Source organism: Pseudovibrio exalbescens, from assembly GCF_028737195.1.
Taxonomy (GTDB): domain Bacteria; phylum Pseudomonadota; class Alphaproteobacteria; order Rhizobiales; family Stappiaceae; genus Pseudovibrio; species Pseudovibrio zosterae.
The window spans coordinates 1-56,039 of the sequence record NZ_JAQZAJ010000002.1 but is presented as its reverse complement, the minus strand read 5'-3'; the positions used below and the strand labels follow the sequence as shown (position 1 = coordinate 56,039).

At 57.0% G+C, this 56,039-nt stretch carries 53 protein-coding genes and 1 tRNA gene; 31 read left to right on the top strand and 23 right to left on the bottom strand.

The genetic code is table 11. The annotated features are described in order from the left end of the window. The first annotated feature begins 71 nt into the window (after nt 1-71). Nucleotides 72-362 carry a 50S ribosomal protein L28 gene (gene rpmB, locus PUV47_RS05390; protein WP_274217484.1) on the top strand — a complete coding sequence of 97 codons (291 nt, stop codon included), beginning with the start codon at nt 72-74 and terminating at the stop codon, nt 360-362. An 18-nt stretch (nt 363-380) separates the two neighbouring features. After that, entirely contained in the window at nt 381-1,028 is a 648-nt protein-coding gene (locus PUV47_RS05385) for a queuosine precursor transporter (protein WP_274217483.1), read from the top strand. A 91-nt stretch (nt 1,029-1,119) separates the two neighbouring features. Here the strand turns inward: PUV47_RS05385 and PUV47_RS05380 are convergent, their stop codons facing one another. From PUV47_RS05380 to PUV47_RS05365, 4 genes are all read right to left on the bottom strand, one after another. Next, entirely contained in the window at nt 1,120-2,160 is a 1,041-nt protein-coding gene (locus tag PUV47_RS05380; protein WP_274217482.1) for an esterase-like activity of phytase family protein, read from the bottom strand. Then, nucleotides 2,157-4,058, bottom strand: a complete 1,902-nt coding sequence (gene cobT / locus PUV47_RS05375) for a cobaltochelatase subunit CobT (RefSeq protein WP_274217481.1) — start codon at nt 4,056-4,058, stop codon at nt 2,157-2,159. Before cobT ends, PUV47_RS05380 begins: the two co-directional genes overlap by 4 nt. Nucleotides 4,059-4,065: 7 nt before the next feature. Next, on the bottom strand, nt 4,066-5,052 hold the full coding sequence (gene cobS, locus PUV47_RS05370) for a cobaltochelatase subunit CobS (protein WP_274217480.1): 987 nt from the start codon (nt 5,050-5,052) through the stop codon (nt 4,066-4,068). Between the two features lie 71 nt (nt 5,053-5,123). Continuing rightward, nucleotides 5,124-5,738 carry a J domain-containing protein gene (locus PUV47_RS05365; protein ID WP_274217479.1) on the bottom strand — a complete coding sequence of 205 codons (615 nt, stop codon included), beginning with the start codon at nt 5,736-5,738 and terminating at the stop codon, nt 5,124-5,126. 125 nt (nt 5,739-5,863) lie between these two features. Between PUV47_RS05365 and PUV47_RS05360 the strand changes: the two genes are divergently transcribed. Further along, nucleotides 5,864-6,124, top strand: coding sequence for a BolA family protein (locus PUV47_RS05360; protein ID WP_274217478.1), 261 nt, complete (start codon nt 5,864-5,866; stop codon nt 6,122-6,124). A 75-nt stretch (nt 6,125-6,199) separates the two neighbouring features. On the opposite strand, the gene PUV47_RS05355 is transcribed toward PUV47_RS05360, so the two are convergent. The 3 genes from PUV47_RS05355 to PUV47_RS05345 are packed head-to-tail and all read right to left on the bottom strand — an operon-like array spanning nt 6,200 to nt 9,251. After that, the gene (locus tag PUV47_RS05355; protein WP_274217477.1) at nt 6,200-7,501 is read right to left on the bottom strand and encodes an HlyC/CorC family transporter; all 1,302 of its coding nucleotides are present in this window, start codon (nt 7,499-7,501) and stop codon (nt 6,200-6,202) included. Beyond that, nucleotides 7,498-8,631 (bottom strand): 3-dehydroquinate synthase, encoded by a 1,134-nt coding sequence (gene aroB, locus PUV47_RS05350; protein WP_274218283.1) that lies wholly within the window; start codon nt 8,629-8,631, stop codon nt 7,498-7,500. The genes PUV47_RS05355 and aroB overlap by 4 nt, the downstream gene beginning before the upstream one ends. After that, the gene (locus tag PUV47_RS05345; RefSeq protein WP_274217476.1) at nt 8,619-9,251 is read right to left on the bottom strand and encodes a shikimate kinase; all 633 of its coding nucleotides are present in this window, start codon (nt 9,249-9,251) and stop codon (nt 8,619-8,621) included. Before PUV47_RS05345 ends, aroB begins: the two co-directional genes overlap by 13 nt. A gap of 210 nt (nt 9,252-9,461) precedes the next feature. Here PUV47_RS05345 and PUV47_RS05340 point away from each other — a divergent pair, with 210 nt between their 5' ends. Then, nucleotides 9,462-9,596, top strand: a complete 135-nt coding sequence (locus tag PUV47_RS05340) for a hypothetical protein (protein WP_274217475.1) — start codon at nt 9,462-9,464, stop codon at nt 9,594-9,596. Between the two features lie 6 nt (nt 9,597-9,602). Beyond that, the gene (locus PUV47_RS05335; protein WP_274217474.1) at nt 9,603-10,532 is read left to right on the top strand and encodes a site-specific tyrosine recombinase XerD; all 930 of its coding nucleotides are present in this window, start codon (nt 9,603-9,605) and stop codon (nt 10,530-10,532) included. A 57-nt stretch (nt 10,533-10,589) separates the two neighbouring features. On the opposite strand, the gene PUV47_RS05330 is transcribed toward PUV47_RS05335, so the two are convergent. After that, nucleotides 10,590-10,676: transfer RNA gene (locus tag PUV47_RS05330), tRNA-Leu, on the bottom strand. A 199-nt stretch (nt 10,677-10,875) separates the two neighbouring features. On the opposite strand from PUV47_RS05330, the gene PUV47_RS05325 reads away from it, so the two are divergent. Further along, nucleotides 10,876-11,454: a YqaA family protein gene (locus PUV47_RS05325; protein ID WP_274217473.1), complete on the top strand. Its 579-nt coding sequence runs from the start codon at nt 10,876-10,878 to the stop codon at nt 11,452-11,454. A gap of 10 nt (nt 11,455-11,464) precedes the next feature. Next, nucleotides 11,465-11,998: a disulfide bond formation protein B gene (locus PUV47_RS05320; RefSeq protein WP_274217472.1), complete on the top strand. Its 534-nt coding sequence runs from the start codon at nt 11,465-11,467 to the stop codon at nt 11,996-11,998. A gap of 92 nt (nt 11,999-12,090) precedes the next feature. On the opposite strand, the gene ppa is transcribed toward PUV47_RS05320, so the two are convergent. Next, nucleotides 12,091-12,630: an inorganic diphosphatase gene (ppa, locus tag PUV47_RS05315; RefSeq protein WP_274217471.1), complete on the bottom strand. Its 540-nt coding sequence runs from the start codon at nt 12,628-12,630 to the stop codon at nt 12,091-12,093. Between the two features lie 136 nt (nt 12,631-12,766). Between ppa and PUV47_RS05310 the strand changes: the two genes are divergently transcribed. Then, nucleotides 12,767-13,339 carry a hypothetical protein gene (locus PUV47_RS05310; RefSeq protein WP_274217470.1) on the top strand — a complete coding sequence of 191 codons (573 nt, stop codon included), beginning with the start codon at nt 12,767-12,769 and terminating at the stop codon, nt 13,337-13,339. A gap of 321 nt (nt 13,340-13,660) precedes the next feature. Further along, the gene (locus tag PUV47_RS05305) at nt 13,661-14,050 is read left to right on the top strand and encodes a DUF2794 domain-containing protein (protein ID WP_425313737.1); all 390 of its coding nucleotides are present in this window, start codon (nt 13,661-13,663) and stop codon (nt 14,048-14,050) included. Nucleotides 14,051-14,058: 8 nt separating this feature from the next. On the opposite strand, the gene PUV47_RS05300 is transcribed toward PUV47_RS05305, so the two are convergent. The 4 genes from PUV47_RS05300 to PUV47_RS05285 form a co-directional block, all read right to left on the bottom strand. Further along, nucleotides 14,059-14,373, bottom strand: coding sequence for a hypothetical protein (locus PUV47_RS05300; RefSeq protein ID WP_274217469.1), 315 nt, complete (start codon nt 14,371-14,373; stop codon nt 14,059-14,061). A gap of 116 nt (nt 14,374-14,489) precedes the next feature. Beyond that, nucleotides 14,490-15,245 carry a Bax inhibitor-1/YccA family protein gene (locus PUV47_RS05295; protein WP_274217468.1) on the bottom strand — a complete coding sequence of 252 codons (756 nt, stop codon included), beginning with the start codon at nt 15,243-15,245 and terminating at the stop codon, nt 14,490-14,492. Nucleotides 15,246-15,501: 256 nt separating this feature from the next. Next, nucleotides 15,502-18,066: an ABC transporter permease gene (locus tag PUV47_RS05290; protein ID WP_274217467.1), complete on the bottom strand. Its 2,565-nt coding sequence runs from the start codon at nt 18,064-18,066 to the stop codon at nt 15,502-15,504. Then, entirely contained in the window at nt 18,063-18,767 is a 705-nt protein-coding gene (locus PUV47_RS05285; RefSeq protein WP_274217466.1) for an ABC transporter ATP-binding protein, read from the bottom strand. The genes PUV47_RS05290 and PUV47_RS05285 overlap by 4 nt, the downstream gene beginning before the upstream one ends. A gap of 121 nt (nt 18,768-18,888) precedes the next feature. On the opposite strand from PUV47_RS05285, the gene PUV47_RS05280 reads away from it, so the two are divergent. The 3 genes from PUV47_RS05280 (at nt 18,889) to thpR (ending at nt 21,484) form a co-directional block, all read left to right on the top strand. Further along, nucleotides 18,889-19,548: an arylesterase gene (locus tag PUV47_RS05280; RefSeq protein WP_425313736.1), complete on the top strand. Its 660-nt coding sequence runs from the start codon at nt 18,889-18,891 to the stop codon at nt 19,546-19,548. Between the two features lie 147 nt (nt 19,549-19,695). Then, nucleotides 19,696-20,748 (top strand): aldo/keto reductase, encoded by a 1,053-nt coding sequence (locus PUV47_RS05275; RefSeq protein WP_274217465.1) that lies wholly within the window; start codon nt 19,696-19,698, stop codon nt 20,746-20,748. A gap of 199 nt (nt 20,749-20,947) precedes the next feature. Next, the gene (thpR, locus tag PUV47_RS05270) at nt 20,948-21,484 is read left to right on the top strand and encodes an RNA 2',3'-cyclic phosphodiesterase (protein WP_274217464.1); all 537 of its coding nucleotides are present in this window, start codon (nt 20,948-20,950) and stop codon (nt 21,482-21,484) included. 11 nt (nt 21,485-21,495) lie between these two features. On the opposite strand, the gene PUV47_RS05265 is transcribed toward thpR, so the two are convergent. Further along, entirely contained in the window at nt 21,496-21,738 is a 243-nt protein-coding gene (locus PUV47_RS05265; protein WP_274217463.1) for a hypothetical protein, read from the bottom strand. Nucleotides 21,739-21,852: 114 nt separating this feature from the next. Beyond that, nucleotides 21,853-23,520 (bottom strand): acyl-CoA dehydrogenase family protein, encoded by a 1,668-nt coding sequence (locus PUV47_RS05260; RefSeq protein ID WP_425313745.1) that lies wholly within the window; start codon nt 23,518-23,520, stop codon nt 21,853-21,855. A gap of 156 nt (nt 23,521-23,676) precedes the next feature. Here PUV47_RS05260 and PUV47_RS05255 point away from each other — a divergent pair, with 156 nt between their 5' ends. The 3 genes from PUV47_RS05255 to PUV47_RS05245 all read left to right on the top strand — a co-directional run bounded on the left by PUV47_RS05255 (nt 23,677) and on the right by PUV47_RS05245 (nt 28,298). Then, the gene (locus PUV47_RS05255) at nt 23,677-24,558 is read left to right on the top strand and encodes a YihY/virulence factor BrkB family protein (protein WP_319622797.1); all 882 of its coding nucleotides are present in this window, start codon (nt 23,677-23,679) and stop codon (nt 24,556-24,558) included. Between the two features lie 356 nt (nt 24,559-24,914). After that, nucleotides 24,915-26,960 carry a methyl-accepting chemotaxis protein gene (locus tag PUV47_RS05250; RefSeq protein ID WP_274217462.1) on the top strand — a complete coding sequence of 682 codons (2,046 nt, stop codon included), beginning with the start codon at nt 24,915-24,917 and terminating at the stop codon, nt 26,958-26,960. A gap of 153 nt (nt 26,961-27,113) precedes the next feature. Then, entirely contained in the window at nt 27,114-28,298 is a 1,185-nt protein-coding gene (locus PUV47_RS05245; RefSeq protein WP_274217461.1) for an NAD(P)/FAD-dependent oxidoreductase, read from the top strand. A gap of 27 nt (nt 28,299-28,325) precedes the next feature. On the opposite strand, the gene PUV47_RS05240 is transcribed toward PUV47_RS05245, so the two are convergent. Next, nucleotides 28,326-29,108, bottom strand: a complete 783-nt coding sequence (locus PUV47_RS05240; protein WP_274217460.1) for an alpha/beta fold hydrolase — start codon at nt 29,106-29,108, stop codon at nt 28,326-28,328. 355 nt (nt 29,109-29,463) lie between these two features. Here PUV47_RS05240 and PUV47_RS05235 point away from each other — a divergent pair, with 355 nt between their 5' ends. After that, nucleotides 29,464-30,087: a L,D-transpeptidase gene (locus PUV47_RS05235; RefSeq protein WP_274217459.1), complete on the top strand. Its 624-nt coding sequence runs from the start codon at nt 29,464-29,466 to the stop codon at nt 30,085-30,087. A gap of 60 nt (nt 30,088-30,147) precedes the next feature. Here the strand turns inward: PUV47_RS05235 and PUV47_RS05230 are convergent, their stop codons facing one another. Continuing rightward, nucleotides 30,148-30,777 carry a hypothetical protein gene (locus PUV47_RS05230; protein ID WP_274217458.1) on the bottom strand — a complete coding sequence of 210 codons (630 nt, stop codon included), beginning with the start codon at nt 30,775-30,777 and terminating at the stop codon, nt 30,148-30,150. Nucleotides 30,778-30,899: 122 nt separating this feature from the next. Beyond that, nucleotides 30,900-33,701 (bottom strand): preprotein translocase subunit SecA, encoded by a 2,802-nt coding sequence (gene secA, locus PUV47_RS05225; RefSeq protein ID WP_274217457.1) that lies wholly within the window; start codon nt 33,699-33,701, stop codon nt 30,900-30,902. 266 nt (nt 33,702-33,967) lie between these two features. Between secA and PUV47_RS05220 the strand changes: the two genes are divergently transcribed. The 5 genes from PUV47_RS05220 (at nt 33,968) to PUV47_RS05200 (ending at nt 37,715) form a co-directional block, all read left to right on the top strand. Beyond that, nucleotides 33,968-34,837 carry a peptidylprolyl isomerase gene (locus PUV47_RS05220; RefSeq protein WP_274217456.1) on the top strand — a complete coding sequence of 290 codons (870 nt, stop codon included), beginning with the start codon at nt 33,968-33,970 and terminating at the stop codon, nt 34,835-34,837. 120 nt (nt 34,838-34,957) lie between these two features. Further along, the gene (argJ, locus tag PUV47_RS05215) at nt 34,958-36,190 is read left to right on the top strand and encodes a bifunctional glutamate N-acetyltransferase/amino-acid acetyltransferase ArgJ (RefSeq protein ID WP_274217455.1); all 1,233 of its coding nucleotides are present in this window, start codon (nt 34,958-34,960) and stop codon (nt 36,188-36,190) included. Next, nucleotides 36,171-36,980, top strand: a complete 810-nt coding sequence (locus tag PUV47_RS05210; RefSeq protein WP_274217454.1) for a GNAT family N-acetyltransferase — start codon at nt 36,171-36,173, stop codon at nt 36,978-36,980. Before argJ ends, PUV47_RS05210 begins: the two co-directional genes overlap by 20 nt. An 81-nt stretch (nt 36,981-37,061) precedes the next feature. After that, nucleotides 37,062-37,466: an 8-oxo-dGTP diphosphatase MutT gene (gene mutT / locus PUV47_RS05205; protein WP_274217453.1), complete on the top strand. Its 405-nt coding sequence runs from the start codon at nt 37,062-37,064 to the stop codon at nt 37,464-37,466. A gap of 36 nt (nt 37,467-37,502) precedes the next feature. Next, nucleotides 37,503-37,715, top strand: coding sequence for a Flp family type IVb pilin (locus tag PUV47_RS05200; RefSeq protein WP_425313735.1), 213 nt, complete (start codon nt 37,503-37,505; stop codon nt 37,713-37,715). 9 nt (nt 37,716-37,724) lie between these two features. On the opposite strand, the gene PUV47_RS05195 is transcribed toward PUV47_RS05200, so the two are convergent. Then, nucleotides 37,725-38,609, bottom strand: coding sequence for a methyltransferase domain-containing protein (locus PUV47_RS05195; protein ID WP_274217452.1), 885 nt, complete (start codon nt 38,607-38,609; stop codon nt 37,725-37,727). A 153-nt stretch (nt 38,610-38,762) separates the two neighbouring features. Between PUV47_RS05195 and PUV47_RS05190 the strand changes: the two genes are divergently transcribed. The 4 genes from PUV47_RS05190 (at nt 38,763) to PUV47_RS05175 (ending at nt 41,429) form a co-directional block, all read left to right on the top strand. Then, nucleotides 38,763-39,539: a ComF family protein gene (locus tag PUV47_RS05190; RefSeq protein WP_274217451.1), complete on the top strand. Its 777-nt coding sequence runs from the start codon at nt 38,763-38,765 to the stop codon at nt 39,537-39,539. 159 nt (nt 39,540-39,698) lie between these two features. Beyond that, nucleotides 39,699-39,962: a glutaredoxin 3 gene (grxC, locus tag PUV47_RS05185; RefSeq protein WP_274217450.1), complete on the top strand. Its 264-nt coding sequence runs from the start codon at nt 39,699-39,701 to the stop codon at nt 39,960-39,962. Nucleotides 39,963-39,998: 36 nt separating this feature from the next. After that, nucleotides 39,999-40,835, top strand: coding sequence for a carbon-nitrogen hydrolase family protein (locus PUV47_RS05180; protein ID WP_274217449.1), 837 nt, complete (start codon nt 39,999-40,001; stop codon nt 40,833-40,835). Between the two features lie 18 nt (nt 40,836-40,853). Next, entirely contained in the window at nt 40,854-41,429 is a 576-nt protein-coding gene (locus tag PUV47_RS05175; RefSeq protein ID WP_274217447.1) for a DUF1178 family protein, read from the top strand. A 67-nt stretch (nt 41,430-41,496) separates the two neighbouring features. Here the strand turns inward: PUV47_RS05175 and PUV47_RS05170 are convergent, their stop codons facing one another. The 3 genes from PUV47_RS05170 to ubiG all read right to left on the bottom strand — a co-directional run bounded on the left by PUV47_RS05170 (nt 41,497) and on the right by ubiG (nt 43,685). Beyond that, complete coding sequence (locus PUV47_RS05170; protein WP_274217446.1) at nt 41,497-42,015, bottom strand: phasin family protein; 519 nt, start codon at nt 42,013-42,015, stop codon at nt 41,497-41,499. A 158-nt stretch (nt 42,016-42,173) separates the two neighbouring features. Then, the gene (locus PUV47_RS05165; protein ID WP_274217444.1) at nt 42,174-42,884 is read right to left on the bottom strand and encodes an alpha/beta fold hydrolase; all 711 of its coding nucleotides are present in this window, start codon (nt 42,882-42,884) and stop codon (nt 42,174-42,176) included. Nucleotides 42,885-42,917: 33 nt separating this feature from the next. Then, nucleotides 42,918-43,685 (bottom strand): bifunctional 2-polyprenyl-6-hydroxyphenol methylase/3-demethylubiquinol 3-O-methyltransferase UbiG, encoded by a 768-nt coding sequence (gene ubiG / locus PUV47_RS05160; RefSeq protein ID WP_274217443.1) that lies wholly within the window; start codon nt 43,683-43,685, stop codon nt 42,918-42,920. A 155-nt stretch (nt 43,686-43,840) separates the two neighbouring features. Between ubiG and PUV47_RS05155 the strand changes: the two genes are divergently transcribed. The 6 genes from PUV47_RS05155 (at nt 43,841) to clpB (ending at nt 53,584) form a co-directional block, all read left to right on the top strand. Next, the gene (locus PUV47_RS05155) at nt 43,841-45,091 is read left to right on the top strand and encodes an aspartate kinase (protein WP_274217442.1); all 1,251 of its coding nucleotides are present in this window, start codon (nt 43,841-43,843) and stop codon (nt 45,089-45,091) included. Nucleotides 45,092-45,187: 96 nt separating this feature from the next. Further along, nucleotides 45,188-47,455, top strand: a complete 2,268-nt coding sequence (gene ptsP / locus PUV47_RS05150) for a phosphoenolpyruvate--protein phosphotransferase (protein WP_274217440.1) — start codon at nt 45,188-45,190, stop codon at nt 47,453-47,455. 93 nt (nt 47,456-47,548) lie between these two features. Beyond that, the gene (gene prfA, locus PUV47_RS05145) at nt 47,549-48,622 is read left to right on the top strand and encodes a peptide chain release factor 1 (protein ID WP_274217439.1); all 1,074 of its coding nucleotides are present in this window, start codon (nt 47,549-47,551) and stop codon (nt 48,620-48,622) included. 6 nt (nt 48,623-48,628) lie between these two features. Next, complete coding sequence (gene prmC, locus PUV47_RS05140) at nt 48,629-49,504, top strand: peptide chain release factor N(5)-glutamine methyltransferase (protein ID WP_274217438.1); 876 nt, start codon at nt 48,629-48,631, stop codon at nt 49,502-49,504. A gap of 402 nt (nt 49,505-49,906) precedes the next feature. Further along, the gene (locus PUV47_RS05135; protein ID WP_274217437.1) at nt 49,907-50,707 is read left to right on the top strand and encodes a DUF4167 domain-containing protein; all 801 of its coding nucleotides are present in this window, start codon (nt 49,907-49,909) and stop codon (nt 50,705-50,707) included. Between the two features lie 294 nt (nt 50,708-51,001). Further along, nucleotides 51,002-53,584 (top strand): ATP-dependent chaperone ClpB, encoded by a 2,583-nt coding sequence (gene clpB, locus PUV47_RS05130; protein ID WP_274217436.1) that lies wholly within the window; start codon nt 51,002-51,004, stop codon nt 53,582-53,584. Between the two features lie 72 nt (nt 53,585-53,656). Here the strand turns inward: clpB and PUV47_RS05125 are convergent, their stop codons facing one another. Further along, nucleotides 53,657-55,621 (bottom strand): M23 family metallopeptidase, encoded by a 1,965-nt coding sequence (locus tag PUV47_RS05125; protein WP_274217435.1) that lies wholly within the window; start codon nt 55,619-55,621, stop codon nt 53,657-53,659. Nucleotides 55,622-56,039: the final 418 nt, after the last annotated feature.

Below are 56,039 nucleotides of genomic sequence, written 5' to 3'. Positions count from 1 at the left end.
GCGACCTCCCGGTTTAACTCAAGCACCCGCGTTTGAAGGCGCGGGTGAACTAATTAAAAAGGGTGACCCTCATGGCACGCCGCTGCGAACTGACCGGCAAAGACGTGATGACTGGCAACAACGTCAGCCACGCAAACAACAAGAACCGTCGTCGTTTTCTGCCTAACCTCTGCAACGTTTCTCTGATGAGCGACACGCTGGGCGAAACTTACAAGCTGCGCATCTCCGCACACGCTCTGCGCTCCGTTGAGCACCGCGGTGGTCTGGATGCCTTTCTTCTGAAGGCTGTTGAAGCAGAACTGTCTCCAAAGGCACGTCTGCTGCGCACCGAAATCAAGCGCCGTCAGGCAGCTGCTGCGTAATCAGCTGACACAAGCTTCATGACAGCAGCAAAAACAAACACAGCGCGCCCGATCGCGATTGGCATCATGGCGATGACCGCCGTGGTTGTCGCGTCCAACATTCTGGTTCAGTACCCTGTTCACGGAATGCTCGGTTCGATCAATCTCGCTGATCTGCTGACATGGGGCGCGTTTACGTATCCGGCCGCATTTCTGGTAACGGACCTGATCAACCGTCGTTTCGGGCCTCAAGCTGCCCGCCGCGTGGTTTATGCAGGTTTCGCCGTTGCCGTTGTGCTGTCGATCGTGCTGGCGACGCCGCGCATTGCTCTGGCATCAGGATCTGCGTTCCTGTTCGGACAGCTGTTTGATGTTGCCGTGTTCAACCGCCTGCGTGGCGGGGCATGGTGGAAGGCTCCCGTGATCTCTTCCACGCTCGGCAGTATTCTGGACACATTGCTGTTCTTCAGCATCGCGTTTGCAGGCAGCTTTGCATTCCTTGGCTACCACGATGATTTCGCGGTTGGCTCCGCGCCTTTGCTTGGCGCGTTTGCCCTGGAAGTTCCTCGTTGGATCTCCTGGGCGTTGGGCGACTTCTGCGTCAAGCTGATTGTGGCCATGGGGCTGCTGGTGCCTTACCGCGTTCTGATGATGTGGCTGGTGCCTGCGGAACAACGCACCGCCTAAGCGACACGATACGGACAAACGACTTTCAAAAAAGGCTCTGCTTTCAAAGCGGGGCCTTTTTTGGTTTTGGGCTTCAGGTCTTGGAAAAAGGTCAGAGGTCGAGACGGAAACGCAGCAGCAGTGTGCGCTGAAGCAGGTTGCGGTTATCATCGGACATGAGCGTGAGAATGGTTGCGCCGTCCGCCCTCTGATGCACGGTGAGCACTTCCATGTTGTCGATCTGGTAGCCGAAGTCGGCAGTATAGAGGATTGTGCCGGATATCCGCGCGCCCGGCTTAAGCTGTGAAGCACTGATGTGGCGCAGGCGCATCTGCAGGCCTTCGCGCAGGTTAAACAGCCTCTCAAGAATGAGAAGGTCACCGGATGGCAGGAACGCAGCGTCCGTCACATCAAAGTTGCCATGGCGCACAATCTCGAAATCTTTCGCTTGGCCGTTGGCGCTGATGATGAAGCCGGGCCGATTGTCTGCAAGACTGCGGCCGCGCTCCGCAATGGCAATGAGCTTGCCTGAAAAGGTGGAGTTGGCTGGACCTGCGGCAATGGCTTCGAGTCCCTTGTTGCCGCCGAGCTGATGCACAGGGGCGGGAACTGGTAGAGAGCTGGCCCGAGGGGGGACCTCCTCAATGGGGGCAGGGTATGAAAACAGGCCGCCGCGCCCTTCATAACTGGCGATGAGCTGCGCCGGGGTGACGGAGGTATCCAGCGTCAGGGCTTCCGTATCGGCTCTGCGGCTTCCAGGGAGAGGCCTTCCCTTGTCATCGACCATCGGGGCGATTGCGCCGTCAAACACGCTGAGAGGCCGTCCGTCGACGTCCTGGCGCAGATTGAAGCGCACCCAGTAGCCCGCATCTGTGATTGTAGTGAATGCGGAGCCATCCGGCGCTGGGACCGCACCGGATATGCCGCCGAAATGGCGCTCCTGCGCCCACAGCTGCAAGCCGCCAAGAAACAGGAGCGGGCCGAAACGGCGCAGCTCGCCATCACTGATGCGAAATCGTGTCAGCGGTTTGTAGCGTATGGGAATGCTCTGAAACGTGGCGGCGGCACGGGCAGGGGATGACAGCCACGGCAGGGCGTGGCTGGTGATCCCGGCTCCCACTCCGGTCAGGAATGCGCGCCGGGACAGTTTCATCCGTACTTGCGGCCGCGACGTGGACGGTTGTCGACCTGAGCGTTTTCATCAAACAGGTCCGCAAGTTGGTCGGTCATGGCGCCTGCCAGCTCTTCCGCGTCCACGATGGTGACCGCACGGCGATAGTAGCGGGTGACGTCGTGGCCAATGCCGATGGCGATCAGCTCCACCGGAGAACGGGTCTCGATTTCATCGATGACCTTGCGCAGGTGCTTTTCGAGATAGTTGCCCGGATTGACGGAAAGCGTGCAGTCATCCACCGGGGCACCGTCGGAGATCATCATCAGGATGCGGCGCTGTTCCGGGCGGCCAAGCAGACGCTTGTGGGCCCAATCCAATGCCTCGCCATCAATGTTCTCCTTCAGCAGGCCCTCACGCATCATCAGGCCGAGGTTGCGCTTGGCACGACGCCATGGCGCATCAGCGGACTTGTAGATGATGTGGCGCAGGTCGTTGAGGCGACCCGGATTGCCCGGCTTGCCTGCTTCGAGCCACGCTTCGCGGGATTTGCCGCCCTTCCACGCCTTGGTGGTGAAACCAAGGATCTCCACCTTCACGCCGCAACGCTCAAGGGTGCGCGCCAGAATGTCGGCGCACGTGGCCGCAACGGTGATGGGTCGCCCGCGCATGGAGCCGGAGTTGTCGAGAAGAAGCGTGACGACTGTATCGCGGAACTCAGTGTCCTGCTCCCACTTGAACGCCATGGGCTGCATGGGGTCGATGACCACGCGGTGCAGACGGGCGCTGTCGATGATGCCTTCTTCCAGATCGAAGTCCCATGACCGGTTTTGCTGCGCCATCAACTTGCGTTGCAGGCGGTTCGCAAGGCGAGATACAGCGCCGGACAGGGTTGCCAGCTGCTTGTCGAGGAACCCGCGCAAACGGTCGAGCTCTTCCTGATCGCAAAGCTCTTCCGCCGTGATGGTTTCATCGTGGGCGTGGGTGTAGACCACATAGTCGTCTTGTGGCGGCTGGTTGGTGAAAGGCAGATCCTGACGGTCCTGGGTGCCGGGCTCTTCGCTGTCGGCAGCCATGTCCTCGTCGCTCATCTGCTCCATCTGGCTTTCGTCGCCTTCGGTTTCACCCGCCTGCTGTTCCTCGCCAGAATGTTGCTCATCCTGTGGCGGGGCTTCCTGATCGCCTTGGTCTTCCTGCGTCTCACCAGAGGTGTCCTGACGCTGGTCCTGATCCTCGGGGCTGCCTTGTTCCTCTTCCGGATCCTCTTCCGGATCTTCGCCGAGTTCGTCCGCCATCTCCAGATGGGATAGCAGATCGCGCATCTTCAGGGAAAATGCACCCTGATCTTCGAGCACGCCCATCAGATTGTCGAGGTCGGTACCCGCCTTGTCCTCGATCCACGGGCGCCACAGGTCCACGAGGTTCTGCGCGCTCTTGGGCGGTTTGCGGCCTGTCAGGCGTTCGCGCACCATGAGGGCGACGGCGTCTTCCAGCGGCGCTTCTTCCCGGCTGGTGGCCTTGGAAAGTTCGCTTTTGCGATAGCGGTCTTCCAGCATGGCGTCGATGTTGTCGCCAATGCCAACCATTCGGTTCGCCCCAACGGCCTCACAGCGGGTCTGCTCGACCGCGTCAAAAATGGCGCGAGCGTTCTGGCCCGTGGGGCTGAAGCGGTTGTGGATCGCCTTGTTGTGAACCGCGCGGCGCAGAGCCATGGAGTCGCCAAGGCCACGGGTGATCTGGATGTCGCGCAGGGTCAGGCTGCGCGGCAAATCCGGAAGCCGGATCTTGTCGCCGACCATGCCGGGCGGGTCATTGGAGAACGCCACGTCCAGCTCAGCCTCAGCAGAAATGGCCTTCACAGCGGAGCTGATGGCCTGCTTGAGAGGCTGAGTGACTGGCTTGTTCTGCCCGCGAGAGTTGCTGTTGCTGCGCCCTGCCATGTGGGCCTCAGCTCAGTGCAACGTTGGCTGCCGATTCAGAAAGCTCCTCGCCAAAGCAACGCTGGTAGAACTCGGAGACCAGCGCCTGTTCCATGTCGTCACACTTGTTGAGGAATGTGACACGGAAGGCAAAACCGATGTCGCCAAAAATCTCGGCATTCTCAGACCATGTGATGACCGTACGCGGGCTCATGACGGTGGAAATGTCACCGTTGATGAAAGCGTTACGGGTCAGGTCTGCCACGCGAACCATCTTGTTGACGGTGTCGCGGCCGCGCTCGTTGGCGTAGTGCGGAGACTTGGAGAGAATGATCTCGACTTCGTTGTCATGCGGCAGGTAGTTCAGCGTTGTCACAATCGACCAGCGGTCCATCTGACCCTGGTTGATCTGCTGGGTGCCGTGATAAAGCCCGGAGGTGTCGCCCAGACCAACGGTGTTTGCAGTTGCGAACAGACGGAAGGCTGGATGTGGACGGATGACGCGGTTCTGATCGAGGAGGGTCAGGCGACCGGAGACTTCCAGAACGCGCTGGATCACGAACATCACGTCCGGGCGGCCTGCGTCGTATTCGTCAAACACGAGAGCAACGTTGTTCTGAAGCGCCCATGGCAGGATGCCGTCCTTGAACTCGGTGACGGTTTGCCCCTCTTTGATCACGATGGCGTCTTTACCAACGAGATCGATACGGCTGACGTGGCTGTCGAGGTTGACGCGCACGGTTGGCCAGTTGAGGCGTGCCGCGACCTGCTCGATGTGGGTGGATTTGCCGGTGCCGTGGTAGCCGGTGACCATGACGCGGCGGTTGCGGGCAAAGCCTGCAAGAATGGCCAGCGTTGTGGTCTTGTCGAAAAGGTAGTCCTTGTCGATGTCCGGAACATGTTCATCCGCCTTGGAAAAAGCAGGAACCTTCAGATCGGTATCGATGCCGAATACGTCGCGAACGGAGATTTCGATATCCGGAAGGGTTTCGGATGCGTAGGTTGAGTCTGTCATCTGTCCTCCAAGGCCCGGCCTACAGAGCTGGCCGGGTGGAAATTCCTAGGTCTCGGTGCGCAGCAGGGCGCTTAACACAGTCCAGCCTTTTTGAGGGTGTTGTAGGCTTGAATGATTTCTCGCAGTCGGTCCTCAGAGGACCGGTCACCGCCGTTGGCGTCAGGATGGTGTAGTTTTACTAGCTCTTTATAGCGCGATTTGATCTCTTGGCCACGGGCAGTTGTGCTTAAGTTCAAAGCTTCAAATGATCTTTTCTCAAGAGCGAGCACCTTACGTTGCGGTGCTTGGCGGTTGGCCCGGCCTGTTTGCGCTCCGTTGAAGAAGTCATGAGGATCGTCATAGGCGTCTTCATTCAACGTGCTGCGGCTGCCATCGCGCTGCGCCCCCGTAGCCGAATTGACCCCCATTTTCCAAGTGGGCCGGTGTCCGGTGACGGAATCCCGCTGATAGGTGCGCACGGTCTCGTCGTCCATGCCGGAAAAATAATTGTAGCTCTTGTTGTAGAGCCGCACGTGATCGACACAGAAGTGGAAGTACTGGCCTTCCCGGTCGCGGCCCTTGGGCGCACGATGGGTGCCGGGCTTGTTGCACCCTTCCCATTCACACTGCGGATTGCGCGCCTGTTGCTGGCGCTCCTTGTCCGGCTTGACGCGAATGCTATCGAAAAGGGACGAATTCAGCTTCATTTTCCGTCATTCACAGTTGCGTGGTGGTTATTGGTTCTGACGAAACAGAACCGACCTAGATAGAAGGAACCGACCATTTAAAGCAAGGCCTTGACCGCTCTTTCATCTCAGGGAATACAGGGTATATGAGCATGAAAGATACCATAGCAAGCAAGCTCACGGCCGAGTTTTCGCCTAAGCTGCTCGAAGTGATTGATGAATCTCATCTGCATGCTGGACATGCCGGATGGCGGGAAGGTGGCGAAACCCATTTTCGGATTCGCATAGTTTCCACAGCCTTCCAGAACCAAAACCGGGTTGCCATTCATCGTATGGTCAACAAGGCTTTGGCGGATGAGCTGGCGCAGAGCGTGCATGCTCTGGCGATTGATGCCAAGGCCGAGTGAGCCTCAGGTGTTTTTGAAAAAAATAAAGCGCTCAGACACGGGCTGAGCGCTTTTTTATTCGGGTCTGTTGGACGGTCAGGCTGACGCTGCAGCTTCGCGCGGCTTTGGCTTGGTGAGCGGCATCATGCGCAAGCGTGTGATGCGGTTCTTCTCGCGCTGAAGGACCGTGAAGCGGAATCCGTGGAAGGTGAAAACCTGACGTTCCTCAGGGATCATCTTGGCCTCATGGATTACCAGACCGGCGATGGTGGTCGCTTCTTCATCCGGCAGGTTCCATTCGGTCGCCCGGTTCAGGTCGCGGATGGGCACGGAGCCATCGACAATCACAGAGCCATCGGCCTGCGGGTTGAGTCCCGGCAACTCGATGTCGTGTTCGTCGGCAATTTCGCCTACGATTTCTTCAAGGATGTCTTCCAGCGTCACAAGGCCCATCACCTCGCCATATTCGTCGATGACCAGAGCAAAGTGGCTCTTTCGCTTCAGGAAGGCATTCAACTGGCTTTGCAGGCTGGTGGTGTCTGGAACGTACCACAGCGGGGTCAGCACCTTGGTGATGTCCAGCTTGCTGGTGTCGCCTTTTACGGCAGAAAGGGCGCGCAGCACATCCTTGGCGTGAAGCAGGCCGATGAAGTTGTCTGGTTCGTCGCGCCAAAGCGGGATGCGGGTGTGGGTGCTGTTGAGCACTTCTTCCACCAGCTCTTCGGCAGGCATGTCTGCATTAAGCGCAAACAACTTGGTGCGGTGGATCATGACATCCGAGACTTCCAGATCCACCAGATCAAGCACACCGCCAATGCGGTCTTTCTCGTCCTTGACCAGTCCGCCTTCCAGGTGCTGCAGGTCCAGCGTGCCGCGCAATTCTTCATGCGCTGACAAAATGGAGGCGTCATCGCCCACATTTACGCCAAGCAGACGCAGCAGGTTGCGAACGATGACCTCAATCAGCGCAATGATGGGGCCGAACAGGGCCACGAGCGGGCGCACAATTGGAGCCACCGCGGTGGCGAACTTGTCAGGATTGGAAATGGCCCAGGTTTTCGGCAGTACCTCGGCAAAGATCAGGACCATGAGGGTCATGATCAGGGTGGCGTAGGCCACGCCCGCATCTCCAAACAGCTTCAAGAGGACCGAAGTCGCCAGCGCTGACGCAAAGATGTTGACAAGGTTGTTGCCGAGCAGCAGCGCGCCGATCAGGCGTTCGCGGGCCACGATGAGCTTGGAGACAATGGCGGCTTTCCGGTTTCCCGATTTCTCCAGCTGATGCATGCGCGCACGGGATGCGGCCGTGAGCGCTGTTTCCGAGCCCGAAAAGAACGCGGACATGAACAGCAGCACGATAATGCAGGCTACGGAGACCCACAGGGGAAAATCGGTCATTGAGCTAGTTGCTCCTCCAAAAACGCGCGTAGGGGCTCAGGGTCAACAGCCTTTTCCTGAAATGACTGTCCGATGCCGCGGGCCAGAATGAAGGTCAATTGTCCACGGCTGACCTTCTTGTCCTGAGCGATCAGGTCCATGAATGTGTCGAGCGGTGGGAGTTGACCGGGAATCTGGCGTATACGTGTGGGCAAACCGACTGTTTTCAAGTGGCGTTCGACCCGCTCGGCATCATCTGTGCTGCAAATCCCGAGTTTTGCAGAAAATTCGAAGGCCATGACCATGCCAATGCTGACACCTTCGCCATGGACGAGCCGGGTGCCGTCGTAAGCCACAGCGCCTTCGAGCGCATGGCCGAAGGTATGGCCCAGATTGAGGAGGGCGCGCTGGCCGGCCTCACGTTCATCAGCGGCGACAACGGCGGCCTTGGCGCGGCAAGAATGGGCGACGGCTTCGTCACGTTCTTCGCCGCCGGCGAAAATCGCCGCGTAGTTGGTCTCCAGCCAGTCAAAAAACGGGGCATCGTTGATGAGGCCGTATTTGGCCACTTCCGCGTAACCTGCCCGGAACTCGCGCTCTGAAAGCGTGTCGAGCACCGCCGTGTCTGCCAGAACCAGTGATGGCTGATGGAAGGCACCGATGAGGTTCTTGCCATGGCGGGAGTTGATGCCGGTTTTGCCGCCCACGGAGCTGTCCACCTGAGAGAGCAGGGTGGTTGGCACCTGAATGAACTTCATGCCGCGGCGCACCACTGCGGCCACAAATCCGGTAAGATCGCCCACGACACCGCCGCCGAGTGCGATCACCGCATCGCCGCGCTCCAGACGCAGGGCGAGAACGTCATCCACCAGACGCTCGAACATTTCGAAGCGCTTGGTCTTTTCGCCCGCAGGAACGGTGAGCGTGGTGCTGTCGATGCCACTGGCCTTGAGGCTGCTTTCCAGCGTCTTCAGGTGCAGCTTGGCGACGGTTTCATCGGTGACGATGGCCACACGAATGCCCGGAAGGCGGGCGGTGATCTCTTCGCCGGCACGCTCAATCAGATTGCGGCCTATGAGGATCGGGTAGGATCTGTCCCCCAGATCCACCTCAACGGTTTTAATTGGGCTTTGATCGGTCACGACTCGGATCCGTCTGTCTGTTCTGTCTCGGTTTCAGCCGGTGTCAGCGGGGGCAGGTTGTGCTCCAGCGCCTGAAGGATTTCCTCCATGACCGCCTCATGGCTCACATCGCGGGACCAGATGGTCATGTCGGCTTGCGCGTAAATCGGCTCGCGTTCGCTCATGAGCTTTTTCATGGTCGCTTCCGGGTCGGCTGTTTGCAGCAGCGGGCGGGTGGGCCGTTTGCGCACGCGTGCCATGATGATGGGCAGTTCTGCCCGCATCCAGACCGAAATGCCGTTGTTCTTGATGTTGCCGCGCGTCTCATCATTCATGAACGCGCCGCCACCTGTGGCAAGCACCTGTGGACCTTCTTGCAGCAAGCGGGCAATTACGCGTCTTTCGCCTTCGCGGAAATAAGCTTCGCCGTGCTCTGCGAAAATTTCACTGATGCTGCGGTCGGCGGCGACTTCGATTTCTGCATCCGCGTCAACAAAGGGCAGCGACAGATATTGCGCCAAACGGCGTCCCACTGTTGATTTTCCGCAGCCCATTATGCCGACGAGGACAATCGTTTTGCCATGGAGACGCTTAACAATTTTTGCAGCCCGTTGCTTTCGAGCTGCCGCCTTGTTCTCAATGGCGGTCACGCTGCACCCTCACCATATTCCTTACTCTGTTTGCTTTGACATTATAGAGGGGCACTCTGTCAAGAAGTGTTGCGCAACTGTGGGGGCAAGTGAACTTGATGTGAGTGGAGTAAACAGTCTATTTTCCAATTTCTTATAGGGTGTCCGCAAACGGGGCCGTGCGCCGGGCGCGGCGGCCTGACTTTCACGACGGGAGCTGACTGGTAAACCATGCCTACATTGACGCGTTTGTTGTCGTTCGTCGGCCTTATTGTGATTGCCGTTGTGTTGGCGATGTATGCGCTCTCCAACTTTGTTGAGCCGACGCCGAGAGAAATTACCGTAACCATCGAGAAGGATTGGTAAGGCAGGATGCGGGCAAGCCGGGAAGTTGAAGCTTTCTTTGAAATGCTGGCCGTGGAGCGGGACAGCGCGTTCAACACGCTTGAGAGCTATCGTACCGATCTGGAAGACTATGACGCCTACATGGTGCGGGAAAAGCGTGAGCTGATCCATGCCACCACCGAGGATGTGCGCGGATACCTGATCGAGCTGTCTGACCGCGGCTTTGCCGCCTCGTCGCAGGCGCGCCGTCTGTCCGCGCTGCGCCAGTTCTACCAGTTCTGCTATGCGGAAGGCTGGCGGCAGGATGACCCCACCCGCACGGTAGCAACGCCGAAAAAAGCGCTCACCCTGCCGAACGTGCTGAGTGAAGAGGAGGTCGATGTGCTGATCGGCTTCGCTGAGGCGGAAGCGCAAAAGCAGCATGAAACCGATGCCAAGCAACTGCGCGCCGTACGCGTCTACACGCTTCTTGAGGTGCTTTATGCCACGGGCCTGCGTGTTTCCGAGCTGGTGTCGCTGCCTGTAACCGCTGCCCTGCGGGATGGCCGGTTGATCACAGTGCGCGGCAAGGGCAACAAGGAGCGCGCGGTGCCGCTCTCACAACGGTCGCAGGCGGCCATGGCAGACTATGTGCGGTTGCGCGCGGCCATGGGACGGTATGCGGACAGTGTGTGGCTGTTTCCAAGTCATGGAGAGAGCGGGCATGTGACGCGTCAGGCCTTTGCCCGAGACCTGAAAGACCTTGCTGTGCGCGCCGGTCTGGAGCCCGCCAAGGTTTCACCACACGTACTGCGCCACGCGTTTGCTTCGCATCTGTTGCAGAACGGGGCTGATTTGCGTGTGGTGCAACAGCTCCTTGGCCACGCGGATATCTCTACCACGCAGATCTACACCCATGTGCTGGATGAGCGTTTGAAGCAGATTGTCGAGGATTATCACCCGCTTGCGCAGATGTAACAGGTCGAGGCGCACCAAGGTGCGCTTACTCGATCTGATTTTCAGGAAGGTGCTTTATGGTGCCCCTGGCCCGACTCGAACGGGCACTCCGGTTAAGGAAACGGATTTTGAATCCGTCGCGTCTACCAGTTCCGCCACAGGGGCGGCTCCTCAAAGCTCGGTGGACTATAGCGAGAAGTTTTCGCAGGTCAACGCCCGGTTTGCAGCTAATCACAGCTAACCTTTTATTATTGGGGAGCAACTGCCTAATTTGGACAGTCAGGTGGGCTTTTTGTGGTACGGGGTTTTGCTGGGTCACGAACTTCGGCGTGACTTGAATTCGCAAAGGGGCTAAAGCCAAAGCATGATACGTCGACTTTATGACTGGACACTCTCGCTCGCTTCCGGGCCTCGGGCGCCCGCAGCGCTTGGCACCGTGTCTTTTGTTGAAAGTTCTTTCTTCCCCATTCCGCCAGACCTTCTGCTTGTGCCGATGGTGATCAGCCAGCGCTCCAAGGCGTGGTGGTATGCTTTCATTTGCACAGTCACCTCTGTTTTAGGCGGTGTTGCTGGCTACCTGATTGGCGCGCTCTTGTTCACACAAGTGGCGGAGCCGGTGCTGGATTTTTACGGCTATCTGGACAAGTTCCAGCAGTTTCAGGGTATCTTTGAAACATGGGGTTGGTGGTTTGTGTTCATTGCTGGGCTGACGCCGTTCCCGTACAAGGTGATTACCATTGCCAGCGGCGCGTTTGCGTTGAACCTGCCAATCTTCATAGTGGCAAGTGTGGTATCACGGGGACTGAGGTTCTTTGTTGTTGCCGGACTGCTGTACCTGTTCGGTCCACCCATTCGGACCTTCATCGAGAAGCGTCTGGGCCTTGTCTTTACCGTGTTTGTTGTTGTGCTGGTGGGTGGCTTTGCACTGATCAAGTTTATCTAGGGGCCTGCAAATGGAATTTGTATCCCGCTCATTTATGGTAGCGCTCACCTATCCGAAGCGCGTTTCGGCCGCGCTGGTGGCGTTCGGCTCCATTCTGGCGCTTGCTATGGCGTGGAGCTTTCAGCTCGCCGGGTATCTGCCGTGTCAGCTCTGTCTGGCGCAGCGGGTGCCATATTACATTGCCGCTGTGTTGGCGCTTGCAGCGCTGGGCTTTGCGTTTACGGAGCGGTTCCGCTGGATGACCAGCCTGCTGCTTCTGGTTTGCGCGGGGCTGTTTGTCTACGGCGGTGGCATTGGCATTTATCAGGCCGGTGCTGAGTGGGAATTCTGGCTTGGTCCCAACGATTGCGGCGGGCCTGTTTCGTCCATCAATGATGCCTCCAACATGCTGACAGCGCTGAGCGAAACCCGAGTGGTGAGCTGCTCGGTACCGGCGATCCGCATTCTGGGGCTGTCTTTTGCCGGGCTGAACACGCTTTATTCCATCGGAATCACGTTTGTGGCGCTGTGCGGTGTTCTCCTGAGCCCGCGCAAGGCTGGCTGAGATCGCCTGAGGCAAGCAGCCTGCTTGAAAACACAAAAGCCCGTCCGCAAGCAGTGTTGCGGACGGGCTTTTTTTGATCCGGAACCGGCAGCTTACTTGTCGCCCTCGGCGTTGTAGCGCTCAATGGATTCCTTAATCAGACGCTTTGCTTCGTCGGCACCGTGGATGCCTGCAATGCGAACCCACTTGTTCGGCTCCAGGTCCTTGTAGTGTTCGAAGAAGTGCTCCACCTGCTTGATGGTGATTTCTGGCAGGTCTTCGATGGACTTTACGTTTTCATAGCGACGGGTCAGCTTGGTGCTCGGCACTGCGATGATCTTCTCATCCTGACCGGACTCGTCTTCCATGATCATGACGCCGATCGGGCGGCAGTTCATGACAGCACCTGGAATGATTGGACGCTGGTTTACCACCACAACATCGATTGGGTCGCCGTCACCACACAGTGTCTTTGGAACAAAACCGTAGTTCCCTGGGTAGCGCATTGGGGTGTAGAGGAAGCGGTCCACGAACATGGCGCCGGACTCTTTTTCCATCTCGTACTTGATTGGCTCACCGCCAACAGGGACCTCAATGATCACATTGATGTCTTCCGGCGGATTTTTGCCAATAGGAATGCTTTCAATACGCATTTATGTATACTCCGATTTGAATTGGTGCCTGTATTGCAAGGGCTGCGGCGCGTTGCAAGCCGTTTTTAAGTGCTATTGCGACGCTTTGTGCGCTGACCTGCACCAACTCCATGGATTTTTTATGAACGGAGACTGGATGGTTCGATTTTCATTGAGGCCCGTGGGTATTTTGTTGTGTTTTCTCGTTTTTCCCACAGTGGCCTTGGCGGAGAACGTGCGCACACCGCTCGATTTCGCCAGCAATTGCCAGTTGACCAAGATATTTGATGGAGAGGCGGCGGCCGAGTGGATCTGTGAAGGATTTCAGGACATCCCCGTCTGGGTTTCCGGGGGATCCTCCAAGTTTTCTGTAAGTTATGGGGTAACAGCAGACAAGGAACCGGCGGCTACACAAACGCTGGAGCCCGATAATCGGCCAGGGCGGCAAGTGGAGTGGGTGCTGGAAGACGGCGAGCCGGTGGCTACCATTCTGCGTTGGATTACCCGCATCGATCAGAGCCTTGATCCGGCGGATGCCTATCGGGGAGAGGTGCTGGTCGTGACCCAGCTTGGCCAAGGGCAAACCTGCCATATTGGCTATGTGGATGCGCTGGCGAACCGGGACCCTCATCAGCTGGCGCGGGATGCGGCCAATCTGTTGGCGGGCATCTGGGATTGCTCGCAATCGCCAAAGCTTTTGGGCCGTGGCGGGCGCTCTCTAGGGTTTTAGGGAAGTCAGAAAGAGAAGAAGTTCGGCCTCACCAGATCTTTTGAGGGGGGTATGGGGGCATCGTCAGGGAGACCTGGCGAAACCGAACTTTCATTGGCAACAACAAAAATATCGATTTTCAACGTGGCCTCTAAATGACTCAAATAAGTCAAAACTGAGATACTTCAGGGGTAACTTTCTGGCGTCTTTACGCTGGGTGAGTTTTGCCTGCAAAATGGTCGAGATGCGTGAAGCTTGCGCTCGGAGTGAGAATGGCGCAGTCTAATCCATTAGCACTGCATCTGCGGGGCATTTTGTGTTGGTTCTGGAGCCGGAGGCACCATGAGTGAAGGTGATGAAACTGTGATGACAAGCGGCGCTGTGATGTCTGTTGGGACGGGTGCCGCGCAAAACAGGAAACCGCACAAAGCAATCATTGCCTTCCATCGAACCGAACTTGACCTGATCTTGAGAATCTATGGGCGTATGGTCGCTGCCGGAGAGTGGCGCGACTATGCCATTGACCACAGCACGGAGAAGGCGGTGTTCTCCATTTATCGCCGTGCCAGTGAGATGCCGCTCTATCGGGTGGAAAAAGATCCAAAGTTGGCGCGCAAGCAAGGTGCTTACAGCGTCATCGGCACAGGGGGCGTGGTGCTGCGGCGCGGACAGGACCTTGCCACCGTGCTGCGCGTTCTGGAAAAGAAGCGCCATTTGCGGGTGGTGGACTGATCCCTCTCTTAAAGATCTGGAAAGACGGATTTGACCATGGCGGCGAGTTTGGGTGCCATGGGGCGGGACTTTGGTGACAGAATGGTCGCCGCCGGGTCTGCGCCCTTGCGAATGGTGTAAAGAAACGGGAGCTGCAGCACAGCCAGCAAAAGCAGGCCGAAGGCAAAGGCCGGATTGATGCCGGACAACAGAAACAGCCCGACAAAACAAAGTGCCATGACACCCCAGAACAAAGCCGTGGCCTTGCCAGGTGCTTCAGCGTGATAATCCCTGAAGCGATAAACAGCGCGGGCATATGGCGCGAACAATGGACCCCGAAACATTGTGGCGAAGCTCCTCCCTGAAGCGTTCTTGATGGTGTTGGCATGCCCTATAAAAAGAGCCCGGAGTGGGGGCTCCGGGCTCTCTGATTTGGGCTAAGCCCGTTCGGACCTGAGGATTACTCGCGGTTGCCGAACAGAGACAGCAGCATGATGAACAGGTTGATGAAGTCCAGGTACAGACGCAGCGCGCCCATGATGGCCTTCTTGCCTGCGGAGTCCGCGCTGTCGGACGCTGCATACATTTCCTTGATCTGCTGGGTGTCGTAGGCGGTGAGGCCTGCAAACACCAGTACGCCAATCACGGAGATTGCGAACTGCAGGGCGGAAGAGCCCAGGAAAATGTTGACCACGGACGCGATGATGATGCCGATCAGACCCATGAACAGGAAAGAGCCCCATGCGGAGAGGTCTTTCTTTGTGGTGTAGCCGAACAGGCTCAACGCGCCGAAGGAAGCAGCGGTGATGAAGAACACCCGCGCAATGGAATTGCCGGTGTAAACCATGAAGATCCACGACAGGGACAGACCCATGAGGGCTGCGTAAATCCAGAACGTGGTCTGAGCAGCGCTGGCGCTCATTTTGTGAATGCGGGCGCTCAGGAAGAATACAAGACCCAGAGGAGCCAGCATCACAACCCAGCGCAGGGGAGTGGTGTAGATTGCGGCACCAAATGCGGTCAGCTGGCCGGTAGCCCCGTCGATTGCCATGTTAAAGCTTGCCAGCGCAACCAGACCGGTGATCGCAATGCCAATTGCCATGTAGTTGTAAACGCGGAGCATATGGGCGCGCAAACCAGCGTCATAGACGCCTGCATCGGCGCGTGCGCCGGCCATACCAAACCGCTGCGTGTTATTGCGGTCGAAGGTCGACATTTTGCAAAACCTCTCTTTTGGTTCCTAAGGACGAGTGCGGGCACTCAGATAAAACTACTCTGAAATATGGTCGCAATGAGGGCGTAAAACAAGAGAAATCGACCTTAAATTTTCGTCACCTTGCTGATTTTAATGGTGGTTCCCAAAAGTTTGAGGGGGAGCGTAGTCTAAACGTAAATATAAGTTATTTCATTCGAAGTGTTTTGGGTGTGGCGGCACGGCTGTAGTCTTTCTACAGTCGTGCCGATAACTTGATTTATAGATTTCTTAGTACTGGGGCGGGTTTTTCTCCAAGAACTCGCCATGTTCCCAGTAAGCCAAACCCAATAGTGAAGACCAGAGCGCCAACAACAGCGGCAAGTGCCGTGCCCGGAAGCATAGAGAACTCACCGCCCATGATATCAACCATGACGAATCGGGCAGCAAGGCTTCCGGCCAGAAGCGAGAACAAGGCTGTGGCGAGGCCGAGCAGCATGTACTCTGCCAGATAGGCGTAGACCAAGCGGCCGCGCGTGGCACCGAGGGTCTTCAGGATCACGGCGTCGTAAATGCGGTTGCGGTGACCTGCGGCCAGTGCGCCGCCCAGTACCAAAACGCTGGCGATGAGCGTGATGGAGGACGCACCACGGACGGCCCATGACAGCTGGCCTACCAGATTGTTCACCTGCGCGATGGCGTCCTTCACGCGAACGGACGTGACGGTTGGATAGGCCTGTGTGACCTGCTTCAACAGCTCCAACTCGCGTTCCACGGTTGGGTTGTCGTCCCACGTGATCGTGGCGAGGTGAGTGTGCGGCGCGCCAGCGAAGGTGTTTGCCGAGAACAGCATGACGAAGTTGATGGACATGGAGCGCCAGTCCACCGTGCGAAAATTGGCGATTTCTGCCGTGATTTCCCGGCCGAGTACGTTGACGGTGACTGTGTCGCCGACCTCAAGGCTAAGGTTGCGACCGATTTCCTCAGCGAAGGAAACCAGTGGCGGGCCTGAATAGTCTTCCGGCCACCATTCTCCATCCACCACCTCGGAATTCTCCGGAAGGGTGTTGGAATAGGTGATGCCGCTGTCGCCGCGCAACACCCAGCCATCATCTGGCGGCGGAGGCACTTGGTCCGACGGGATGCCGTTGAGCGCTGTAATGCGGCCCCTGAGCATCGGCACGGTGTCCAGATTGCCCTCTGGGGCCTGTTCGGAGACGAAGGAGAGGAAGCCGTCCTTCTCGTGGTTCTGAATGTCCACGAAGAAGAAGCTTGGCGCATCCTGCTCCGCCGTTTGCGTGAGGGTGCTGCGCAGATTGCCATCAATAAGGGCGAGGGCGACGAGCAAGGTCAGGCCAAGACCCAGTGACAGAATGACTGACGGCGTGAGTGCGCCAGGCCGGTGAAGGTTGCTGATGGCCAGACGCCACTCGGTGGAGCGGACATGAGGGGTGCGCTTTGCCGCCCACATGATGAAACGGGCAACAAGAATGAGCAGAACATAGGCACCGATTGCTGCAACCAGATAAAGCATGGCGATGTTCTTGTCGTAGGCGAGGGCCATGGCGAGAACAGCCAGCACGGTCAACGTGCCAAGCATTGCGAAGACGTAGCGCTTCTTCGGGTAACGATTTTTGTGGCTCACACTGTCGCGAAACAGCACGGTTGGCGGCACGTCATGGGCCCGGCCAAGTGGCCAGATGGCGAAGGCCAAAGCTGTAAGGCCGCCGTACAGCGCGCCAAGCAGCAACTCAAGGGGGTAGATGCCAACGCTGGCACCGATGGGTAGCACGGGTGCCAGCAAGGTAAGGGCGATGAGCGGTATGATGGCACCGAGCACCAAGCCCACCAAAATGCCAATGCCTGCCAGTGCCATGATTTGCACCAGATAAATGCGGAACACGAAACCACCGGAGGCGCCGACACACTTGAAGCTGGCGATCACCTCGCGTTTTGTGTCGAGATAGCTGCGCACGGCATTCGCCACACCCACACCGCCCACAACAAGAGCCGTCAGACCGACGAGGGTGAGGAACTGGGCAAAGCGCTGGATATTGCGCTGGAGCTGGGGCGAGGCGTTGGCGCGCGATTGTATGCGCCAACCGGCGTCTGGAAAGGCTGCCTTTGCCTCCTCGATCACCGAGTTCAGAGCGCCATCTGTTTCCAGATCTGGCAGCTTGATGCGGTAGTGAAAAGTAACGAGGCTTCCCGGCTGGATGAGCCCTGCAGCCTCCAAGGCCTGTGGGGCTACCATGAGGCGCGGGCCAATGGCCATGCCGTTGCCGAGACGGTCTGGCTCCAACTCGATGGTATCAGCAACGCGAACCTGAATGCGGCCGACGGAGATGACATCTCCAACCTCGATGTTCAGCCGGGCAAGCAGCGCAATGTCTGCAACGCCGTTCCAAAGGCCATCCTGCGCGTTGGTGTTGAGCACAGAGTGGAGCGGCTTGCCGCTTCCAAGGACCGCTTCGCCATATAGTGGGTACGCGCTGTCCGCCGCTTTCAGCTCGATAAGGGTTTGCTCTCCCTTTTCCGGCTGGCGTGCCATGGCTCGCAAGGTCGCCACCTCGGACATCTGGCCAAGACCTTCCAGATAGGTGCGTTCGGTTTCCGTGGCCTGACGATGGATGAGAGAGAAAGACAGATCGCCGCCGAGAATGGATTGGCCTTCCGACGCGATGCCCTCGGTGAGGGCGCGAGACACGGAAGCCACACCGGAAATGGCCATAACGCCAAGGGCGATACAGGCGATGAAGACGAAAAAGCCTTTCAGTCCGCCGCGCATTTCGCGCAGGGCGAACCGGGCTGCAAGCTTGAAGCCGGGTGTGCTGGTTGGTTTCATGCGGAGGCCTCACGCAGCTGCGGGATCCGTTCTTCGATCTCGCCGGAGCGAACGGTGACTTTGCGCTCGCACTTTTCAGCAAGGGACGGGTCGTGGGTCACCAGGATCAGCGTCATGCCGCGCTCGCGCTGGGCTGTGAACATGAGGTCGATGATCTGCTGACCGGTGCTTTCATCCAGGTTGCCTGTCGGTTCATCGGCGATGAGGATGTCAGGATTTGCCACTAGGGCACGGGCAACGGCAACGCGCTGCTGCTCGCCGCCGGAGAGCTGGGTTGGGTAATGGTTGACGCGGTCGCCAAGGCCAACGGCTGTCAACTCCTGACGCGCGCGCTCGAACGCATCCTTATGACCGGCGAGTTCCAGTGGTACCGCCACGTTCTCAAGTGCTGTCATGTTGGGAACGAGGTGGAACGACTGGAAGATGATGCCGACATTCTGGCCGCGAAAGGTGGCAAGGGCGTCTTCACTTAATTGTGAAAGGTCCTGACCTGAGGCGATGACCTTGCCTTCATCGACCCGTTCGAGCCCTGCCATCACCATGAGCAATGTGGATTTGCCCGAGCCTGAGGGGCCGACCAGACCAACTGACTGGCCCTTGGCAATGCTGAGGTCAATTCCCTTGAGAATGTGAACCCTTCCAGCACCTTGGCCTAGGCTGAGGTGCACGCCTTCAAGCGTAATAGCAGGTTGGTTGGTCATGTGTTGGCCTCGGTTGCGTTCTGGTATCCGGTAAAAGTGAGATTTAAAGTCTTGCTAAGTACTCAGCAGATACGACATATGGGAGGTGTGCAAGATACTGTCCAGTATTCAAGGTTGTTCCATGCGATCCCGCAATGTTTTTCTCCAGTTGGTCGCGCTTATGGCTTTATGTGTTGCCTCCACAATTTCTGCCAAGGCCGAAGACACAATAAAACTCGTCGCTTTTGGTGACAGTTTGACAGCGGGATACCTGCTGGCTCCCGAAGATGCTTTCCCGGTTCAACTTGAAAAAGCGCTGCGGGCAAAAGGGCACGACGTAACCATTGTCAACGCAGGCGTGTCAGGTGATACCACCTCCGGCGGGCTGTCGCGGCTCGACTGGTCAGTAGGCGAGGATGTGCAGGGGGTTATTCTGGAGCTGGGGGCCAATGATGCGCTACGCGGCCTAGACCCTGCAACGACGCGGGCCAACATGGATGAAATGGTTCGGCGCCTGACCGAACGCGGTGTGAAGGTGCTGGTGGCCGGGATGCTGGCGCCCCGCAACTTGGGGGAAGAGTACGCGGAGCTTTACGATCCCATCTTTCCGGAGATCTCCCAGAAGTATGAGGCGCTGTACTATCCGTTCTTCCTTGAAGGGGTTGCGGCAAACCCCATGCTGAACCTCGCCGATGGGTTGCACCCGACTGGCGAAGGGGTCGCGGTGATCGTAGAAAACATTTTGCCATCCGTTGAAAAGCTTATAGACCAGATCAAGGCTGAGCGTGCTTCAGCAGAATGATCACTTTTCCTCCGGCCATTGAACGGCGCGCTGCGCGCTGGGCATGCCACGCCGGTTGGATTGGCACGGAGCGATCCGGCACCGTGCCGCATTAAAACTCCAAGAGAAAACGACGTCGTTCTGATCTGCAGAACATGAGGGGATACTATGGACTTTCGAAAACTGGGTCGCACGGACCTGAATGTGAGCAGCCTGTGTTTGGGCACCATGACATTCGGCGAGCAAAACACAGAGGCGGAAGGCCATGCGCAAATGGACTACGCCCTCGATCACGAGATCAACTTCTTCGACACTGCCGAGCTCTATTCAATCCCGCCAAAGGCCGAAACCTGGGGCCGGACTGAAGAGATCATCGGCAGCTGGTTCAAGGCACGTGGCAACCGGGACAAAGTGGTCCTCGCCACCAAAGTGGTTGGCCGCTCCGGCATGCAATGGTTCCGCAAGGACGGCAGTGACACCCGTCTCAATCCGCAGCAAATGCGTGAGGCGCTTGAAGGCAGCTTGCGCCGCCTCGGCACAGACTATATCGACCTTTATCAGCTGCATTGGCCAGATCGTTCAGTTTCCCAGTTCGGTGCCAACCCGGCGATCTGGGGCAACCCGCAGCCGTCCGAGGACGAGACGCCGATCCATGAGATCCTTGAAGTGCTGGATGGCTTCGTCAAAGAGGGCAAAGTGCGCCATGTGGGCCTCTCCAATGAGAGCGCTTGGGGCACCATGAAGTTCGTTCATGAATCAGAAGCGCGTAATCTTCCTCGCGTTCAGTCCATCCAGAATGCATACTCGCTGATCAATCGTAAGTTTGAAGTGGGTCTGGCGGAAATTGCACAGCGCGAAAACGTCGGCCTCCTTGCTTACTCCGCTTTGGCCCAAGGCTACCTGACCGGCAAGTACAGAAATGGTGCGCTGCCTAAGGGATCTCGGAAGCAACTGTTTGAACGTATGGGGCGTTACGAAACCCCGGGTGCGGGAAAAGCGATCGAAGCGTATCTGTCGCTGGCCGATGAGCTGGGCATCGATCCATCGGTCATGGCACTGGCCTTTGCACACACGCGCCCGTTTGTGACTTCGGTCATTCTGGGAGCAACCACCATGGAGCAATTGCAGGTGGATGTGAGCGCTGCGCGCTTTGAGATTTCGGAGGAGCTGGAAGAACGGCTTAATAGCATTCATCTGGTGCACACCAATCCGTGCCCATGATTTGAACCAGTTAGTCAAATTAACGTGAGCGTTAGGGCCGGAACTGAAGAAGTTTCGGCTCTTTTTTGTGGGAAACCCGCCAAAGCTGGTTTTCTAAATGCTGTTTTGAATCGGAGTCGCGAGCCTGTGATTTTTCTCTTGTACAGCTGAATCGAACGTGCTCAAAATTTTGGTATCGGCGTTAGCGGAGGGTTTGACCATGCCCCGACTGTTCACCGGCCTTGAGATTCCATCTCAGACCAGGCTCATGCTAACAATGCTCCAGGGCGGGCTGAGAGGTGCTCGCTGGATAGACTCCGAGAACTATCACATCACGCTTCGGTATATTGGTGATATCGATGATCAGCTGGCCTATGAAGTGGCGGCGGAGCTGTCACGTGTCCGCCGCGATCCGGTGGAGATCCGGCTGACGGGGCTTGGATCCTTCGGGAATGGCAAGCCACACGCTGTCTGGGCCCGTGTGGAGCCATCGGCTGAACTTTACGAAATGCAGGCAGAGCAGGAACGTATTCTGCAGCGGCTGGGGTTGCCCGCAGAGCGCCGCAAGTACAAGCCGCATGTGACGCTGGCGCGCCTTCGAGGCACCAGCTCGGTAGATGTGGCCAACTGGCTCAGTCTGCGCGGGAACTTCCAGGCCCCCTCGTTTCAGGCCTCGCGGTTCGTACTGTTTTCGTCCAAGTCCAAGATTGGTGGCGGTCCGTACGTGGTTGAAGAGGCATACCCTTTGGCAGCCTGAAGCCGCTAGCCTCAGGTTTCAAACGGGATCAGGCCGCGCGCTTCCTTGAGGTGCGGCCATTCCTCAAGCTCGCAGCAGAGCTGGGGGATCTCCTTAAGCTCGGATGTGGCCGGGAGGGGTTCCAACACGGATGCGCGCGCGGGCGAAAACTCTTTAAGCGCGCTCTTAGGCTGTTCTAGCGGGGTTAAAGTGCCCGCTTGTGTGGCGGCGGCGAACAGCAATGTGGCAGCAGCACCCATCGCGTAGGCATACATGTGACCCCTCCCGTAAAAATTGATTAAAATTTTAAATAAAAATGTAAGGGTACACAAATGAATTTATTAAAACAGAGTTAACAACCTTGTGGGGAAATTCCGCTCGGGTAAGGGTCAGGCGAGGAAGCGGCGCGCAATGACGTGCGCCTGTATCTCTGCGGCACCTTCAAAGATGTTCAAGATGCGCGCGTCGCAAAGCAGCCGCGAGACCTCATACTCCAGCGCAAAACCGTTCCCACCGTGAACCTGAAGGGCATTGTCCGCTGCTGCCCAGGCGACGCGTGCGGCGAGCAACTTGGCCATGCCTGCTTCCAGATCGCAGCGGGCACCGCTGTCCTTCTGTTCTGCGGAATGGTAGGTAAGCTGGCGCGCAATCACGATTTCAACGGCCATCATGGCGAGTTTGTCTGCGATGCGCGGAAACGCGATGAGCGGCTTTCCGAACTGCATTCTTTCTTGGGCATAGCGTAGGCCGACCTCCAACGCGGCTTCGGCCACACCAACCGCACGGGCAGCGGTCTGAATGCGCGCGGCCTCGAAAGTTTGCATCAACTGCTTGAAGCCTTGGCCTTCTTCATTGCCAAGAAGATTGTCAGCGGAAACAGTAAAGCCATCGAAGGCGATTTCATATTCCTTCATCCCCCGATAGCCCAGCACCTCAATCTCACCGCCCGACATGCCTTGTGCAGGGAAAGGGTCTTCATCGGTCCCGCGGGGTTTTTCGGCGATAAACATGGAGAGGCCTTTGTATCCGCTCTCCTGCGGGTTGGTGCGGGCAAGCAGGGTCATGATATCGGCGCGCACCGGGTGGGTGATCCAGGTCTTGTTGCCGGATATGCGCCAGTTGCCGTCTTTTTTTACCGCTCGGGTTCTGAGAGAGGCGAGGTCGGAGCCGGTATTGGGTTCGGTGAAAACTGCGGTTGGCAGTATCTCGCCTGAAGCAATGCCGGGCAGCCATTTTCGCTTTTGCTCATGGGTGCCGGCACTTAGGATAAGCTCTGCGGCAATTTCTGATCTGGTGCCGAGGGAGCCGACGCCAATGTAGCCTTTGGAAAGCTCCTCAGACACTACGCACATGGCGATCTTGCCAAGGCCCAGTCCGCCATATTCTTCGGGAATGGTAAGCCCGAACACGCCGAGGTCCGCCATCTTTTCAAGCACGGAGAGGGGGATATAGGCATTCTCCAGATGCCAGGTGTGGGCGTGTGGGGTGACTTCAGCATCGCAGAAGCGGCGCATCTGCTCACGGATCTGCTCGTAAGTCTCATCAAGGCCGGAGGCACCAAGCATATGGGCGCTGCCGCGCTCTTGCATGAGAGCCACAAGGCGCGCGCGCAGTTCTGGCGTGCTGCCCTCCGCAATAAGCTCTTCCAGTGCCTCGGTCCTGTAGCCTTGAATGATTGGCGCAGTCAGCCCGAGGTCCAAAGGGCGAAGCATTTCACCCTGACTCATGGGAAGCCCGCCGAAAACCTGCGCGGTATATTCGCTAAACCCGATGGCGATGATGCTGTCTTCCAGCTCGGTCAATTGATCCGCGGCCGCAAGTTTCTCATGAAAAGCCAGCAGCTGGCGAAGCGCCTCAACATAGGTTCCGAGCCATGCAATGCCGTGGGCCGCGCGCTGGTGCTGTTCCAGCAAAAGGGAGTTGATCTTGCCGTCCTCTGTGACTTTTGCGCGAACGGCCTGCTTGGCGTCTTCAAAAAGAGCAGTTAGGCTTGCAACGGCAACCTGCCGACGCCAATGCGATGTGTTCTGCGGGTTTGCCAAGAGGTCTGCAAGTATCGCCAAGGGGATCTCCCGTGCCTGCTTGTTGTGGTGCGGTGCAACGGTACGCCTGTCAAACTCCTGTGCAATGCCCTAATAGTGGCATTCCAATTTCTTGCGGGCGGACCCTATTGGGCTTGGTGGTTATGGTGGAGCTGGTCGGAAAAGGCGCTGATGGAGATCATGGAACAACCGGGACTATTGCGACGGATCTATCGAGTGCTTGCAGATGCCATTGGTCATTTTGCCAATGACGACGGCTTTGCCGTGGCGAGCCATGTTGCGCTGTCCGGCTTGCTGGCGCTGTTTCCCTTTCTGATTTTTGTCGCAGCGCTCTCTGGTTTCTTGGGGCTTCAAGATGTGGCGCAGCAGGCTTCTGAGCTGATTTTCGATGCTTGGCCCAAAGAAGTCGCGGGGCCTGTTTCGGGAGAGATCCAAAGTGTGCTGACACAGCCGCGTGGAGACCTTCTGACGTTCGGTGTCATTGTCACGATCTGGTTTTCTTCCAATGGCGTGGAGGCGCTGCGTACCGCGCTGAACCGGGCCTACCGGGTCAAGGAGAGCCGCAACTGGTTCTACTGCCGCCTGCAATCCATCGTGGTTGTTCTGCTGGGCTCTTTGGTGCTGGTGGTGTTTACGGCGCTGATCATTCTTGGGCCGCTGATTTGGAACACTGTGGTGGACCACGTACCGGTGCTGCAGGAATTCGGCTATCACGCGAGCATCATTCGATACGGTGTGACCTCAATCCTCTTGGTGGTTGCCCTGTTTGGCGCGCATGTGGTGCTGCCCGCAGGGGAGCGAACGGTGACCGATGTTCTGCCCGGCGTTGTGATTACGCTGGTGCTTTGGATCGCCTCCGGCTCCGCCTTTGGTGCATATCTGGCGCGGTTCGCCAACTATGTGTCCACCTACGCGGGCTTGGCGGGCGTTATGACAGCATTGATCTTCCTTTATCTGACGGCGGCCATTTTCATTCTGGGTGGGGAATTTAATGCCGCGATCATGCGCCAGCGCAAAATCCGAAACTGGAAACAATCCGCCTTGGCGGAATAGGCTTGCCGGATCTGCCTTTACGAAAACGTTTGCGCAGTTTGAGCCGTGTCGCCATGTATTTCCTTCGAGGAGGAAAATTTTCAGAACCTTCTACCTCTAGGTAATGATTCTTCACGTGCTAACAGAAAAGTAAGCGCCTTGTTTAGTTTCGGTGAGGGTGCCGATTTTGACTTGATATTCAGGATTAAAATACCAAGGCGTTTTCATATTAACTGCGTAAAATATTAGAAATGTGCGTTCCAGGGGCTTTGGGCGCGCACTTTGTTTGGACTCTCTAAACCCTTTTGCTCTGTAATTTACCCCACAAAATTACGTATTCAAAAATACCGACTTCTTGTCGAGGGGACAGAGCTGCAATGGTCAACTTCAAGGGGATCTTCCGAAAGGGCGCAGGAGGGGAAGCCTCCGGTGTGACGAAGCCGGGGCTCGGCGCCAAGCTGAGCCTCAGGGTGCGCATTCTGGCGCTCTGCGGCATCATGGTGATTGGCTTCGGTGTCATTGGTGGCGTTTTCGTCTGGTCGCAATCTCAGTTGAATGCTGCTTTCGAGCGCGCAGGTGCGTACTCCGGTCTGTCGTCTGCTGTGCGGGATGTGGCGATCATTGCTGGCGCTCTTGAGGCCTTGCAAAAAGAATACGAGCTGCTGCCCGGCGAGGCGCAGAAGGAAAAATTTGATCAGCTCAGCGCCATTGCCAAAGAGCGACTGGAAGACATCCGCTCTTTGCCCGTTGCGTTGGATTACACCCTTGAGGTGAGCGATGCCCTAGACACCTTGGCGGGCATCAATGGTGCATTCGAGATGATGCATCAACACCAGATGATGCTGGGCTTTGATGGGGATACCGGCCTGCGCGGCAGCATGGCTGCCAGCCTCTCTGAAGCCACACGCGTGCTGAAATCTGCCACGCGGCGAACGAAAGATCCGCTGGCGCTGCGCCTGATTGGCTCTCTGGGGGACATCCAGAGCGCAGAGAGCGGCTTTATCTTGAATGAGGCCGACACCTATCTCGGTGATATGGAGCTGGCCTATTCGCGCTTTGACCGCACCTTGCCACGTGTGGAGTTGCCAGCCGACAAGGCGCAGGTGATTGAAGCGGGCGTTAAGGCCCACCGCGCAGACTTTGAGCAGTTGACGGAGCTGACCATCAAACGGCGTAGCAGCTCGGAGTTGCTTGCCAACCTGTTTGACCTCTTGCCGCCGCGACTGGACGCCTTGAAGGTGGCGGCAGAAGAGGGGGCGGCTGCGGCGGGAGCGCAGTTGGCCAAGACCACCCAGACCACGCAGCTTCTGGTAGGCTCAGCCATTGTGGCAACGGCCATTGCCGCGCTGCTCGCCGGGCTGGTGATTACCTCCAGCATCATGCGGCCTCTGCAGAGCCTGCGCATTGTGATGAGCAAGCTGGCCAAAGGAAACACGGAAACGGAGATTCCGCTTCATCAAGGCGGGCGCGAACTTGCCGCAATGGCAAACACGCTGCATGTGTTCCGCGATAGCCTGATTGAGCAACGAAAGCTTCAGGAAAAGCAGTCTCTTGAGAACCGAAGCCGGGAAGAGCGGTCGCAGCAGATCGACAGCTTCATTGCAGCCTTTGAGCAATCCGTTGCTGCCTCTTTGAGCAGCTTGCACACCGCCGCCGAAGGATTGGGGCAGGCCTCAACCGAAGTGGAAAGCGCAGCGGATAATGTGTTGCAGCAAGCTGACTCGGCTGGTCAGGCTGTGGGCAATGCGGCCCAGAACGTTTCAAGCGCATCAGCGGCGACCGAGCAACTTGCCATGTCGATCAATGAGATTGCCAAGCAAGCTGAAAGCTCAACCCGGGTTGCGGGGCGCGCCGTGCATGGTTCCAAAGCCACAGAAGAAACCATGACAATGCTGAGCGATGCAGCTCATCGCATTGGTGAGGCGGTAGGGCTCATTCGTGACATTGCCAGCCAAACGAACCTTCTTGCGCTGAACGCCACCATCGAGGCGGCGCGTGCCGGCGAACACGGCAAGGGCTTTGCCGTTGTGGCTTCGGAGGTGAAGAATCTCGCAAATCAAACCAGCCAGACAACGGAGGAAATTGCGGAGCAGGTGGAAGCCATCCAGCAGGCCTCTGGCAATGCGGTGACGGCGATACAGGAGGTGGGTGCGATCATTCAGGAGATGAATGAGATGACCGCCGCTGTTGCGGCCTCCGTTGAGCAGCAGAACGCGGCTGTCCAATCAATCTCCGAGAATGTGGCCAGCGCCACGCAAAGCTCCCATCTGGGTGCAGAAGCCATGCATACGGTCTCCGAGGCATCTGGTACGGCCCGTGCGACCGGTGGCAGTGTGTCCCAATATGCTGCCATGCTTTCCGAGCAGGCGGATAGTTTGCAACACGAAGTCAGTGCCTTTCTTGAGAAAGTGCGCGCCGCCTAGGATCAAGTCATCAACAACAGAGATGCTTGGGGCACCCCTTCGAAAGGAGGGGTGCCCTTTGTTTGCCACGATTGTCAAATCACCTTAAGACCAAGTTAGAGTAGTTTTTCGTGCTCGAACGGCAGAGCGCGGAGGACCGGCCAGGAGATCTATATGACTGAAAAGATTGTGGTAGTTGGAGCAGGGCAAGCGGGCAGTCAGGTTGTCCAGACGCTGCGCCAAAAAGGGTTCGAGGGAGACTTGGTCCTGATTGGCGATGAGCCTCATTTGCCGTATCAGCGCCCGCCGCTCTCGAAGAAGTTCCTGAAGGGTGACGTTGGTGAGGAGACTCTCTATCTGCGCCCCAAGGAGTTTTATGAGGTCAACAAAGTTGAGCTGATCTCGGGCGATCCGGTTGTTGCTGTTGATCGCCAAAAAAAGCTGCTGGAACTGAAAAGTGGCAGCTCTGTTTCCTATTCCAAGCTTGTCTTGACCACCGGAACCAAAGCGCGCGCACTCCCGATTGAAGGTGCGCAGCTCGATGGTGTCCTTTCTTTGCGCGGCATTGCTGATGTTGAGGCGCTACGGCCTTTGGTGGCACCGGGCAAAAAGGTCGTGATCATCGGCGGCGGGTACATCGGCCTTGAGGTGGGCGCAGTCGCCAAAGACCTGGGCCTTGATGTGCGCATCGTGGAGCTGCAAGAGCGGTTGCTGAAGCGCGTCGTTTCGGATGATGTTGCCCGCTTCTTTCATGAGTTGCACGAAGAGAAGGGCGTCGCGTTTCACTACGGTGTAGGTGTCGAGCGCATTGAAGGGGATGGCCGAGCAGAAGCCGTTGTGCTTTCTGATGGCACGCGCCTTGAATGCGACTTTGTGCTCTCAGCCGTTGGCGCAATGCCGAATGATGCGCTGGCCGAGGCTGCGGGCCTGGAGACGGATGATGGCATTATCGTGGATGGTCACGGGCAAAGCTCTGACGAAGACGTGTGGGCCTGCGGTGACTGTGTGCGGTTCTTCTCGCAGCGCTATGGGCGATCCATCCGGCTTGAGAGCGTTCAAAATGCCATTGATCAGGCCAAGACAGTTGCCGCCAGCCTGATGAATGAGGCACCGGACTATGACCCGCTGCCGTGGTTCTGGTCAGATCAGTACGACATCAAGTTGCAGATTGCAGGCCTGTCTCATGGCTATGAGGAGGCGATTACGGTTGGATCGCCAAAGACCGGCAGTTTTTATGTGGCCTATCTCAAGGACGGAAAGTTGGTGTGTGTGGACAGCATCAACCATCCGCGTTCCCACATGATGGCGCGTCGGGTCATGGGCCAGGACTGGCATGAGGATTTGCTGCCGCCAGCTTGAAGCTGGCGGCCCTGGCTTTGGCCTCGATCAGCGGACGGCTTCGCGGATGACGCGGAGCACTTGATCGGAAATTTCAAGATGAACCATGTGGCCGACACCTTCAAAGATGTGCTTCGCGATGGTGCCCGGCGCATTATCCGCATGGCTTGGCGGGAGAACCCGGTCTTGGGTGCCCCACACCAATGACATTGGCAGCGGCAACTCTCCAAGCTGATCCAGCGGAAGCACGCCCTGAGTCTCCCCATCAAGAAAGGCATCGCTGATGGTTTTGAGCACGTCCTGGGCCCCGGGCCGGGCGCGCTGCTCAGCCACATATTCCGGGAGTTTGCGCGGGAGCTTGTACTCATAGCCGTAGAACTGCTCCAGCAGAGGGGCTTGTTCTTCTGCGGTTTGGGCCGCCGCATAGCGGCGCAGCAGTTGGGCGTTGATTTCTGGCCCAAAACCGCCTGGCGCGAGCAATGTCAGGCTGGCCACTCGGTCTGTGGCGCGCAGCGCAATGAGCGAAGCGACAGCCCCACCCAATGAGTGCCCAACCAGGTGAAAGCGATCCAGCCCCAACGCATCCAGAGATTGATTCACTGCCTTGGCGGCGACGACCGCATTTCCGACCTTTGGCCAGTCGAGTGCTTTTCCATGGCCCGGTAGGTCGAAGGCTATGCTGCGATGTTTATTCTCAAGATTGAGTTGAATATTACTCCACGTGAGCGCGTCGCTGCCGAACCCATGCAACAGAACGACAGGGGCTTGATCTTTCGGACCTTTTTCAACATAGGGCAAACAGGTGGGCGCTTCGGCGTTAACCTCTGACAAGATTTTCTCCCAATATCTTAAGTAGTTCTGCCTGCAAGATACAGAAGCCACGCAAGATTGATAGGAGGAATTGGTCTAGGTCGAAGGGGGTGAGAAGGGGCTTACTCAACGTTCGAAATGCGCAATGCAGCTGGGTAATATTTTAGTAAATTACTAAGTTATTATCACCCGGTATTTCCGGCAGAATACGGTGTTTGGTATTGCGCTGTACATTAGTTTTAAACTAGTTTCCGTTAATCCTTCAAACGTTCGCGATAGAAGAAGTTCGGAAGCCGGTTGGCGAGAACTAACTCTGAGTTGAAACAGCGCCGCTCGGGCTGGCGCGTTTACGATCTATTTTGCCTCGGGGGGCATGATGAATTCCTACGTTAACACGTTGGTTAAGACCGCCGTTAAATTGATTGTCAGTGCTGGTATCGTTCTTGGCGTCAGCGGCACCGTTCAGGCCGCGCAGTATTGGAACGCGGAGCAGAAGCAGTGGGTGTCCTACACACCTTCTATCGAGAGTGCGAACCGTCTCGCGCGCAAGAAGTTCAAGCGCAAGGTGGTGTCTTACAGCACTGGCGAGAAGCCTGGCACCATTATTGTTGATACCGACAATCGCTACCTCTACCACGTTCTGGAAGATGGCAAGGCGATGCGCTACGGCATCGGTGTTGGTCGCGAGGGCTTTGAGTGGTCTGGTGCAGAGCGGATTACCCGCAAGGCGAAGTGGCCGGGCTGGACACCGCCACCAGAAATGGTTCGCCGCGAAGCGAAAAAAGGCCGCAAACTCCCAAGCTTCATGCCAGGCGGTCCTGAGAACCCAATGGGTGCGCGCGCGCTTTACTTGGGTAACACCATTTATCGTATCCATGGCACCAACGAAGACTGGAGCATCGGACATGCCGTTTCTTCCGGCTGCATCCGCATGTTCAACAGCGACGTTGAGCACCTTTACGACAACGTGAAGGTTGGCGCCAAGGTCGTTGTGCTTTAAGCGCTGCCATAGACCAATGGATTTGCAGAGAAGCCGGCTTCGCGCCGGCTTTTTTGTTGCCTACTTGAAGCCTTCCGGTAATGGACGACAACAGCCCAAAAAGACACGGTCTGGCTGACCCTCTTCACTCAGGACCAGATGGGCAATGCCCCATACGAAACTGTCGAGCGGGAGGAACGGGCAGGCCTCCTCTGCAACTGTCAGGACGGCCTTGGAGGTTGGGCCCTGTGCCTGAAGTACACCGTAGCGGAAGCCAGAAACCGTGCCTGCAGAAGAGATCGGCAGGGACAGATCCTCCCCATTGATGGATGTGAAGGTGGCTTCTTCCTCTGCCCATGACAGGTTCCATCCTGGTTCAAATCCACCGCACGACCCGGCTGCTGGCAAGGGCGAGTTCAAGAGTGGTATGGCTTCAGCCTTGCGAAGTTTGTTCTGCAGAACCCAGCCTGTTACCTCTCCCTGACTGACCTCTTGCCATGTTTGGTCAACGAACAGGCGCGTTGTGCCACTGGATGTGACCATTTCACCCTGTTGCAGCGTTATCTGCGGCTTCTCACGAGAGCCAGGGAAAGCGTAGACATCTTCTGGTTCAACTATCTTGTAGTAGCCCGGATCGGCAGCGAATGCGCTGCTCGAAAGAGTGAGTGCGATGGCGGACAGGCCAAAGGCAAGGCGGTGTGCCCACGTCATGATTGGCTCCTTGAAGGCGTTTCACCTTGAAGACGTAGCAACAGATTGGTGCATTGTTGTGATTGCACAAAAAAAGCCGGTGCGAAAACACCGGCTTTCCATAGGTTGATGTCTTTCAGGCCTTAGACCAAGGCACCGTGACAGTGCTTGAACTTCTTGCCGGAGCCGCATGGGCAGGGTTCGTTACGTCCAACCTTGCCCCAGGTTTCGGGGTTGGACGGGTCGCGATCCTGCGGTGCGCTTGCTGCGCGAGCCTGTGCCATCTGCTGATCGGCAAGAGACATTTCGTCTTCGCCGGTCTGCGGATTAATGTGGTGCGCATGCATTTCCGGGAGGTCCGCGTTGGTTGGCATCTGCGGTGCCTGTTGCTGGACCAGCTCCACGCGCAGCAGCTGCGACGTGGTCTGCTCACGCAAGTTGGCCAGCATGGCTTCGAAGAGTGTAAACGCCTCGGTCTTGTACTCCTGAAGCGGATCACGCTGACCATATCCACGCAGACCAACTACTGAGCGTAGCTGGTCAAGGTTCATCAGGTGCTCGCGCCACAAGGTGTCAAGGGTCTGAAGCAGTACAGCCTTTTCAACCTGACGCATGATATCTGCGCCGTAGTTGGCGGTCTTGGCTGCCATGGCTTCGGAAGCTTCCTTCTTCAGGCGGGCAATGACCTCTTCGTCGGCAATGCCTTCTTCGGCGGCCCAGTCCTTGATCGGCAGATCCATGCCGAGCTTGGTCTTGACCTCTTCTTCAAGGCCTTCCGTGTCCCACTGTTCCGGGTAGGCGCGTTCTGGAATGTGTGCCGCAACCAGATCTTCAATGACCTCGTCGCGCATTTCTTCAACGGCTTCATGGATGACATCGCCATCCATCATTTCCAGACGCTGTTCAAAGACGACCTTACGCTGGTCGTTCATCACGTCGTCGAACTTCAGCAGGTTCTTACGAATGTCGAAGTTGCGCGCCTCAACCTTCTGCTGAGCCTTTTCCAGCGCCTTGTTGATCCAAGGGTGGACGATGGCTTCGCCTTCCTTCAGGCCCAGCTTCTTGAGCATGGAGTCCATCCGGTCGGAGCCGAAGATGCGCATGAGATCGTCCTGAAGAGACAGGAAGAACTTCGAGTGACCAGGGTCACCCTGACGACCGGAACGACCGCGCAGCTGATTGTCGATGCGGCGGCTCTCATGGCGTTCGGTAGCGACAACATAGAGGCCGCCAGCCGCCAGTGCGCGCTGCTTGAGAGCATCGATCTCTGATTTGATCTCTGCTGCCTTGGCATTGCGCTCAGCGCCTTCCGGCATGTCGCCCAGTTCGGCTGCGATGCGCATCTCTGCGTTGCCGCCGAGCTGAATGTCGGTACCGCGACCAGCCATGTTGGTGGCGATGGTGATCGCCCCTGGCACACCGGCCTGTGCGATGATCTGCGCTTCCTGTTCGTGGTAGCGCGCGTTCAGAACGGCGAAGATCTTGGCCTTCTGCGCTTCTTCTGTGCTGGCGTAGAGCGGCTTGAACGCGTTTGGATCGGAAAGGTCAGCCTGCTTGTAGCCATGCTTCTTGAGAAGCTCAGCCAGAATCTCGGACTTTTCAATAGACGTGGTGCCCACAAGAACCGGCTGTTCGCGCTTCTTGCAGTCGTCGATCAACTCAATGATTGCGTTGAACTTTTCTTCGACCGTACGGTAGACCTCATCGTCATCATCAACGCGCTGAACAGGCACGTTGGTTGGAATGTCGATGACTTCCAGATTGTAGATGTCCATGAACTCTTCCGCTTCGGTCATGGCTGTACCGGTCATGCCGGCCAGCTTGTCGTACATACGGAAGTAGTTCTGGAAGGTAACCGACGCGAGGGTCTGGTTCTCAGGCTGGATAGCGACCTTCTCTTTCGCTTCCAGTGCCTGGTGAAGGCCCTCAGAGAAGCGGCGGCCCGGCATCATGCGGCCAGTGAACTCATCGATGATCACAACTTCGTTGTTGCGAACGATATAATCCTTGTCGCGCTGAAACAGCTTGTGCGCCTTTAGGCCTTGCTGAAGGTGGTGAACCGCAGAAACGTTCTCCACATCGTAAAGCGAGGGGCCCTTGAGCAGACCCGCTTCGGACAGGAGCGTTTCCAGCTTTTCGTTGCCCACTTCCGTGAAGGTTGCGGTGCGCTGCTTTTCATCGATCTCGTAGTCTTCTTCCGTCAGATGCGGAATGAAGGTGTCAATGGTGTTGTAGAACTCGGTCCGGTCTTCGAGCGGGCCGGAGATGATGAGTGGTGTACGGGCTTCATCCACAAGAATGGAATCCACTTCGTCGACGATGGCGAAGTGGTGAGAGCGCTGCACCATGGACTCACGATCGTACTTCATGTTGTCACGAAGGTAATCGAAGCCGAACTCGTTGTTGGTGCCGTAGGTCACGTCGGCCTTGTAGGCCGCTGCACGGTCCTGATCGCTAATGCCGTGGACAATCAGGCCGGTGGTCAGGCCGAGGAAGCGGTAGACCTGCCCCATCCATTCCACGTCACGAGAGGCCAGATAGTCGTTCACCGTGACCACGTGAACACCTTTGCCGGTGAGTGCGTTCAGATACACCGGCGCGGTCGCCACGAGGGTCTTACCTTCACCGGTACGCATTTCGGTGATTTGACCGTTGTGGAGAACCATGCCGCCGATCAGCTGCACGTCATAGTGACGAAGGCCGAGCACGCGCCGGGATGCTTCACGGACCGTCGCAAACGCTGGTACGAGTACGTCGTCCAGGCTTGCGCCGTTGGCCAGTTGCGCACGGAATTCGTCGGTTTTTGCCTTGAGCTGCTCATCGGAGAGCGCCTGCATTTCAGGCTCAAGGGCATTGATCGCGTCAACCTTCGGCCGGAGTGCCTTGATCTTGCGATCGTTCTCTGATCCAAAAATCATTCGGGCGAGTGCGCCGAGCCCCACCATGTGGCGGTCCTTCCTTTTTCGGGCGCCGGTAACCACGTTCGTGGAGGGCCCTAGAAATCGTCAAAATTCTGATCTATGCAACCCGCGACTACAGCGAGTCAGCGTACCGGTCACACTATCTCGAAAGCCCTTGGGAAAATAAATCGGGCGAAGTGAGAGATAAGAGGGGGCTAGATACTTGTCAACGCTCTCTGCAGTCGCAATTCTGCGCATTGTCATTGTTGCTCCCCGTTCGGGACTATAAGCAACCTAAAGAAAGAGTAATCATGCTTCCAAAGTTTTCGTCAGTACTCAAGAGCTCGGCAGCTGTTGTTGCGCTTGTCATCGGTCTTGGCTCGGTTAGTGCTTTTGCGCAGGATGTCGACAATGTTGTTGCTACGGTGGACAAGGCTGAGATCACAGAGGGTGATCTGGCATACGCCGCGCAGGATTACGCTTCTCAGTTGCAGCGCGTTCCTCCGACCGAGTGGCGCGGTGTTCTGACTGATGTGCTTGTGGAAATGAATCTGTTGGCCAATGCGGCAGAGGCTGAAAGCCTTCAGGACGATCCTGATTTCAAGCGCCTGATGGAATTTGAACGCACGCGTGCCTTGCGCAATGCCTATTTCCAGAAGTTCATTCAGAACTCAGTGACCGAAGACGACATCAAGGCGGCCTACGACGAGCAGTATGCTGATTATAAAGGCGACACCGAGGTCTCGGCCCGTCATATCCTTCTGGAAACTGAAGAGGACGCCAAGGCCGTGATTGCGGAACTGGATGGCGGCGCGGACTTTGCAGAGTTGGCCAAAGAGAAATCCACAGGCCCAAGCGGGCAGAACGGTGGCCAGCTTGGCTTCTTCGGCAAGGGCCAGATGGTTCCTGAATTTGAAGAAGCGGCGTTTGCACAGGAGCCCGGCAGCTACTCCAAGGAGCCGGTGAAGAGCCAGTTCGGCTTCCACGTTATCCTTGTTGAAGAAGCGCGCGAGCGTCCGGCACCAGAACTGGCACAGGTTTCTGACCAGATCCGCCAGAACCTCATTCTTGATAAGTTCCGCGCGACCGTGGAAGAGCTGCGGGAGAAGGCAGAGGTCAACATCGTTGAGCCGGAAGCTGCGGCTGACGAAGCGGACCAGGCGGAAGAAACCGCAAACTGAAGCAATAATTGCGGCGACTGCAATACAGTTTGTCGCGGCTAGAGCTTGTCATTCAGGCTCCGTTTGGCTACCTCCAAACGGAGCCTTTTTATTTGGGCCGATTTTCTTCTGGAGTTTCTCATGTCCGACCAAATTTCTCCTCTTGCGCCTAAAGTTTTTCCGGAAATGCCTGAAGTCTCAGGTGTGCGACTGGCGACGGCAGCAGCTGGGTTGAAATACAAAGGCCGAACGGACGTGCTGCTTGCGCTCTTGAGCGAGGGCAGTCAGGTCGCGGGCGTGTTTACTAAATCAAAGTGCACTTCTGCTCCGGTTGATTGGTGCAAGGCCCTGCTGCCAAACGGGCGGATCAAGGCGCTGCTCATCAACTCCGGCAACGCCAACGCGTTTACGGGCAAAAAGGGCAAGGCGGCGGTTGAGCTGTCGGCCAAGATCATTGCAGAAGCAGTGGGCTGCCCTGAGAACGAGGTGTACCTCGCGTCCACCGGCGTGATTGGTGAGCCGCTCCCTGCAGAAAAGTTTGCGGATGTGGCGCAAGAGCTGGTGGCATCAGCCCAGCCGCAGGGTTGGAAGCAAGCTGCATCGGCCATCATGACAACAGACACCTACCCCAAATACCTGACGAGAACGGTTCGCGTGGGGGCTGTAAACGTGGTGCTGAATGGCATCGCGAAGGGCGCAGGAATGATTGCGCCTGACATGGCAACCATGCTCGGGTTTCTTTTTACCGATGCGCCAATTGCAGCGCCAGCGCTTCAGGGCATGCTGAGTGATACGGTGGGTGGCAGCTTTAATGCGATCACTGTGGACAGCGACACGTCCACCTCTGATACGGTGCTGCTAGCGGCAACCGGTGAGGCTGGCGGAGAGTGGATTGAAGACCCGCAAGATCCGCGTCTTGCCGAATTCCGCGTTGCGCTTTCAGAAATGATGGTGGAGCTGGCGCACCAGATCGTGCGCGACGGCGAGGGCGCGACTAAGTTTGTGGAAGTGCGCATTGAGGGCGCTGAAAGTGATTCATCAGCGCATAAGGTGGCCCTTGCTGTGGCAAATTCGCCGCTCGTGAAAACCGCTGTTGCCGGTGAAGATGCCAACTGGGGCCGGGTTGTGATGGCTGTTGGAAAAGCCGGAGAACCCGCAGACCGGGATCGCCTTGCCATATGGTTTGGTGATGTGCGTGTTGCCGTGGAAGGTGAACGCGATGCCGGTTACAGCGAAGAGGCCGCCTCTGCCGTGATGAAAGAGGATGAAATCCTGATCAAGGTGGACCTTGGACTCGGCAGCGGCTCTGCGCGGGTTTGGACGTGTGATCTGACAAAGGAATATGTGGCAATCAATGGCGACTACAGAAGCTGACCCGCTTAAGGGCTTTAAGGATGTGGACCTTGCTCAGGTGTTTCGGCTGGAACAGTCCAACCTGAATTGTTACCCGAGCTTGATGACCCACTATGACAGGCAATGGATGATGCGGTTTGCGCCCGGCAATCCGGCGCGGCGTGTGAATTCGCTGAATTTCTTTGACAAGAGCGATGACGATCTGGTGGCGGAGCGTCTGGTTGCTGCCCGCTCACTGAGCGGCCAGGTTGGGGTTCCGTTCGTTGTGCGCTGGACACCTTTGATGCCCGAGGCGCTGGACCGGCACCTGGAGGAGGAGCAGTGGACACGCTACGACCCGACCTTGGTGCTGGAGCGCGGCATCTGGGCGGCAAGCGATCCCGAGTTGCCGAGGGACTACTCAATCGAGCGGTTCAGTCAGGAAGCATGGACCAGCCACTACATCAGTGTGGGCGGGACTGATCCAAGCAAGATCACCGCGCCTGCGGTGAAGGCCATGTCCGAAACCTTGGCACGCATCACTTCCGAGAAGCTGTGTCTGACAGTGTTGGACCCAGCAGGGGAAGCCTGTGCAGTGCTGCTTGCGGTGTTGGACCGGGATTGCATGGGCTTGTTTGCCGTTGCTACGCACCCCGAGCAGCGCCGCAAGGGGTTTGCGCGTGCGCTGCTTGTGGAGGCACAGCGCATTGGCGCGCTGAGCGGCTGTCACAGGGCCTGGTTGCAGGTCGTGGCGGAGAACACAGCAGCGGTTGGCCTATATGAGTCGATTGGCTATCGCGAAGCTTATCGCTATCACTATTGCAAACAATAGCTTACCGCGGAGCCAAAAGCTTATTCAGCTATGGTTTCTCACTGGTAATTGCTGTGTTTCAAATCAGGACAGGCATTTCTTATGAAAATGGTAATGGTTACAGCCTGTGCGCTGTTTGACGCGGACGGAAGGGTTTTGCTGGCGCAGCGGCCCGAAGGAAAGGCTCTGGCGGGATTCTGGGAATTTCCCGGTGGAAAGCTCGAGCAAGGCGAAACACCGGAGGACGGCCTCATTCGCGAATTGCGCGAAGAGCTGGGAATTACGGTTAAGAAAGAGTGCCTCGCTCCGCTGACTTTCGCCAGCCACACTTACGAGGATTTTCACCTGCTGATGCCACTTTATGTGTGCAGACGCTGGGAAGGTACACCTGTTGGTGCAGAGGGACAGGCACTGACTTGGGCCCGCCCGGTACGGCTGCGAGACTATAAAATGCCACCGGCAGATGAGCCACTTATTCCGCACCTGATTGATCTGGTGTCCGGATAGTAAAGAGTAGCGGCCCTGCCTGAAAACGAGGCGGATATGGTGTTTAAACGGCAGGGCACGGACATTTCAAAGGCTGGCTTCACAATCGCTCACATGTCCAAAGATGAGCGTGGGGCGACCGCTGTTGAATATGGCCTTATTGCAGCTCTGATTGCTCTAGCCATATTCGGCAGCCTTGCAGCAATCAGCTCCAGCCTAAACTCGACCTACAAGACTGTGGGTGTGGAGCTTCAGAAGATTGGCGACTAAGCTATTCGCTCAGACTTTCTTCTCTACCGTTCCCAATGCTGCAGCAAGACTCTGCTTTGCGCTTCCCGGGCGCAGGGGTTTTTGCTGGCTCTCGTGAGGCGCCCAGCCCGAGAGTGAGGCGAAGGTGAACGTTGCGCGGATGCGCCCATCTTCATCCTGATAATTTTGCGCATAGTGTTCTGCGGCCTTCATGAAAACGGCGCGCGGTGTGAAGCGCTTGCTGCGTTCTGCCAAGGGGTTGGTCGCGCCCATGGCCCTCAGGTCTTTGATGAGGTCAAACAGCGTATCGTAGCGTACGGTCAGCTTGTCCAGATCTGCGACGGGAAGCGCGAACCCTGCGCGTTGCAGCAGACCGCCAAGGTCTCTGGTATCCGCAAACGGGATTACGCGCGGAGAAACGCCGCCGGTTACCTCCATCTCAGCACGCATGAAGCTGTCTCGCAGCTCAATCAGGCTGTCGGTGCCAAGAAGCAGCCCCAGAAACAGCCCATCCGGCTTCAGCGCTCGCCGGATTTGAACCAGAGTTCCCGGCAGATCGTCAAGGAGCTGAAGGTTCAAGGAGGAGACAATCAGGTCAACGCTTTGCTCTGCAAAGGGCAGGACAGCGTCATCAATCACCAGATCCGGGGTGCCACTGTTCTGATCAGGCGTGAATAGATCAGCCCGAATGACCCGCTGCACCTTGCCAGAGTTTCGCAGCGCTTCGGTGATGTAGTTGCCATGCCCTCCGAGGTCGACAGCGCTTTCAAAGCTACGGCTCAACATCATGAGGCGGTCTTCAAGATCCTGAGCGGCTGCCTTGAGCAAAAAGTCTGCCCCTGCCACCGGCTTGGCAAGGGCCTTCTTGCGGCGTTGCATGATCAGGGAGCGGTCAAATAGAGAGGGATGGCTCATCTTTTTTGCGAGACTTCCAGTGTGCTGAACCTGCCCGAAAGGGAGAGAGGCGGTGCCACCATGCCGCTGAATCTCGTGGCACGTGGATCCGGGGAGCCCCACCCAGCGGGTGCTGTGATACGGTAACTTGTTGCCTTAAATAGGGTAAATTCCGTGCAGGGTCTACGCTTTTCCCCTCAGCTGGCCTCTGCCCTGCGCACCAGTGTGCGGATTGGGCAGCAACTGGTTGACTTCGTTGTACCGCCAACCTGTCCGTCCTGCGGGATCTGCCTGCAGGAACGTGCAGGCCTGTGTGCTGCGTGCTGGGGATTGGTGCAGTTTCTGTCGCCTCCGTGGTGTGATCGGCTTGGGACCCCCATGCCTTATGACTGCGGTCCTGGCGCTGTGAGCCCTGCGGCCATTGCGGAACCGCCCGACTATGATCGGGCACGCGCTGCTGCAAGCTACACAGGGCCAGCGCGAGACATTGTGCATCAGTTCAAGTTTTCCAATCGGCCTGCGTTGAGCAAGGTTCTCGCGCCCATGATGGTACGAGGCGGCGCGGAGCTGTTTGAGAGCGACCCGTTACTGGTGCCGGTACCATTGCACAGGTGGCGGCTCTTGAAGAGAGGCTACAATCAGTCAGCCTTGCTGGCACATGCCATCTCCGAGTTGACCGGCCTGCAGCACGATGTCTTTGCGCTTCAGCGCATTCGTCATACATCCGGGCAGGTGGGGCTCAAGCGTGCCGAGCGGCGCAAGAATGTTCGCAAAGCCTTTGAAGTGCCGGAAGAAAAGCGATTTGTTGTCACGGGGCGACATGTGGTGCTTGTCGATGATGTGCTGACCACTGGGGCGACAGCGGAGTCTTGTGCGCGGGCCTTGAAGCGGGCAGGCGCTTCCGCCGTTGATGTTCTGGTGTTTGCGCGGGTGAATCCCGAACACGAATAAGTGAGCCCGTTGCGAGTGGCGGGCTTTTCCTCTTCGACTTACATCCCAGGCTGGCAACTCTTGCGAATGCGGCCTCTCCCGCCATATAAACAGCGTTCGTTGCTTGCCAACCGTTAAATTGATGTGCCTGACCAGACGCAGGTGAAGAGGAAAAGAACAATGACTGAAGTCGTGCTTTACACACGCGACATGTGTGGTTTTTGCGCACGTGCCAAACGCCTGCTTGAAGAAAAGGGCGTAGAGTACACCGAGTACAACGCCTCTGACGACCCGACCTACAAGACAGAAATGATTAAGAAGGCAAACGGTGGTCGCACCTTCCCGCAGATCTTTATCGGATCGGAACATGTCGGTGGCTGCGATGACCTTTACGCACTTGAGCGTCGCGGACAGCTTGACGCCCTTCTGGCAGCGGGTGTCTAATCACCGCAGTCAGTTTTGAAAGGGGGGATGGGATCCATGCAGGAGTTTGTTGCAGCTTGCGTGCAGATGCGCTCCGGACGCGATGTACGAGCGAATCTGGATGCTTGCGAAGTCTTGGTGCGTGAAGCCGCCAAGGACGGCGCCATCTATATCCAGACGCCTGAGATGACCAACGTTCTTGAGCGCAGCCGTGAAGCGCAAATGGCAGCGGTCAGTTCTGAGGTGGAGGATCCCTTTCTTGCCCGGATGACAAAGGTTGCAGCCGATCTGCAGATCTGGCTACACCTTGGTTCTTTGGCAATTCGGCGTGATGATGGCAAACTCGCCAATCGGGCTTTCCTTCTGGCACCGGATGGATCCGTGGCTGCGCGGTATGACAAGATCCACATGTTCGATGTGGACTTGCCAGATGGTGAAAGCTGGCGGGAATCCAAGACCTATGAGCCGGGAACAACCAGCCCGGTGGTGGCGCTGCCATTTACCAAGATTGGTCTAGCCATCTGCTATGATGTGCGGCAGCCCGCGCTCTTTCGCGAGCAGGCAAAGCATGGCGCTCAGGTGTTGACCGCTCCAGCCGCCTTTACGCGCCAGACCGGGCGTGCTCATTGGCATGTGCTCCAGCGCTCCCGTGCCATTGAAAACGGTGCATTCGTTGTTTCAGCCGCGCAAGGCGGTGTGCATGAAGATGGGCGCGAGACCTATGGACATAGCCTTATTGTCGATCCGTGGGGACGCGTTATAGGTGAGCTGGACCATGATGAGCCCGGCGTGTTGCTGGCTGAGGTTCGATTAAAACTATCGGAAGACGCACGTGCCCGCGTGCCAGCCATTGCGAACGCACGAGGGTTTTCGATAGAGGACGTTGCGCTTTAGTGCGCCGGAGAAACGCAAGTGATCAATTACGCGCTACTTTGTGACAAGGGACATAGCTTTGATGCGTGGTTCAGAAACTCCACGGATTTTGATGCACAGGCTGAGCGCGGCCTGATCTCCTGTCCCGTGTGCGAGTCAACATCCATAACCAAAGGGCTTATGTCGCCAAACGTGGCAACGGCGCGGGGCAAGGCGAAGGCTCGAGAGGACTTGCAGCGTCAGGCTGCGGCACAAAAGCAAGCAACCCAGGCCGCGCCAGCTCCCGCCGCTCAACCGACGCCCGAGGCAAGCACACCCGTGCCTGCGAATGTCGGGGCAGGTGCCTCTCCGCCTGAAACCGAGGGAACAACGCTTTCTTTGAACACTGAGCGCATGAGGGAACTGTCGGAAGCGATCCGCCAGTTTCGAAAACATGTAACGGAAAGCGCCGAAAACGTTGGCGACAAGTTCGTGGAAGAAGCGCGCAAGATGCACTACGGCGAAACCGAGGAGCGCGGCATATACGGTCAGGCTTCCCTCGATGAAACGCGAGAGCTGCTTGATGAAGGCATTGACGTGTTGCCGCTGCCCGCGTTGCCGGAAGATCGCAACTGAGCTAGCTCATGACAAAGCGCGGGGTGAGATTCAACCCGCGCTCTCTACTTGTTCCCTCAAAACAGGTTCATCCTTCGCTTGAAGACGTGGCCTTGGCTGTGGCTCTTGCCTTTGGGCGTGCTGGCGCACGTTTGGCCGCCGGTGTCGGCTTGGCTGGTGTAAGCGCTTCTTCCGCTGCCTTCAGGCCTGACAAGGACTCGGTCAGCGCATCAGACGCCTGCGCACTGTTTTCGCTCATGGTCTTTGTCAGGATATGAAGCTGCTCAGCGTTATGGTCGCGGTAGTCTTCAAAAGCAGACTGCCAGAACTCCGTGCTGATGTGCGCGACTTCTGCACCGTTGGGGCATGAACAAAGTTCGCGCATATAAGCAAAGCGCTCGTCCATGCGATGCCGTATGAAGTCCATTTCCTTGTCTGCGAGCTGCTGACTGGCCTTCATCATGGAGCTCTGGGCTTTCATGACGGATTCCAGTGGCCCTACAGTGGACTTTTCAAGGCCTTCTGCCCACACGCGCCACGGTGTGCCGCCCATTGAGCTGTTCCACATTTCCATGGCTTCTTTAAATTGATCATCGAAGTTGAACATATGACCCCCCGGAAGGTTGGTAAGAGTTCGTGGCGACCGTTCGGCCGCTTTTCGTGGGGGACGGGAAAACAAAGGGAGCCGTCCCTAAAGAAAGCTGAGAACCAGCTTCCGCTAGGTTAGCTTAGAAATGGTGCGGCGCACACTCCCTAAAAGTAGGACTATGCCCTTACCAGCCACTCTTGAAGTGCTTTGGTGGTAATGGAGGGTTGCTCGAGTGTTGAAAGATGTCCGCATTCCGGTACCATGACGAGCGCGCTGGAAGTAATTGCTGCATGCATTTCCTCGGCGCGGTCGAGAGGCATTACTTGATCGTCAGTCCCAACGAGAACCAAAGTGGGGCAGGTGATGGCCTTGAGATTTTCGCGCTGGTCAATGCGGCTCATCACGGCTTTTTGCTGCCGGACAAAAGCCTCCGGCCCCACGTCCTGCGCCATCTCGATCACGGTTTCCTTCAGCTCGTAATCTTCATGCCGACTTGGATGAACCCAAGCAGGATAAAGACTTGGAGCAACCTTGTCGTAACCGCCCTCTGCGGCAATGCGGATCTGCTTGGAGCGGATTTCCGCTTGTTCCGGTGTGTCGGCTCTGGCATTCGTGCTCAAGAGCGCAAGACGTGTCACGCGGTCTGGTGCTTGCCGCATAACCTCTAGGGCGATGTACCCGCCCATGGAAAGCCCGATGAGAGCAAACCGTTCTGGTGCTTCGTGCAAAAGCTGCTCTGCGATTTCTGCTATGCTCTCTTTTTCACAGGTATTTGCCACCATGATTGGCTGGTCGGCAAAAGCAACAATCTGCGGTGCAAACAGCGCGGCGGTGCAGGCAAGGCCTGGGACAAAAACCAATGGCTCATTGGTGACGACCTTTCTCATGCCGGGTTCCTTCTGTTGCTCAGCCTTGTTGCATCAATTTTCAGGTTTGCTTGCAATCACCATATAGTTCACGTCCAGGTCGCGGGAACGGGACCAGCTGTCAAAAAGTGGATTGTAGCTCACCCCACAGCGCTCAAAGATATGCATGCCGCCCGCACTGATGGGGGCCTCCAGCTCTCCAGGCGTGACGAGTTTTTCGTAGTGGTGAGTTCCTTTTGGTAGCCAGCGAAGCACATATTCGGCACCGACAATGGCAAGCGCGTAGGCCTTCATCGTGCGATTGATGGTGGCAACAAACATGAGGCCGCCCGGCTTCACGAGCTTGGTACATGTTTCCATAAACAGCGGCACATCCGCAACGTGCTCAACTACTTCCATGTTCAGGACGACATCAAATTGCTCACCGGCGGCTTCCAGCGCTTCGGCGGTCTGGGCGCGGTAGTCGATGTCAAGGCCCGATTGTTCGGCGTGGAGTTTGGCAACTGCGATGTTCTTCTCGGCTGCGTCTGCACCTGTAACCGCTGCGCCCATACGTGCCATGGGTTCGCTGAGCAAGCCGCCGCCACAGCCAATGTCCAAAAGGCGGAGGCCTTCCAGAGCGGTTGGCGACTTCTCATCGCGGCCGAAATGAGCGGCGATGTATTCCTTGATGAACGCGATGCGCACCGGGTTGAATTTATGTAGCGGGCGAAATTTTCCGGTCGGGTCCCACCACTCGGCTGCGATCGAGGAGAAGTGGTCGATCTCTGCCGTGTCAACGGTCCCAGTGTGTTCAGGAGTGGTGGGCTTTGAGGCGGTCATTTGTCAGAACTCCAACTTATTCAGGTCACTGGTGGTTCGCCGGCGCGTTTTTGTCAAGCCACTGGTTGCGATAAGAGGACTGTAGCTGTATGCATGAGCGCCAACTGTGGCAGTAAGTTCTGTGCTTCAAGGCCCTCGGAGGAAATTGGGAAGCGATGGCCCGTTTGGTAATGAAATTCGGCGGCACATCAGTTGCCGACCTTGATCGCATCCGCAACGTAGCGCGGCATGTGAAGCGTGAAGTGGAAGCTGGCAACCAGGTTGCCGTTGTGGTTTCGGCCATGGCAGGTGTGACCAACACACTGGTTGGCTACACGAAGGACGCTGCAGCGCTGCATGATGCGCGCGAATATGATGCGGTGGTTGCTTCCGGTGAGCAGGTCACCTCTGGTCTCCTTGCTATCGTGCTTCAGGACATGGGTGTTGAGGCCCGCTCCTGGCAGGGGTGGCAGATCCCAATTCACACGAATGAAGCGCATGGCGCAGCTCGTATTGAGCGAATCGAAGGCGAAACCGTCATCGAACGCCTTGAGCGCGGTCAGATTGCTGTCGTAGCCGGCTTCCAAGGTCTGGCTCCAGACAACCGCATTGCGACGCTCGGCCGTGGCGGCTCTGACACGAGTGCTGTAGCGCTGGCTGCGGCAATCCACGCAGACCGTTGTGATATCTACACGGACGTGGACGGTGTATATACAACGGACCCACGCATTGTGCCGAAAGCTCAGCGTCTGGACCGGGTGTCGTTTGAAGAAATGCTCGAGATGGCGTCACTGGGCGCCAAGGTGCTTCAGGTTCGCTCTGTGGAAATGGCCATGGTGCATGGCGTGCGGACGTTTGTTCGCTCCAGTTTTGATGATCCGGATGCTCCGCAGGTTGGCAATGGCGGATTGCCACCGGGAACGTTGATCTGCGATGAGGACGAAATATTGGAACAGCAAGTTGTCACTGGCATCGCCTTTTCGAAGGACGAAGCGCAAATCTCCATCCGCAATGTGGCCGACAAGCCAGGTGTGGCCAGCAACGTGTTTGGTCCGCTGGCTGACGCCAACATCAATGTGGACATGATCGTTCAGAACATTTCCCCGGATGGAAAGACAACCGATATCACCTTCACTGTTCCTGAAACGGAATATGAGCGTGCGCGCGCCGTAATCGAAGCCAACTCTGAGGGCATTGGTTATGAGACGCTGGAAGGCACGACTGATGTGGTGAAGGTCTCCGTGATCGGGATGGGCATGCGCTCTCACGCCGGTGTCGCTGCGGACTGTTTCCGCGGGCTGGCTGGCAAGGGCATCAACATCCGCGCGATCACAACATCAGAAATTAAAATCTCTGTGCTGATTGATTCTGCCTATACGGAACTTGCGGTGCGGACTCTGCATTCGCTATATGGTCTCGACGGTTAAATTAGGTGAGTCGACATGTTGCGAGCGGCTGTACTACACTAGCGCAGCCGCTAGCCCGACTTGAGGTCGAATGACAAACGATAGGTAGGACAAGGTATGCGCAGCAGCTTGGCCGGACCGCGCGTTCTCTTGCGTCGCCTTCGCGAGGTGATGGCAGAACCCATCAACGCGCAGGAGCGGCTCGACAAGATTGTTCGGCTTATTGCAGCAAATGTGGTTGCGGAAGTGTGTTCCGTCTACATACTGCGAGCCGACGGCGTTTTGGAGCTGTATGCAACAGAGGGCCTGAACAAGACGGCTGTTCACAAGACGGCCCTCCGGATTGGCGAGGGCCTTGTGGGCCTTATTGCCTCTGATGCCCGACCATTGAACCTACCTAATGCGCAGGCGCACCCGGCGTTTGCCTATCGCCCTGAAACAGGCGAAGAGAACTACAACTCCTTCCTTGGTGTTCCTATCCTGCGCGCGGGCCGTACGCTCGGTGTTCTGGTTGTTCAGAACATGGCGCATCGGACCTATTTTGAGGATGAAGTCGAGGCGCTGCAAACCACCGCCATGGTGATTGCAGAAATGGTAGCTGCGGGCGAGCTGGAAGCCATCGCACAGCAAGGCACAACGATTGACCTTGCCAGACCGATGCACCTCAAGGGCGTGCCGCTTTCAGACGGCGTAGGCTTGGGCCATGTGGTTCTCCATGAACCGCGTGTTGTGATTACCAACCTGATTGCTGAGGACGCGGATGCTGAAAAGGAGCGTCTGGACGGCGCCGTCCAGCGTTTGCGCCTTTCGCTTGATCACATGCTTGCCAATGGCGATTTCTCCCAGCATGGAGAGCACCGTGAGGTTCTGGAAGCCTACCGGATGTTCGCCTATGACCGGGGGTGGGTGCGCAAGATTGAAGAAGCCATTCGCAACGGCCTGACGGCCGAAGCCGCCGTTGAGAAAGTGCAGAGCGACACTCGCGCTCGTATGCTGCGTCAGACCGACCCTTATCTGCGGGAGCGTCTGCACGATCTGGATGACCTGGCGCTGCGTCTGATCCGCGAACTAATGGGCCGTGGGCACGGCGCCTCGGAAGGTGAGTTGCCGCAGGACGCCATTATTGTTGCGCGCAACATGGGTGCTGCTGAACTTCTTGACTATGATCGGGATCGCATTCGCGGTCTTATTCTGGAAGAGGGCGGGCCGACCAGCCACGTAACCATCGTGGCTCGGGCTCTTGGCATCCCAACCATCGGGCAGGTGGAAGATATTGTGTCGCTCGTCGAGGCGGGTGATCCGGTTATCGTTGACGGCGAAGTGGGACAGGTTTTCATCCGCCCCGCTCCGGATGTGGAACAGGCCTTTGCCGACAAGGTGCGTTTCCGTGCCCGTCGTCAAGCGCAGTACAAGCGTCTGCGCAACAAGCCAACGGTGACGCTGGATGGCACAGATGTCACTCTGCAGCTGAACGCTGGCCTCTTGGTAGATCTGCCGAGCATGAACGATGCGGGCGCGGCTGGCGTTGGTCTGTTCCGGACCGAACTGCAGTTTATGGTGGCATCGTCGTTTCCGCGGATGAAAGAGCAGCAATCGCTCTATTCCAAGGTATTGGATCAAGCGGGTGACAGGCCGGTCACCTTCCGGTCCCTTGATATTGGCGGCGATAAGGTGCTGCCTTACATGCGCCTTGCACAAGAAGAGAACCCGGCCATGGGCTGGCGTGCGATCCGCTTTGGGCTAGACCGGCCAGGGCTTTTGCGCACACAGATCCGTGCATTGCTGCATGCCGGAGCTGGACGTTCCTTGCGCATCATGTTCCCGATGATTGCGGACGTGGATGAGTTCCGCAAAGCGCGCGATTACGTGGAGCGTGAGCTGCGCCACCTGCGTCAGCACGGTCACGCGACCCCGGAGACATTGCGCCTTGGCGTGATGGTGGAAGTGCCGGGCCTGCTGTGGCAGCTGGAAGAGCTTTATGAGGAAGTGGACTTCGTCTCGGTTGGCTCAAACGATCTGTTCCAATTCTTCAATGCGGTGGACCGTGGCAATACACTGGTAGCAGATCGCTTTGACACTCTGCATCCCGGCTTCCTGCGCGCTTTGAAGCGCATCGTGGAAGTGGGCGATCGCATGCATGTGCCTGTCACCCTGTGTGGTGAACTTGCAGGGCAGCCGCTTGCCGCCATGGCGTTGCTGGGTATTGGCTATCGCAGCCTGTCCATGTCGCCATCCGCAATTGGTCCGGTGAAAGCGATGTTGCGCAGTCTGGATCTGCGGAAGCTATCAGCGCGGCTACTGCCAAGACTGGAGCCCGGACACACGCCGGAGAACATGCGACAGTTCCTGGCCGACTTTGCTTCCGAGCACGATATTCCATTATAGAGACCTAACTTGGCGAGCCGAACGGCGCAGCGCATTTCGCGCTTGCGGTGCCGTCCGGTGTCCGCCTGCTTTTGCTTAAGGAGAAGCGCGCGAATGTTGGCGCAAGAAAAACTGGATACACTGCTGTCGCGCTTTGACCAGATTGAGAGTGAAATGGCGTCTGGCCCAAGTGCCGATGTCTACATCAAGCTTTCCCGGGACTATGCCCAATTGGAGCCGATCGTGAAGTCCATTCGCGAATTACGGCAGGCTGAAGCTGAGTTTGCAGATGCACAAGCGCTGCTTGACGACCGCGATACGGATGCGGAGATGCGTGAGTTGGCGCAGCTTGAACGGGATGAGCTGGCGGGCAAGATTGAAGAACTGACCCAAGTGGTGCGGATCGGTTTGTTGCCGCGAGATGAAGCCGACTCAAGTGACGTCATTCTGGAAATTCGCGCCGGTACTGGCGGCGACGAAGCGGCATTGTTCGCTGGCGACCTGTTTCGTATGTACCAGCGCTTTGCCGACAGCATGGGCTGGAAGGTGGAGGTCATTTCCACCAGTGAAGGCGAGATGGGCGGTTTCAAGGAAATCACTGCCGCTGTGACGGGTCAGGAAGTCTTTGCCAAGCTCAAGTTTGAGTCTGGCGTTCACCGGGTACAGCGTGTGCCCGAAACCGAGTCCGGTGGCCGTATTCACACATCTGCTGCGACAGTTGCGGTGTTGCCACAGGCAGAAGAGGTTGATGTCGACATCAACCCGGCAGACCTGCGCATCGACACCTACCGCGCATCTGGTGCTGGCGGTCAGCACGTGAACACCACGGATTCTGCCGTGCGTATTACCCACGCGCCAACGGGGATTGTCGTTGCCGTTCAGGATGAACGCTCTCAGCACAAGAACAAGGATCGCGCCATGAAGTTGCTGCGCGCCAAGATCTATGATGTTGAGCGTGAGCGTGCGGCCGCTGAGCGCACGGAAAGCCGCCGTCTACAGGTGGGGTCAGGTGATCGCTCGGAGCGTATCCGCACCTACAATTTCCCGCAGGGCCGCGTTACAGATCACCGGATTGGTCTGACACTCTACAAGCTCGACCAGATGATGGCAGGCGAAGCAACAGGCGAAGTGATTGACGCCTTGATTGTAGACCATCAGGCAAACCTGTTGGCCGAAGAAGGGCTTTAAACGCGCATGCAGCCAACGCTTCAACACTTGTTTTTGAAATTGCGCGATGCGTTTCGTGAAGCAAAGTTGGCTGAGCCGGAGACGGACGCCCGGTATCTTGTGGCGGCAGCCGTTGGTGTTGAGCCAAAGATGCTGCCGCTGCACTACGATCAGGTCTCTGGCCCTGAAGTTGTTCAAAAGCTTGAAAAGCAAGCAGCGTTGCGCCTTGGTGGCATGCCTGTCGGCCGCATTCTTGGCCAGCGGGATTTCTGGGGGCTGACTTTCACTCTGAGCGAGGAGACGCTGGAGCCGCGCCCGGATACGGAAGTACTGGTGGAAGCCACGCTTGACTACTGCTTGAATCACGGCGGCCTGCAGAAGGACTGGGTGTTTGCAGACATTGGCAGTGGCACAGGTGCAATTGCCATCGCATTGCTCACGGAATTACCAAATGCTCGTGCCGTTGCTGTTGATGTGAGTGAAGATGCGCTTCTCACAACACGGCGAAATGCAATTTCAAATGGTGTTGGCGAGCGGCTCTATCCGGTGCGTGCTTCATATCTGACGGCGCTGGCGCCAGCTTTCGACTTCATCGTCAGCAACCCCCCATATATCAAGGAGGAGGTCGTTAAAGAGCTGTCGGCAGAGGTGAAAAATCATGATCCAATTGTGGCGCTGTCTGGCGGACCGGACGGGCTGGATGCCTACCGTGAGTTGATTGGAGACGGGGCGCATTTGCTAAGACAAGATGGCGCATTGCTTCTTGAAATCGGCTGGGACCAGCAGCTTCTTTTGCGCCAACTTATTGAAAATAGTAGCCTTACGTTTGCGGAATGCCGACAGGATTTGGGTGGGAACGACCGAGTCGTGCTCGCAAAATGTACTCAGCCTAATGGTTGTTGAGTAATTCGGAAAAAAGGCCTTGGAAATCGGCGCAGAACAAGCTACGTTCATCTCGCCGGCTGATGTTACCAGCGATTAGCTGCATCGGGGCGGGTGCTCAAGACATTTGAGGAAGACCCGAACAATAACGCCGAGGAATTGTGCGCAGCAAGAAATTCGGCAGTCCCGTGTATCGTTGTGTAAGACTGAAGGCGTGTTATAGCGCATTCAAAATCATTGTTGGCTTATCGCAAGACCCAAATTGACCAAATTCCAGTACACGCAGATTTTTAACTGAAGTGCGTACTGTATTTGCGAACACGACAGACCTATTGAAACGGCATATGGACGTTCCAAGGGAATCCACTTGCCCTATGGAAGATTGGCTTCGGCTGATCGCCGTTCGTGAAAGTTAACGGCATAATGAGACCAGGAAATCAGAATAACAAACGAATGCGTGGCCGGGGCCGGAAGGCACCTAATCCGTTGACACGGAGCTACGAGTCCAACGGACCTGATGTAAAGATCCGTGGAACTGCAACGCATATCGCCGAAAAGTATCAGCAGCTCGCGAGAGATGCACAAGCTTCCGGCGATCGTGTGGTGTCAGAAAACTACTATCAGCACGCCGAACACTACTTGCGCATTGTTGCTGCTGCTCAGCCGCAAACAAATCAGCAAAATTCTTCTTCACATCGTTCCGATGCGGATGAAGATGCTGGTGCAAATCAGACCGAAAGCACAAAGCCTGTAGCCGCCGAGAATGCGCAGCCATCAGAAACGTCTGAAGAGCAGCCGCAACCGGTGATCGGTTTGGATACTCCGCAGCCCTTCATTGAAGAGGCGCCTGCCAAGAAGGCTCCTCGACGTAGCGCGAAAGCGGCGGAACAGTCTGAAGAAGACGTTGATACGGACGGCGCTTCCGACAACGAAGAAGATGAGGACGACGACAAGCCGCGTCGCCGCACCCGCGGCACTCGTGGGCGTGGTCTTCGCCGCGCCGCATCTGCTCCTGTTGCCGCCCTGCCTGAAGAAGGTGGAGCGGATGGAGAAGTTGCCGAGGTTGCTGCCGCGGAAGGCGATGGCGAAACGGCTGCCCCACGTGCCAAGCGCACACCGCGGGTTCGCACGCCGCGCGTCCCAAGGTCTCCGCGTACACCTCGTACCCGCCGGACAAAGGCGGCTGACGAGTCTGCTGAGGCACCAGAGGGTGCTGAAGGCTAAAACGCCAAAGTTTTCAAGGCCGGGGTTCTGCTCCGGCCTTTTTATTTCCCGCATTTTCTGTTGCGGCGATTGGGCCAGTACTTAAGCGCAGGCGCAGGGCCTTCTTAACTCTCCTCAAATTCCGTTATGGGTACGTCTCGCCAAGAACTTGTTCTTGGGGGGCTTTTGTTGTCTCATTGCCACATTATATCAAAGGAGCGGGGCGAGATGCTCCGTTCCGGACGCTCTCAATGGGGTTCGGAGTTTCCAAGTGCTGCTCATGCTTCGGGTGATGCAGCGACAGAGGAGAGTTCTATGGATTTTGAGAAGTACAGTGATAGAGCCCGTGGCTTTGTCCAATCTGCACAGACCTTTGCACTAGGGCAAGGGCACCAGCAATTCACTCCAGAACACATTCTGAAGGTTCTTCTGGATGACTCGGAAGGCCTGTGCGCAGGCTTGATTGAGCGGGCAGGCGGTCGCGTGGCTGATGTCCGGCTAAAGAACGATGCGGATCTTGCCGCGCTGCCAAAGGTGAGCGGTGGCAATGGTCAGCTCTACTTGGCGCCTGCGACGGCGCGTTTCTTTGACCAAGCAACCAAGCTGGCTGAAAAGGCAGGCGACTCGTTTGTCACTGTTGAACGTATGCTGCTTGCATTGGCCATGGATAAGGACAGTGCCGCCGGGCGTGCTTTGCACGAGGGTGGTGTCACGCCAAACAGCCTGAACGAAGCGATCAACGAGCTTAGACAGGGGCGCACTGCGGATTCAGCGGGTGCTGAAAATCAGTATGACGCCCTCAAGAAGTACGCTCAGGACCTCACCCAGCAGGCACGAGACGGCAAGTTGGATCCTGTGATTGGACGTGACGAAGAAATTCGTCGAGCCATTCAGGTTCTGTCGCGTCGAACCAAGAACAATCCGGTTCTCATTGGTGAGCCGGGCGTGGGTAAAACCGCCATCGCCGAAGGACTCGCTCTGCGCATCGTGAACGGCGATGTGCCGGAATCCTTACGCGACAAGCGCTTACTTGCACTGGACATGGGTGCGCTCATTGCCGGGGCCAAATATCGCGGTGAGTTTGAAGAACGCCTCAAAGCCGTGCTTTCCGAGGTGCAATCCTCAAACGGCGGAATCGTTCTTTTCATTGATGAAATGCACACGCTGGTTGGCGCGGGCAAAACGGACGGTGCAATGGACGCCTCCAATTTGCTCAAGCCAGCGCTGGCACGTGGAGAGCTGCACTGCGTGGGTGCAACTACGCTCGACGAATATCGCAAGCATGTTGAGAAAGATGCGGCGCTGGCCCGCCGCTTCCAGCCAGTGTTTGTCAGCGAGCCGACGGTTGAAGATACGATCTCCATTCTGCGCGGCATCAAAGAAAAATATGAGCTGCATCATGGCGTCAAGATCGCCGATAGCGCGATCGTCTCGGCGGCGACACTCTCCAACCGCTATATCACGGATCGTTTCTTGCCGGACAAAGCCATTGATTTGGTCGACGAAGCGGCAAGCCGTTTGCGCATGCAGGTGGATTCCAAGCCGGAGGAGCTGGACGAGCTGGATCGACGCATCATTCAGATGAAGATCGAACGCGAGGCGCTCAAAAAAGAAGAGGATGCGGCCACCAAAGATCGTCTGTCCCGGCTTGAAAAAGAGCTGAGCGATCTGGAAGAGCAGTCGCGTGCCCTTACGCAAAAGTGGGAATCTGAGAAAAACAAGCTCAACAGTGAGCAGAAAATCAAGGAGCAGCTGGACGAAGCGCGGATTGAACTTGAAAAGGCACAGCGTGCGGGTGATTTGGCGCGGGCTGGTGAACTTGCCTACGGTGTGATACCGGATCTGGAAAAGCAGCTGACAGTCGCTGATGAAGGTCAGGATGCGGAAGCCATGCTTCGCGAAACAGTAGACAGCGAAAACATCGCGCAAGTGGTGTCTCGTTGGACGGGCATTCCGGTCGACAAGATGCTGGAAGGCGAGCGCGAAAAACTGTTGCGTATGGAAGATGAGCTTGCAAAGCGCGTGATTGGTCAGCAGGAAGCAGTTCATGCGGTCTCGACAGCTGTGCGCCGGGCCCGTGCTGGTCTGCAGGATCCGAACCGCCCGATTGGCTCTTTCATGTTCCTTGGCCCGACCGGTGTGGGCAAGACTGAGCTCACCAAGGCGCTGGCTTCGTACCTTTTCGACGATGAAACGGCCATGGTTCGCATCGACATGTCCGAGTTCATGGAGAAGCACAGTGTGGCCCGCCTGATTGGTGCGCCTCCCGGCTATGTTGGCTATGAAGAGGGTGGAGCACTGACGGAAGCAGTGCGCCGGCGGCCCTATCAGGTTGTGCTGTTCGATGAAATCGAGAAAGCGCACGGCGATGTGTTCAATGTGTTGTTGCAGGTGCTTGATGATGGCCGTTTGACCGATGGTCAGGGCCGTACCGTGGATTTCCGCAATACTTTGATCATCATGACCTCCAACCTCGGCGCCGAGTTCCTTGCAGCCCAAGGCGAGGGCGAAGACGCAGAGGCGGTTCGTGGGCCGGTGATGGAGGCTGTACGAGCTCACTTCCGTCCCGAATTTCTCAATCGCCTTGACGAGATCATTCTGTTCCACCGCCTGAAGCGCACTCAGATGAATGAAATCGTCAAGATCCAGCTTCATCGTCTTCAGCGTTTGCTGGATGAGCGTCATATTACGCTCAAGATTGATGAAGAGGGGATGGAGTGGCTTTCAGAGAAGGGGTACGACCCGGCTTACGGGGCACGTCCGTTGAAGCGCGTCATTCAGAAACAGGTTCAAGATCCGCTTGCCGAACAGCTCCTTGCTGGCAAGATTCAGGAGGGTCAGACGGTAACTTGTTCAGCGGGAACGGATCGCATGCTCTTTGACGTTGCTGAGAGCTGACATCGGTCAACAGGCTATGCAAAAAGGCGGCTTTCGGGCCGCCTTTTTCATGAGAACGGTAGAGCTGTTGCTTTATTGGGCGACGGCTGCCAAGCGCCGGTTTGGCGTGCCTTGTGATACAAGCGCATCAATACGGTCACGCTCACGCTTGAATGCGATAAGAACATCGCCTTCCAGGTTGCGCCCCTTCGGGAGCTTGATCTTCAGTGGGTTCACAAAGCGATCGTTCACCTTCACCTCGTAGTGGAGGTGGTTACCGGAGGACAGGCCGGAAGAGCCCACATAGCCGATCACTTGGCCCTGATGAACGCGGGCACCCTGTTTTGTGCCATCGGCAAAGCGGCTCATGTGGCTGTAGGTCGACACATATCCGTTGGCATGTTGGATCTGCACATGGCGCCCATAGCCGCCGGTCCACGCGGCTCGAATGATGAGGCCTTCACCGGATGCCAGAATTGGCGTACCGCGTGGGGCCGCCCAGTCAACGCCGGTATGCATGCGGCGTGTCTTGTGAATCGGGTGGCGTCTCATGCCGAAGCCGGAGGTGAAGCGCCCGCCCGCAATGGGTTTGCGGAGCAGGAATTGCTGAGCGCTCTGGCCGTTTTCATCATAGTAGTCCACTTCGCCGTCCAGCGGGTTGCGGAAACGATAGAAGCGATGAACACGGCCATTTGCCTGCAGTGAGGTAAACAGGATTTCGGAGGCAGATTTGCTGTCTTCCTCGGGTAAACCGTAGAAAACGCTGATTGCATCTCCCGGACGTATCGTGGAGTTGAAGTCCACGTCATGGGAATAGATGCGCAGCAGCTCTTTAATCAAAGACTTGGGGATCTCGTTTTCCAAGGACGTTTGATAGATGCTGTCGTAGTAGGTCGCGGTTGGGTTCGAGCCGCTGCTGTCAAAGTTCAGATTGTTGAACGCTGTTGCCTGAAGCCCGGAGGATGGCGCTGCAGCCTCGATGAACTGGCCCTGGTCATTGCGCGCGATCGTGCCGACATGCTCTTCATTCTCATAGACGCTGACGCGGAGCAGGCGTCCCTTGGACAGTTCGGGCAGAGCTGGATCCAGAGCAAAGCGCAGCACTTGCCCAACGCGAACCTGGTCGAGACCAATGTCCTCCTTGAAGCGCGTAACGATCTTGTTCGCTTCAAGCTGTGAGCCTTCGTTGTCCAAAATCAGATCCAGCAGGACATCGTCCTTACGAACAGGATGTATGTGTTCTTCAACTGTCGCTGTAGGCTGGGCAGACACGGACATTGCCTGAAAGGACACGTTCTCTTCCGTGATGCGCACTTCCAGATTGTCGAAGTCCATTTCCATGATGGGCGCGAACCGTTGCGGTTCTGCGGCATAGGCGGGTATGGCAGCAATGTCCGTGCGGTTGTCCAGCATGAACAGGGCAGCTTTTTTCACCTCTTCCATCACATTGTTTTCGGGATCCGTCTTTACTGCCGTCAGGCCAAGGGCGCTCATGGGGAAGTCCCGTTGGGAGATGGTGACTTCACCCTCAACGTCTGCGCCATAGATTGCGTCGCTGGTTGCCTGAACCGGCGTGATGTCTTCGCCCTGATACATTGCAATCGGATCGAACGGCGGTATCTCATAACTGTCGCCGGCATCGTGCTCGCCAATCAGGCTGGCGGTCACCAGCGCATAAGGCTGGGCCCGAACATGGTCACGGCCACCTTCGCGGCGTACTACGTTGACCGGGATAATCATGCGGTTGGAAAAACCCGCGTCATTGCTGATTACGCGGTCGCCTTTACCACCTCGGTTATGTGCAAGATGTTCGCCTTCGTCATCACTTGCAGCCTGGTAGGGGGTGGAGATGGTATACTGGCCGTCCAATGAGGCCATCAAAGCGCCGCCCATCAAAACAATAGAGGTGACGCCTGTCAGAACTGTGCCAATCAACCAACGGGCATTGAGCGCAGAACTGGCATCTGCCGTGTTTGCGGTGCTATCGATTGCCAATGCGTGCTCAGTGCCCAGATCAATCTGTGCAACGCCCGCAGCGTTGTGGTGACCTGCATACATTCTGTTATCTGTTTCCCACCCTAGTCGCCTGTGTATATAGGCTGTCAGATTCAAGCGGTTTCATGATCGTCGCTGAGCCCCCAGCGCCTCTATCATAAATGCATTCAGATTACGGCTGCAATTTGGCTTTCACCAACCCCTATTAACAGGGAGAATACCTTGTGTACTCACTGCGACTCTCTCCATAGCGTCAACCGAAAAATCAATTAAAAATCAACTTCTCCCGAGGCCCTGTGAATTTTATGAAGTTTTTATATCAAGGCCGTTGACAGTTGGGGATGGTCGGCCTATAACCCGCTCCACGCCGCCGGGACGGAGCGCTTGAGCGCCTTGGACGGAGCGGCAAAAAGATCAGAGATTTGAGGTGGTTAGCCTTGGGTTTCCCGGAAGATGGAAGTCTTCAGTTCATTGACAATTA

What these genes read in the sequence shown, in the direction of transcription:
- prmC (WP_274217438.1), top strand. Translation starts at nt 48,629, where the DNA reads ATGCAGCCAACGCTTCAACACTTGTTTTTGAAATTGCGCGATGCGTTT.
- PUV47_RS05320 (WP_274217472.1), top strand. Translation starts at nt 11,465, where the DNA reads ATGGAATTTGTATCCCGCTCATTTATGGTAGCGCTCACCTATCCGAAG.
- PUV47_RS05280 (WP_425313736.1), top strand. Translation starts at nt 18,889, where the DNA reads ATGCGATCCCGCAATGTTTTTCTCCAGTTGGTCGCGCTTATGGCTTTA.
- PUV47_RS05195 (WP_274217452.1), bottom strand. Translation starts at nt 38,609, where the DNA reads ATGAGCCATCCCTCTCTATTTGACCGCTCCCTGATCATGCAACGCCGC.
- PUV47_RS05245 (WP_274217461.1), top strand. Translation starts at nt 27,114, where the DNA reads ATGACTGAAAAGATTGTGGTAGTTGGAGCAGGGCAAGCGGGCAGTCAG.
- cobT (WP_274217481.1), bottom strand. Translation starts at nt 4,058, where the DNA reads ATGGCAGGGCGCAGCAACAGCAACTCTCGCGGGCAGAACAAGCCAGTC.
- PUV47_RS05295 (WP_274217468.1), bottom strand. Translation starts at nt 15,245, where the DNA reads ATGTCGACCTTCGACCGCAATAACACGCAGCGGTTTGGTATGGCCGGC.
- PUV47_RS05300 (WP_274217469.1), bottom strand. Translation starts at nt 14,373, where the DNA reads ATGTTTCGGGGTCCATTGTTCGCGCCATATGCCCGCGCTGTTTATCGC.
- PUV47_RS05125 (WP_274217435.1), bottom strand. Translation starts at nt 55,621, where the DNA reads ATGTATGCAGGTCACCACAACGCTGCGGGCGTTGCACAGATTGATCTG.
- ppa (WP_274217471.1), bottom strand. Translation starts at nt 12,630, where the DNA reads ATGCGTATTGAAAGCATTCCTATTGGCAAAAATCCGCCGGAAGACATC.
- PUV47_RS05355 (WP_274217477.1), bottom strand. Translation starts at nt 7,501, where the DNA reads ATGACCGATTTTCCCCTGTGGGTCTCCGTAGCCTGCATTATCGTGCTG.
- PUV47_RS05210 (WP_274217454.1), top strand. Translation starts at nt 36,171, where the DNA reads ATGGCGACTACAGAAGCTGACCCGCTTAAGGGCTTTAAGGATGTGGAC.
- ptsP (WP_274217440.1), top strand. Translation starts at nt 45,188, where the DNA reads ATGCGCAGCAGCTTGGCCGGACCGCGCGTTCTCTTGCGTCGCCTTCGC.
- PUV47_RS05385 (WP_274217483.1), top strand. Translation starts at nt 381, where the DNA reads ATGACAGCAGCAAAAACAAACACAGCGCGCCCGATCGCGATTGGCATC.
- prfA (WP_274217439.1), top strand. Translation starts at nt 47,549, where the DNA reads ATGTTGGCGCAAGAAAAACTGGATACACTGCTGTCGCGCTTTGACCAG.
- mutT (WP_274217453.1), top strand. Translation starts at nt 37,062, where the DNA reads ATGAAAATGGTAATGGTTACAGCCTGTGCGCTGTTTGACGCGGACGGA.
- PUV47_RS05340 (WP_274217475.1), top strand. Translation starts at nt 9,462, where the DNA reads ATGCCTACATTGACGCGTTTGTTGTCGTTCGTCGGCCTTATTGTGATT.
- rpmB (WP_274217484.1), top strand. Translation starts at nt 72, where the DNA reads ATGGCACGCCGCTGCGAACTGACCGGCAAAGACGTGATGACTGGCAAC.
- PUV47_RS05305 (WP_425313737.1), top strand. Translation starts at nt 13,661, where the DNA reads ATGAGTGAAGGTGATGAAACTGTGATGACAAGCGGCGCTGTGATGTCT.
- ubiG (WP_274217443.1), bottom strand. Translation starts at nt 43,685, where the DNA reads ATGACCGCCTCAAAGCCCACCACTCCTGAACACACTGGGACCGTTGAC.
- cobS (WP_274217480.1), bottom strand. Translation starts at nt 5,052, where the DNA reads ATGACAGACTCAACCTACGCATCCGAAACCCTTCCGGATATCGAAATC.
- PUV47_RS05310 (WP_274217470.1), top strand. Translation starts at nt 12,767, where the DNA reads ATGGTTCGATTTTCATTGAGGCCCGTGGGTATTTTGTTGTGTTTTCTC.
- PUV47_RS05255 (WP_319622797.1), top strand. Translation starts at nt 23,677, where the DNA reads ATGGAGATCATGGAACAACCGGGACTATTGCGACGGATCTATCGAGTG.
- clpB (WP_274217436.1), top strand. Translation starts at nt 51,002, where the DNA reads ATGGATTTTGAGAAGTACAGTGATAGAGCCCGTGGCTTTGTCCAATCT.
- grxC (WP_274217450.1), top strand. Translation starts at nt 39,699, where the DNA reads ATGACTGAAGTCGTGCTTTACACACGCGACATGTGTGGTTTTTGCGCA.
- PUV47_RS05285 (WP_274217466.1), bottom strand. Translation starts at nt 18,767, where the DNA reads ATGACCAACCAACCTGCTATTACGCTTGAAGGCGTGCACCTCAGCCTA.
- PUV47_RS05200 (WP_425313735.1), top strand. Translation starts at nt 37,503, where the DNA reads ATGGTGTTTAAACGGCAGGGCACGGACATTTCAAAGGCTGGCTTCACA.
- PUV47_RS05165 (WP_274217444.1), bottom strand. Translation starts at nt 42,884, where the DNA reads ATGAGAAAGGTCGTCACCAATGAGCCATTGGTTTTTGTCCCAGGCCTT.
- PUV47_RS05360 (WP_274217478.1), top strand. Translation starts at nt 5,864, where the DNA reads ATGAGCATGAAAGATACCATAGCAAGCAAGCTCACGGCCGAGTTTTCG.
- PUV47_RS05170 (WP_274217446.1), bottom strand. Translation starts at nt 42,015, where the DNA reads ATGTTCAACTTCGATGATCAATTTAAAGAAGCCATGGAAATGTGGAAC.
- PUV47_RS05380 (WP_274217482.1), bottom strand. Translation starts at nt 2,160, where the DNA reads ATGAAACTGTCCCGGCGCGCATTCCTGACCGGAGTGGGAGCCGGGATC.
- PUV47_RS05265 (WP_274217463.1), bottom strand. Translation starts at nt 21,738, where the DNA reads ATGTATGCCTACGCGATGGGTGCTGCTGCCACATTGCTGTTCGCCGCC.
- thpR (WP_274217464.1), top strand. Translation starts at nt 20,948, where the DNA reads ATGCCCCGACTGTTCACCGGCCTTGAGATTCCATCTCAGACCAGGCTC.
- argJ (WP_274217455.1), top strand. Translation starts at nt 34,958, where the DNA reads ATGTCCGACCAAATTTCTCCTCTTGCGCCTAAAGTTTTTCCGGAAATG.
- PUV47_RS05250 (WP_274217462.1), top strand. Translation starts at nt 24,915, where the DNA reads ATGGTCAACTTCAAGGGGATCTTCCGAAAGGGCGCAGGAGGGGAAGCC.
- PUV47_RS05155 (WP_274217442.1), top strand. Translation starts at nt 43,841, where the DNA reads ATGGCCCGTTTGGTAATGAAATTCGGCGGCACATCAGTTGCCGACCTT.
- PUV47_RS05235 (WP_274217459.1), top strand. Translation starts at nt 29,464, where the DNA reads ATGAATTCCTACGTTAACACGTTGGTTAAGACCGCCGTTAAATTGATT.
- PUV47_RS05325 (WP_274217473.1), top strand. Translation starts at nt 10,876, where the DNA reads ATGATACGTCGACTTTATGACTGGACACTCTCGCTCGCTTCCGGGCCT.
- PUV47_RS05335 (WP_274217474.1), top strand. Translation starts at nt 9,603, where the DNA reads ATGCGGGCAAGCCGGGAAGTTGAAGCTTTCTTTGAAATGCTGGCCGTG.
- secA (WP_274217457.1), bottom strand. Translation starts at nt 33,701, where the DNA reads ATGGTGGGGCTCGGCGCACTCGCCCGAATGATTTTTGGATCAGAGAAC.
- PUV47_RS05365 (WP_274217479.1), bottom strand. Translation starts at nt 5,738, where the DNA reads ATGAAGCTGAATTCGTCCCTTTTCGATAGCATTCGCGTCAAGCCGGAC.
- PUV47_RS05275 (WP_274217465.1), top strand. Translation starts at nt 19,696, where the DNA reads ATGGACTTTCGAAAACTGGGTCGCACGGACCTGAATGTGAGCAGCCTG.
- PUV47_RS05290 (WP_274217467.1), bottom strand. Translation starts at nt 18,066, where the DNA reads ATGAAACCAACCAGCACACCCGGCTTCAAGCTTGCAGCCCGGTTCGCC.
- PUV47_RS05135 (WP_274217437.1), top strand. Translation starts at nt 49,907, where the DNA reads ATGAGACCAGGAAATCAGAATAACAAACGAATGCGTGGCCGGGGCCGG.
- PUV47_RS05220 (WP_274217456.1), top strand. Translation starts at nt 33,968, where the DNA reads ATGCTTCCAAAGTTTTCGTCAGTACTCAAGAGCTCGGCAGCTGTTGTT.
- PUV47_RS05180 (WP_274217449.1), top strand. Translation starts at nt 39,999, where the DNA reads ATGCAGGAGTTTGTTGCAGCTTGCGTGCAGATGCGCTCCGGACGCGAT.
- PUV47_RS05230 (WP_274217458.1), bottom strand. Translation starts at nt 30,777, where the DNA reads ATGACGTGGGCACACCGCCTTGCCTTTGGCCTGTCCGCCATCGCACTC.